This is a genomic window from Yersinia massiliensis, assembly GCF_003048255.1.
Lineage (GTDB): Bacteria > Pseudomonadota > Gammaproteobacteria > Enterobacterales > Enterobacteriaceae > Yersinia > Yersinia massiliensis_A.
This window is the reverse complement of the sequence record NZ_CP028487.1, coordinates 3,802,658-3,860,328: the sequence shown is the minus strand read 5'-3', so window position 1 is coordinate 3,860,328 and position 57,671 is coordinate 3,802,658. Positions and strand designations below refer to the sequence as shown.

Sequence of the window (57,671 nt, the reverse complement as noted above, 5' to 3'; positions counted from 1 at the left end):
TTGGGCATCGTGACCAAAGAGGGGCAAACCATTGTTTCCTCACAGACTGCGCCGACCATTTTAGTCTTGGCCAATGTCGATACCATGACGGTGAACACGCGTATTTCTGAAACCGATATCCTCAAAGTCAGCGTGGGCCAGCCGTTATGGTTCTACGTGGTGGCTGATCCTGAGCGCCGCTACGAAAGCCAAATGGATGCCATCCAAGAAGCGTCAGCCGAGAGCTTGCGTGAAGAGATTAGCGGGCAGCAGGCCAACCAACAATCCTCCGCTATCTATTACAACGGCATGTTCAACATCGCTAACCGCGAGCGGCTGTTACGGACCTCGATGACCGCGCAAGTGTTTATCATTACCGCACAGGCCAAAAATGTGTTGCGAGTCCCGTTGTCTGCGCTGGGGAAACAGCAGCCGGATCAACGCTATCAGGTGCAGGTGATCAACGGCAATCAGACCGCCACGCGCTGGGTATTGTTGGGCCTGCGCAATGGGCAATATGCCGAAGTCAAAGCGGGGCTGGATCAAGGTGATCAGGTGGTGCTGATGGGCGCACCATCGGGAGTGAAGCATGAGCCATAATGCGCTTCAGGCCGATTCGCCTCCATTGATCGAGCTGAAGGGAATATATCGCCACTTTGCCTCCGGTACGCAGTCGGTCGCGGTACTCAAGAACATTTCACTGTCGATTCGCAGCGGTGAGATGGTGGCGATTATCGGAGCATCAGGTTCCGGTAAATCGACACTCATGAACATCATTGGCTGTTTGGATAAACCGACGCAAGGTGAGATGTCGATTCATCACATCCCCACGCGCGAAGCCAATAGCGAACAACTGGCGCAATTAAGAAGCCAGTACATCGGTTTTATTTTTCAGCGCTACCATTTAATGCCGTACTTATCGGCCACCGAGAATGTGGTGATCCCGGCACTCTATACCGCCATGAGCGCCACCGAACGCCAAGAACGCGCCACTTACCTGTTGCGCCGTTTGGGGCTGAGCCAGCATTTGTTGCACCGACCGGCGCAGTTATCCGGTGGGCAGCAACAGCGGGTGAGTATCGCTCGTGCCCTGATGAATGGCGCAGGCATTATTTTGGCCGACGAACCGACCGGTGCTTTGGATAGCGCCAGTGGGCAAGAGCTGATGGGGATCTTGCATGGCCTGCATCAGTCCGGTCACACCATTATCATCGTCACCCACGACCGCAAAATCGCCAATCAGGCGCAGCGTATTATTGAAATCAGCGACGGCGAGATTGTCGCTGATCGTCATAACGACCTCGCTGAGGTGGCTGCGGTACATGCCGCATTACCGGCCACCGTGGCGACTGGCCGCCCACACTGGTGGTTGAGCGTCAAAGAGGCCATCAAAATGGCTTGGCGCTCACTGCTCGGGCACCGTATTCGCGCGTTTCTCTCCATGCTCGGCATTATTATCGGCATCTCATCGGTGGTGTCATCCATGGCGGTAGGCGAGGGCGCACGTCAACAAATCCTCAGTGAAATCAGTCAGCTTGGCACCAGCACGCTGGATATTCGCCCTGGGTTGGGTTGGGATAAACCGCGCCCTGATTTTGAACGCTCACTCACGCAGGCCGATGTGGCGCTGCTGAGCCAGCAACCCTATACCGACAGCCTGTCGCCGGTGGTCAGCAGAATGGTGACCGCAGTACGCGGTGATAAGAAAGTGATGGTCAATCTGGCGGGGGTCAGCAGCGGTTATTTCCGCGCGCAAGGGCTGAACTTTATCCAAGGGGAGGGATTAACCCCAAGCCATGTCAGCAACAATGAGCCGGTGATTATTCTGCAACCTGAACTCAGTAGCACGTTGTTTGTGGGTGAAGAGAACCCGATTGGCGAGATTGTGCAGCTCGATGGCATCCCATTACGCGTTATTGGCATCGCCAAACGATCAGGCATGCAATTTGGCGGCTTGCTGAATGCATGGATGCCTTATACCTCATTGACGGCACGTATTTCCGGTGAAACTCCGCTGGAATCGATCTCCGTGCGCGTCAGTGACGGTTACGAACTAAATGCAGTCCAGCGTGAGGTTGAGGCGCTATTGGATCAATCCCATGGTCAGCGTGACTTCTTTATTCTGAGCAATGACGAGATGAGCAAAGCGATTCAGAAAACCTCTGATTCGATGACGTTGCTGATCACAGCGATCGCCGCCATATCACTGCTGGTTGGCGGAGTAGGGGTGATGAATATCATGCTGGTTTCGGTGACTGAACGTACCCATGAAATCGGGATCCGGCTGTCGGTCGGCGCGCGCCAGAGCGACATCATGCTGCAATTTCTGATTGAAGCGGTGGTGATTTGTACCCTCGGCGGGTTGATCGGTATTGCAGGTTCGGCGCTGGCGGGGGTGGTTTTCTCGTGGGTAACCCAGACGTTCACCATGATTTTCACTTGGCAGCCGTTAGTGTTGGCTTGCAGTTTCTCTGCGCTTATCGGATTGGGATTTGGCTTTTTCCCTGCTCGCAATGCCGCACGTTTGCACCCAACAGAGGCATTGGCTCGAGAATGAATAAACGGATCCATGCAGGGCCTACCACTCTGCTCTTTATTGCACTGCTGCTAACCGGTTGCGGTTCCCTGCTGAAAAGTGATTATCAGCGGCCGATGTTGTCGGTGCCTGATGAATGGCGGGTTAAGGACAGCGGCGCAGGCTATCTGCATCACAGCGCGCATTGGTGGGAAAATTTCGATGACCCGCAATTGTCTGACAGCATTAATCGCATGCTGGTGAGCAACAATGACTTGGCGACCGCTGGGCTGACGCTACAAAAAGCCCGCTTAACGGCGGGGCTGACCAATACCAATTTAACCCCTGATATCACCCTGACCGGTGCAGGCAGTAATACGCGTTCACTGAATGAAAATACGCAGCCGCGCGAGAGTTACAGCACCTCACTTGCACTGAGCTATGAATTGGATCTGTGGGGCAAATTGGCCCGCGCCCGTGAGCAATCAGCTTGGCAAGTGAATGCCACCGAACAAGATCGCCAAGAAACGGCGCTCTCACTGATTGGTACGACGGCTGATCTCTACTGGCAGATCGCCAAATTCAATCAGCAATTGAGCTATCAACAAGCGGCATTGGTTATCTCGCAAGATACGCTCAAGATTTTGCAATCACGGTATGCCGCTGGGGATGCCAGTGAAATTGAACTGTTGCAAGGGCAGCAGTCATTGCTGGAACGTCAAAACCAATACCAAAATCTCGAGCAGCAACGGGAGGCAGCACGTAATGCCATGGCATTGCTGTTTAACCGTGCGCCGGATTATCGCCGTGCAGAACGCCAGTCTCTGGATTTGCAGCAACAGGTGCCGATAGCCCAAAGTTTGCCGCTAGAAGTGATTGCGCAGCGGCCAGATGTGCAGGCCGCTGAGTGGCGGTTACGTGCAGCATTGGCGGGTTCAGATGTTGCGAAACTCAATTTCTACCCAACGCTGTCGCTGGGCGCCTCGTTGGATGCCGGAAGCGCGGTGTTCTCACAATGGTTTAGTAACCCCAGCCGCACCTTGAGCATCAACAGTGCATTGCCTTTCTTACAGTGGAATACCGTGCAGCTCACCATCGACCAATCAAAGGTAGATGTGCAATTAGCCGCCGTCGATTTTCGCCGCAAAGTCTATAGCGCGCTCAAAGATGTGGATGACGCAATGACACAGCGGCTGAGCTACCAGCAGCAAAAACAGAATCAATGGCAGAACCTGCAACTGAGCCAGCGCCGGCTGAGTTTGGCTAGCAGCCAATATCAAGCGGGCTCCGTCTCATTTCAAACGTTGCTGGATGCGCAGGATGCCCTGCTAACCAGCGAAACCAGCTTACTCGAACTTCAATATAACTACCTGAATGCCACCATGAAATTATGGTTAGCCCTCGGCGGCGGGGTGGCTAACGCTGACGTGGATAACAGTAAGGACAGTCAAGGAATCAAATCATGACCAATACAGATAAACAGCGCCGGGTTGTCGTCACCGGTTACGGTAGTGTGACCCCGATGGGCATGACCGCGGATGAGAGTTGGGCCGCCATTATGGATTACCAATTGGGTTACCGTTATTACGATAAGTCTGAGCAAGGCGTTAAGTCGCGCTTTTTTGGCTTGCTTGATGCTGAACCCAATCTGAAATCGGTCCCTGCGGCGATACGTCGCCGTTTACCACGCTATGCACGACTGGCCTTAGCGGCGGCTCGTGAAGCGATGGGGATGGCGTTCGGTGAACAATCGCCAGAAGATTATTATGATTTGCTCGATTGCGGCACCATCATTGGCAGCGGCTGGGCGGGTCAGGATGAAACCCACGATAACTACGAAGGTTATTTAGAAACAGGGCTAGGCACACCTTTTGGTTGTTTCCTGTCGATGCCAAACGCGGGGACTGCCGCATGCAGCTTGTACTGGGGATTACGAGGTTATCAAAACTCACCGATTGCGGCTTGCGCCACCGGTACTATCGCCATTGGCGATGCCTTCGAAATTATCCGCAGTGGCCGTGCCGCGATGATGCTGGCTGGTGCCGGTGAATCATTGCGCAGCGATGCAGCGATATGGAATATCGATATTTTAGGGGCATTGGCGCGTGAGCAAGATGATGTCACCAAAGCCAGTTGCCCGTTTAGCTTGGATCGTAACGGTTTTGTGTTGTCTGAGGGGGCGGCGGTGTTGTGCCTCGAAGAGCGCGAAGGTGCTATCGCGCGTGGTGCTAACATCCTCGGCGAGATCAAAGGCTACGGTAACTATTCCGATGCCTTTGATTTTACTGCGCCAGCAGAAGACAAAGTGGCGCGAGTGAAAACCATTCGTCACGCTTTGCAGCAGGCGGGGTTGAGTGCCGATGATATCGACTACGTCAACTTGCACGGCACCTCGACTCAACTTAACGATCTCAATGAAACGCAATCGATCAAGCTGGCATTTGGTGATGCAGCCTATTCCACACCCCTGTCGAGCACAAAATCTTACTCGGGTCATTTGATTGCTGCGGCCGGCAGTTTTGAATCGATTATCTGCCTGCAAGCATTGAAGCATCAGATCATGCCTGCGACCTGTAACCTGAAAAACGCCGATCCAGAATGCGATCTGGATTACATCAGCGAAGGGCATCGCCCCAAAGCGCTGCGCAATACGCTCAACCTTAGCTTCGGTTTTGGTGGGGCCAATGCGGCATTGGTTATCGGGCTGGATTGAGCATGATATTCAACTACACCGTTAACGATGCGGAACGTTGGGCGAAGTTTTCCGGCGACTATAACCCGATTCATTTTGATTTGCGCCATGCGCAACATCTGGGTCAGGAACAACTGACCGTTCACGGGATGCGTGCAATGCTGGATATCAAATATCAGCTCAGCGCAGCACTTTTATCCGCGATGCCCCAAGCCGATTTTCTGCGCTTTAACGTGCGTCTGCGCCAACCGGTGTTGTGCCAGACCGCCTATCAGTTACAGCTCAGTCAAGCGGTGGGAGTGGTCAACGGTGAATTGCGGGATATGGCCAACGGCGAAAGCTGCTTTAACAGCAAACTACGCAGCGGGCCAACGTTAGAACCGGTTGAAAGTACGAAATGGATGACGTTGTCGGCAGCAGAGGTTTATCAGTCTAGCCAGCAATTCCCCGGCAATGCCGCTGAACCCACTGAGTGCTGGGGGTTTTTCGACGCGCTACTGTTCAAGTTGCTGGTGGCTGCGCCAGAAACCTTGGCATCGGCCAAGCAGGTATTACCGGGTATTCAAGCGGACTCTTTGATTGATATTTTCAAGCACGTACCCGTTATTCAAACCCATCACGACGTGCATTTTAGTGCGGATTTACTGCGCACTGACGCGCATTTATTTATCCGTCGTGGGCTGCAATACACCATCGAACCGACATTAATCGTCGGCAATGCCGAAGACGGCTGGGTATTGCGTGCCGCTATTCAGGCCCGGTCAGATGCTGGGCCATTAATTACCACCGCCGTAACATTAAAAACGTGGCCATTAGCCACGCACTAACTAAGGATTTGACCATGGAAAAGTATCAACACGTTTATGACACTGTTTGCGAAATGCTGTGTGACGCCAAAGATCTGGACATGTCAGCGTTATCGCCTGAGATGCCATTACATCAGTTAAAACTCGATAGCTTGGATTACGTCGAACTGATGGTGCTGGCAAAACGCGAGTTTGGTGCCACGATGAATGCCGAAATGTTTATGGAAAACCCAGACATGACCTTAGGCGAGTTATGCCAGAAACTGGCTGAACAGAAGAAGTAATATGATGAGCAGGAAGTGGGTATTAATTACCGGCGGCAGTCGCGGCATTGGCCGCGCATTGGTCGAAGAACTCGCTAAAGAGTGGGATGTGGTCTTTACCTGGCGCAGTGGCGAGCAACAGAGCAACGAGGTTATCAAAAGTTGCGAAGGGCTGGCCGGTTCAGTCACTGGCTACCGTTGTGATGGCAGCAATGAAGCGGATGTTGACCAACTGGCACCGTTGCTGCTGGAGAAGTACGGCCCACCAGGGGCGGTTATCCATAACGCGGGCATAACTGGTGATAGCTTACACATTCAGCAGAATGGCGATAACTGGCGCAATGTGCTGGAGACCAATCTGAATGCGGTTTTCTACTGGAATAAGCATGTGCTGCCGTCAATGATGATGCAGGGTGAGGGCGCAGTGCTACTGATGTCGTCGGTCACTGCCATCAAAGGCAACATCGGGCAGAGCGCCTATGGTGCCAGTAAAGCCGCCATGATTGGCCTTGGCCGTTCGCTATCGCTAGAGATGGGGCGTTTTGGCATTCGGGTGAACTGCCTATTGCCGGGGATCATCGACAGCGATATGACGCGTGCAATGCCAACTGATGCCTTAAAAGCCCTGCGTAAGCAGATCCCGTTACGTCGCTTAGGGGATGTACAAGAAGTGGCGCGCGTGAGTGCCTTTATGATTGGCGATGACAGCCGTTATATGACCGGCCAGACACTGGTGCTAGACGGTGGGTTAACGGCTTAAGTGAGATGCCAATCAATCACGGTTTTTTCATTCAATAAAAAAGGGCCGCCATGGGGTTTCTTCCGTCATTGAATGCTTGGATTGAGCGGAAAGGGTTAACCCCAACAGAAGCGGCTAATGCACTCGGGCTGACTCAGCCCCGAGTGTCTGAACTTATGCACGGCAAAATACAGCTTTTCAGTATCGACAAGTTGATTTCTATTATGGCAAGGGCCGGCCTACATATTGGTCGTATTGAGATCAACGAGTCTGCCGCCGCTTGATTTATCTCGTATTACTTTTATCTCGCGCTACTCGGAGATCTGCCACTTATGAGCGAGGGTAGATTTTGTCTCCCCGCTTAGCCACTGGTTCACTTGCTCTAACAGTGGCTGGTTATCTTTCGCCATCATATAAACTTTGTAGCTGCCCGTGCCGGGTAATATTTCCGGTGTCGCGACGCAAAATACGCCCGGCTCTTTGCTCTGGTAATAATCCCCTTCAATCAAATCGGTGAACATAATATCTGCGCTTTGATCTCGGACACCCTGCAAGTTCGCGACGTTATCCTTGGTGCGGATAATTTGCGCTTTTTTGATATTGGCATCGACAAATGATTGGTTGGTGCCACCTGGGTTGACAATGACTTTGACGGCTTCACGGTCAATGGCATCCAGCGTGGGGAATTTTTTGGCTTGCTGGCAGTTGGCTAAGGCAATTTTGCCGTTCTTAACCACGGGGCTGGATAACGCAAACTGCGCCGCACGTCCCGCTGTCTCGGTCACTCCACCCATGGCGATATCAAACTTATCAGCCACTAAATCTTCCGATAGCGTCGGCCAACTGGTTGCCACGAAGGTGACCTTAAGTTTCAAGCTATCCGCCAGCGATTTTGCCATATCAACGTCATAGCCCACCAATTGGCCCTGTTTATCGTGGAAGGCTAAAGGTGCGTAATCCCCCGGCACGCCGATACGTAATTCACCGCTTTGCTTAATGTCTTGCCAGCTTTTAGCGAAGGCGTGCTGGCTGCTGATTAATGCTAATACCATGATACCCAGTGATAATTTCTTCATAGCCATTCCTATTATTGTTATTAACCTATGCGTAGGGCGCGTAGGGCAATTCGGGAGGAGCTCCCCCCTCCCATTCACTTAATTTGCAACTTTATCAATCCCATGCCACCACGGCGGGCGCTTACACCCAACCTTTGCTACGGAACATTTTTAACACGGTGACAAAGGCGGTCATCTCTTCTGGCGTACCCAACGTTAGGCGGTTCCAACCGACAGCCGGCGGGAACTCTCGGCCAACAAACACGTGATATTGCTTCATCCGGTTTTGGTAGGTTTTCACATCGCCAGTCACTTGGTGGAAAACAAAGTTTGCCTGAGACGGCACATAAGCCAATTTCAGTTGATCCAGTGTTTCGGTCACGATACGGCGCGCATGATCGGTAGACTGGCGGCTGTAATGCACAAAAGGTTTATCTTGCAATGAGGCCAATGCGGCCACCGCGCCAGCGGTATTGGTGTTATCCAGTGAGACAAAGTTTTCAACTTGGGCGATCAGTGCCGGATGAGCGATACCATAGCCCACTCTCAGCCCTGCCAGTGCGAATATTTTCGAGAAAGTACGGGTCACCAACAGATTTTTATGGCCTGCCTGAACCAACTCAATCGCGCTACGGAACGCAGGATCACTGACAAACTCCGCGTAGGCTTCATCAATAATAAACAGCGTATCCGGTGAGGCACTTTTAACCCATGCATCAATAAGATTGGCGGGGGTGATGGTCGCCGTTGGGTTATTGGGATTGCACAGATAGACGATCGATCGCCCGTTAAAACTCGCTACTTTCTGCTTCATGGCTGGCAGATCGAACGTCATTTCTGGGGTGAGAACCACTTTCTCAATGGGAATACCAAAGGGCTTGGCATACAGCTCGGCATAGTTAAATGTCGGGTCCGGCACCACCAGTTGAATCGGCGTACGGTCTTGTTCAGCTTGGCGAATCACCGCTTGGATAACAGCCTGAATGGTCTCAGATGAGCCATTCCCCAGAGAAACATTTTCGGGTTTAAGTTGATACTCGGCGGCGATATCGTTAATCAACTGTTCACGAGCGGCATCAGGGTAGCGAAAGGCGGTAGGCAGGGCATCAATAATGGCTTGATGCGCTTTCGGCGACATCCCTAACGAATTTTCATTAAAATTGAGGAGCAAAGGTTGTTGCTCACTCGGTGTCATTTTCGGGGAGACAATCTCAATACTTTTGGCTTGAGCCCGAGAAACCAAGCCACCAAAAGTTAAGCCGCCCAGTAATAACCCTGACGATTTTAAAAGTGTACGACGATCCATGCTCATTTCCTCGGTCTCTTCCGCCCATTCAAGGGATAAAACGGCGAGGGAAACGGGTTCGCTGCCGTCCGATGGCTTGAAATCTGTGGGGGAGAGAACCTCTGTTACATTTTGTTATAAGTGAGATTGAGCATAGCCCGAGGTCATATTTGTAATCAATATGTTTTAGCCTAAATCCATTCTTTACCAGTGACTTACAAGATAATTCTTATCTGTCTGATATCCGTGCGGTGCGGTTTTATCCTTTGACGAATCACTGCACTCATACCGCCTTGTTTGATGGCAGAGCCTGGCTTTAAACCGCCGTTGAGGCACTCGCGGCGCGGCCGTGTTTTGTGACGTCCGACACTCTCCACCAAATTCATCGTGATACTGCTCACAATAAACTGGGCGTTTGCCTAAAAAAGTGCGTCTTTATTACTGCTTTTGCAGCGATTCTCCTAATGACTATTAGATGGTTATCTTCAATACTGAGCAAGTGAAATAACATTCCATTTTAAAAGATCCGTCGTTCTAGTATTTGAAGTGAGTAAATCATTATTAAAAATAAGGGATTAGCCTTTCTAGTGCCGAATGAAAAAAATCCTGGCATCAGAATAGGCTAACGATCGACCCCGTTTCGATTGCAAACGAGATGAACCATAAAGGCAGGTAATCAGGTGAAAATAATCTCAGTAGAGGTAACCGTTTTTTCTTATCCCACTCGGCGTGTGTCTGATACCGCAGGGCATTCCCATCCCGGTGAGGAATCGCAGGCCAAAATGGCCATGCTGACCTTGACCACCGACGAAGGTGATTGCGGTTATGCTTTCGCTCCCCCTGAAGTGATCCGTCCACACATTATTAATAGCTTCTTTAAAAAAGTCCTGATTGGACAGAATCCTTTTGATCGCGAGCGGCTGTGGAATGATTTAGTGCATTGGCAACGGGGCAGCGCGAATCAACTCACTGACCGAGCACTGGCCATTGCGGAACAAGCTATCTGGGATCTGCTCGGGCGCAAGTTGGGCCAGCCAGTGTATAAATTGCTCGGTGGCTACCGCGATAAAGTATTGGCTTACGGCAGCACCATGTGTGGGGACGAATTGGCCGGTGGTTTATCTACGCCAGATGAATACGCCCGCTTTGCCGAGCAGTTGGTCGCCAGAGGCTATAAGGGGATTAAGCTGCATACATGGATGCCGCCGGTTTCCTTCGCGCCTAGCCCACAGATGGATGTCCGTGCTTGCGCTGCTGTCCGTGAAGCGGTAGGGCCAGATGTCGCGTTGATGCTTGATGGCTACCACTGGTATAGCCGCAGCGACGCACTCTACATTGGCCGCGAGCTGCAAAAACTGAACTTCAGTTGGTTCGAAGAGCCGATGGAAGAGCAGAGCATGGCCTCTTATTGCTGGCTGCGTGAAAACCTACAGATTGACATCATCGGGCCTGAAAGCTTGGCGGGTAAATACTTCAGCCGTGCCGACTGGGTGAAAGCCGGTGCCTGCGATATTTTACGCGCGGGTGTGCAAGGGGTAGGCGGTATTACACCTTGCCTGAAAGTGGCTCATTTGGCGGAATCTTTCGGCATGGATTGCGAGATTCATGGCAATGGCGCGCCTAACTTGGCCGTGGTCGGTGCTATTCGCAACTGCCGCTGGTATGAGCGCGGACTGCTGCATCCGTTCCTCGATTACGATGAACCTGCTGCCTACCTCAACAGCATTATCGACCCGATGGACAGTGAAGGTTATGTCTCACTGCCGACTCGCCCAGGTTTAGGTGAGGATATTAATTTCGATTATATCCAAGCACATACCTTACGCCCGGAATAACGTTTAGCTTGCTTGCTAACTGACAACACCAATGTCTTTGGGTCGTGATAACCCGTTGTATCGACTATAAAAACAAGCATTCAGATCTAGCCTTTTCTTACCGGAGATGGTCCATGAACGCGATAATAATAGTTAGAACACTCCTCCTTACCCTTATGGTCACCCTGACGTCGGCTGGCGTCAGTGTGGCGAAAACACCCGATGACCAACTGATTGTTGGCATGAACATGAATAACCTGCTGTCCCTCGATCCCGCCGCCATGACCGGCAATGATGCGGTGGCTATCATCGTTAACCTGTATGACTCCTTGGTCGAACTGGACCCGCATACCCCCAGTAAGGTGCTGCCCGGCGCGGCCACGGCATGGAAAATTAGTGATGACGGCAAATTAATTACCTTCACCCTGCGTGATGGCATGAAATTCCACTCCGGTAATCCGGTGACGGCCGCCGACTTTGCTTGGTCGATGAATCGCCTGATGCACCTCAATCTGGCGCAAGCCACGACGTGGAAATCCTACGGTTTCACCGCTGATAACGTGGCGCAACTGATTCGTGCCAAAGACCCCTTAACGGTGGAAATTGAACTGCCAAAACCGACCGACCCAAAACTGGTGATCTACTCACTGGGCACCTTGGGCAGTGGTTCGATTTTGGACCAAGCCACCGTGATGCAACATGAGAAAAATGGCGACTGGGGTAACGGTTGGTTGACCACCAACGAAGCGGGTTCTGGCCCCTTCAAGCTTGACGTCTGGCAGGCAAAAGATGTCTTGCGGATGAGCCGAGTCGAGAATTACTGGCAAGGCGATGCCAAAATTAAGCGGGCGATATTCCGCCATATGACCGAGTCGCAAGCACTGCGCTTAATGATCGAAAAAGGGGACATTGATATTGCCAGTGGCATGTCAGTGCCAGATATCAATGCGCTGAAAAACAACCCTGATATCAAGGTCGATGAAGTTCAGCGTGGCACCATTTACTATGTTGCGATGAGCCTGAAAGAGCCGCATTTTGCTAACCCAAAAGTGCGCGAAGCAGTACGTTATCTGATTGATTATGCCGGTATCAATAACACCATCATGCCGGGCTATGGCATTTTCCACCAACGCCCGATTCAGAAAGGCATGGATGTCACGCTGCCTGATCCCGGCTATCAGTTGGATGTGGCGAAAGCCAAGGCGCTATTAGCCGAAGCCGGCTATCCAGACGGATTCACCACCACGCTGCGTGTCCTGTCTGATCCTCCGTTCATCAATGTGGCGACATCGGTGCAATCCACACTGGCACAGGCGGGGATACAAGCCAAGATTCTGACCGGCACTGGGAATCAGGTTTATGGCGCGATGCGCGACCGCCAATTCGACATGTTGGTTGGCCGTGGTGGTGGCGGTGTTGACCCGCACCCACACTCTAGCCTGCGTTCGGTCGCCTACAACCCTGATAACAGTGATGCCGCCAAACTGACCAACTTCCAAGGCTGGCGCACCTCTTTCTACGATAAAGAACTTAACGATCTGATTGATAATGCATTAATCGAAAAAGATCCGGTTAAGCAAAAGCAAATGTACGTGGCCGTTCAGGAACGTTACGACGCGCTTTACCCTGCCATTTTACCTATCTCACAAATGGTTGACTCCGTTGTGGTGCGCAAGGACGTCATGGATTACGTGCCGCATCCGTCCACCACCACCCGCCTGCTACAGGTGTATAAGCAGCGATAAATTCACTGCACGCAACCTAACGGGCAGGGCATGAGCATGCCTTGCCCATGACGGGAGGATAGCATGAAGGTTTCAGACTGGTTTGCCCCCCATGGCATTGTACGGCGTTTATCCAAGCGCCTGCTGCAAGTGGCGGTGACGTTATTCGGCTTATTGATTCTGACGTTCATTATTGGGCGAGTGATGCCCATCGACCCTGTTTTGGCGATAGTGGGCCAAGATGCGGACCAAAGCACCTATCAGCAGGTTTACTTGCAATTGGGGTTGGATAAGCCGTTATGGACACAATTTTTTATCTATTTTAACTCGCTCATTCACGGTGATCTCGGTAATGCCTTGCTCACTGGACGGCCGGTAGTGGATGACATCATTCGCGTCTTCCCTGCCACCATTGAGCTTGCCACCATGGCCATTTTGGTCGGGGCCGGTTTGGGTATCCCACTGGGGGTAATGGCGGCAGCCCGCCGTGGCAAATTTGCTGACTATGTGGTGCGTTTCATTAGCTTGGCAGGCTACTCAACCCCGATCTTCTGGGTCGGCATGATGGGGCTGCTGGTGTTCTACGCTTGGTTAAACTGGGTTGGCGGCGCAGGTCGGGTGGATATGGCCTATGACGGCTTGGTTGATCGCCGCACGGGCTTACTGCTGATTGACTCCGCACTGGCCGGTGAGTGGGAAGTGTTCCGCAGTGCGGTTAATCACTTGCTGTTACCGGCGACGATCCTCGGCTTCCATTCGCTGGCGTACATCAGTCGTATGACCCGCAGCTTTATGCTGGCGCAACTGTCGCAGGAATACATTATCACCGCCAAAGTGAAGGGATTATCCGAGTTTCAGGTGCTATGGGGCCATGCGTTTCGCAATATTCTGGTGCAATTACTGACGGTGGTCGCACTGGCCTACGGCTCATTACTCGAAGGGGCGGTATTGATTGAAACCGTCTTCTCGTGGCCGGGGTTTGGCTCCTATCTCACCGGCAGCTTATTACTCGGTGATATGAATGCGGTGATGGGGTGCGTGTTGCTGGTGGGGCTGATCTTCGTTTCACTGAATTTACTGTCTGACATGCTGTATCAGATCTTTGACCCGAGGACGAATCAATGATGCTTTCCTCTGAACCTGATAACACCGTGGCACGCCCTGATCGCAACAGTCAGGGCTGGAAACGCGGCCTACGGCGGGTGCTGAACTTTATGCGCACCTTAATGAAAAACCCGCTGACGGCGATCGGCGTCGCGATTATTGGTTTGCTATTGGTGGTGGCTTTCTTTGCCCCTTGGTTAGCCACGCACAACCCATTGACGCAAGATCTGGGCAACGCTTTGCAGGCACCGAGCAGCCAACACTGGTTTGGTACCGATGAGTTTGGCCGTGATCAATATAGCCGGTTAATTTATGGCGCACGCACCACCTTATACATCGTGGCACTGGTATCGGTGACCGTGGGGCCCATCGGACTATTACTGGGCGTGGTCGCGGGCTATTTCGGCGGCAAAGTCGATAGCGTGCTGATGCGTATCACCGATATTTTTATCTCCTTCCCCAGCTTGGTTCTGGCACTGGCGTTCGTGGCAGCTTTAGGCCCCGGTTTGGAGCACGTGGTTATTGCGATCACCTTGACGGCGTGGCCGCCCATTGCCCGTTTGGCAAGGGCTGAAACCCTTTCATTACGCAACGCCGATTTTGTCTCAGCGGTGAAATTACAAGGTGCCTCGCCACTGCGTATTTTGTCCCGTCACATCGTGCCGCTGTGCCTGCCCTCGGTGATCATCCGCATCACCATGAATATGGCCGGTATCATTTTGACGGCGGCGGGTTTGGGGTTCCTCGGCTTAGGTTCGCAGCCACCGGACCCAGAATGGGGGGCGATGATCTCCAGTGGCCGACGTTACATGATGGAGTGCTGGTGGCTGGTGACTATCCCCGGTTTGGCGATTTTGCTCAACAGTCTGGCGTTTAACTTCCTAGGAGATGGCCTACGTGACATCCTCGATCCCAGAACAGAATAAAGCAGTGCCCTTGCTGGAAGTGGACGACCTGCGGGTCAGCTTCGTCAATGGTAAACAGGTGACGGATGCGGTGCGCGGTGTCTCCTTTGCACTGGGCAAAGAGAAGCTCGCCATCGTCGGAGAATCCGGCTCAGGTAAATCCACCGTCGGCAGAGCGTTACTCAAGCTACATCCAAACAGCGCGCAAATACAGGCCAACACGCTACGTTTTGCTGAAGTGGATTTATTGCGCGCCAGCGAAGCCAAAATGCGTGAGGTACGTGGCAAACGGATGTCGATGATTATGCAAGATCCGAAATACTCATTGAATCCGGTGGTGTGTGTCGGTGATCAGGTAGCGGAAGCCTATTTGGCCCACCATAAAGTCTCACGCCAAGAGGCGCGGGAGCGAGTGTTATCCATGTTTGAGGTGGTGCGTATCCGCCAGCCGCAACGGGTCTATCATCTCTATCCCCATGAAGTCTCCGGTGGGCAAGGGCAGCGCATCATGATCGCCATGATGTTGATCACGGGCCCAGAAATGGTGATTGCCGATGAGCCAACGTCCGCGCTTGATGTCTCGGTACGCTTACAAGTGTTGGCGATGCTGGATGATTTGGTGCAGGAGCGCGGTCTGGGGCTGATTTTTATCAGCCATGATATCAACCTCGTGCGCAGCTTCTGCGATCGCGTGCTGGTGATGTATGCCGGACGAGTGGTGGAGTCCATTGCGGCTTGTGACCTCGATAATGCGCAGCACCCCTATACCCGTGGCTTGCTCAACGCATTGCCTGATCTGAATAATCGCCGAGATCGCTTGCCTGTGATGGTGCGTGATCCCGCTTGGATGAATGGTTAAGGAGCCTGCTATGTCTGCAAATGCGATGATTGAAATTAACAATCTCAACCTGATCTTTGGCGAGGGTAGCCAGCAAAATCAGGTGCTATTTGATGTCAATCTGGCGGTCAACGATGGTGAAATTTTCGGTTTGGTGGGGGAGTCGGGTTCCGGCAAAACCACCGTATTGAAATGCCTTGCGGGGTTGTTTAACCACTGGACGGGGCAGCTCACGCTCAATCAAATTCCATTGGCGCACCGCATTGAGCGTGATCGTTGCCGACACGTTCAAATGGTCTTCCAAGACCCCTATGGCTCGCTGCATCCTCGCCATACCGTCGAGTATATTCTTTCGGAACCCTTGAGCATTCACGGTATCGGGGATCGCGATCAACGGATTGACAGTATTTTGGAAAAGGTGGGCCTCAACAATCAGTTTCGTCAGCGTTACCCGCATCAGCTCTCCGGTGGTCAGCGCCAGCGCGTGGCGATAGCTCGGGCGCTCATTTTAGAGCCACGTGTTTTACTGCTGGATGAACCTACTTCGGCGCTGGATGTGTCGGTACAGGCTGAAATTCTGAATCTGTTGGCAGAGCTACAACAGCGGGAGAAACTCACCTATCTGATGGTGACCCATGACTTAGGCGTGATTGCGCATCTTTGCCATCGTGTGGCGGTGATGCAACATGGCCGAATTCTGGAAACGCTGAATACCGCAGACCTCACCACTGACTGCGAGAAAACCGCCTATACCCACATGTTGGTGGATGCTAGCCGCCAATATAGCCGCGACTTAGCCCAAAAAGCGGCGCAAATGGCGTGATGCTCAGGCGCTTCTAATAGGAAGCGCTTGAGATAGCTGACAAGGTGCTCATTGCGGAGAGGACAAGCAGATCGTAAAGACGCCGTGAATCCATCCATGGAGGCTCGAGCCGCGCCATCCTTGGCGCGGACGCTTTACTCTTCTGCCTGTCCTCACCGTTCCCGATCGAGTCATCGGTGTTTGTTGGCCGTCTGGGCAATTGGACAGGAAGCGCTTCTTGCTCAATTCTCTTGCGCCATCTTCTTGAGCCACTGGATAAACGCATTAATTTTCGGCCATTGCCGGTCAGACAGGGTGGAGATGTAATAACGCTGCTCACATCTGATTTCCATTCCGGGGAACGGCATAATCAACTCTTGATTCTCCAGCCGTTTGGTCACCAACCTCTTACGCCCCATAGCAACGCCAACATGATTAATGGCTGCAATGATCGCCAAATCGGAGCGATCAAACCCCATACTGCGCTGCAAAGGATCGATATCAAAACCCACTTGCTGGCTCCATGTATTCCACTCACTGCTATCGGAATCATAACTCCAAGCTTGGCGGTCATGCAGCAAGGTGCATTGTCGTAGATTGATCAGGTTGCCATGAAGCTGATGTTTTTCTGCATATTCTGGGCTACAGACCGGCACCATCGATTCATCCATTAGATGCTGATAGGACAATTTCTCTGGCGTTTTATCGTCAAAATAGATCGCTAAATCAATGCCGCCGCCTTGGAAGTTGACGTTCTCATTGCCGGTGAGAATATTCAAACTGATGGCAGGGTAGTGCTGGGCGAAATCGGCCAATTTAGGTACCAGCCAGCACTGGGCAATGGAGGGGCGAGAATAGACGGTCAGGGTGCCCGACAGCTCCTGATTCTTGATCTCCAATATTTCCTGATTCAGGTATTCCAGTGAGGATTTCAATACCCAAAATACCCGCTCCCCTTCGCTGGTTAGCGTCACTTTACGATGAAATCGCTGGAACAGCTTGAAGCCTAATTCTTCTTCGAGGCTATTGATGCGGTGGCTAACGGCACTGGGACTGATTGATAGCTCGTCGGCAGCCAGTGCAAATGAGCTATGCCGCGCCGCAATTTCAAAGGTATAGAGCTTAGAAAGTTGATAGCCATTCAACAATTTATTGCGGGTGATATAGCTTTTTTCTGGGTACATAGCGCTCACTCGGGCAATCAATACGAGCCAATAGCATACTGCAGTCAGCCATAAAATCTGTCATTAGGGTGAGTCAGTGTGATGCAAATCAGACTTAATGACAAAACTATGACGAATATTACACGTTTGATTCAATCTGGATCATCTAACGGGCGTTTTATATCATTTGTCAGCATCGGCCAATTCTTATTCAATATGGACAGAACTTATTATTAGAAGAGGTTGGCTATGGACTCACAAATATGGGTAGTGGGGACGTTATTAACGAGCATCATTATTATTATTTTCACCATCGTAAAACTGAAAATACATCCTTTCCTCGCACTGTTATTAGCCAGTTTTTACGTCGGGCTATTGATGGGAATGAATCCGTTGGAGATGGTGAATGCCATTGAAGGCGGCATAGGCGGCACATTAGGTTTCTTAGCCGCAGTCATTGGACTGGGGACGATTTTAGGGAAAATGATGGAGGTCTCCGGCGCGGCAGAACGCATCGGTATCACCTTACAGCGTTGCCGCTGGCTATCACCTGATGTCACCATGGTGCTGGTCGGATTAATCTGCGGTATTACTCTTTTTGTCGAAGTGGGCGTGGTCTTATTGATTCCATTAGCCTTCTCCATCGCCAGAAAAACCAATACCTCGTTGCTGAAATTGGCTATCCCGCTGTGTACCGCTTTGATGGCGGTTCATTGCGTGGTGCCGCCTCATCCGGCTGCCATGTATGTCACTAATACACTTGGGGCGGATGTCGGCACCGTTATTGTGTATGGGTTGGTGGTGGGATTAGCCGCTTCATTAATCGGTGGGCCGTTGTTCCTGCGTATTGTCGGTAAACGCTTGCCCTTTAAAGTGGTGCCGCCCGCTTTTTCTGAACTGAAAGTGCGCCATGAGGATGAATTACCGTCCCTGAAAGCCACCTTATTCACGATATTGCTGCCGATTGTTTTGATGTTAATGAAGACCGCCGCAGAGCTGAATATGACTAAAGGCACGACGCTTTATTCATTCTTCGAGTTTATCGGCAATCCGATTACGGCCATGTTTATCGCGGTGTTTGTGGCTTATTACACCTTGGGTATTCGGCAGAATATGGGCATGGGAACACTGCTGGCGAAAACAGAAGAAGGCTTTTCTTCTATCGCCAATATTCTGTTAATCATCGGTGCCGGTGGGGCCTTTAACGGCATCTTAAAAGCCAGCGGCTTGGCGGATTCACTGGCCGTGATTTTGTCTAACTTGGATATGCACCCGATTTTACTCGCATGGCTGGTGGCACTGATACTCCATGCTGCGGTGGGTTCGGCGACGGTGGCGATGATGGGCGCAACCGCCATTGTTTCACCGATATTACCGATGTACCCCAACGTCAGCCCTGAAATTATTACACTGGCGATTGGCTCTGGCGCCATTGGTTTCACCATTGTCACTGACTCACTCTTTTGGCTGGTTAAGCAATACTGTGGTGCGACGTTGAGTGAAACATTCAAATATTATACGACCGCGACCTTTATCGCGTCGGTGATTGCCTTAGGGACGACTTTCCTACTTTCTTACATCATATGATTGAAAAGAGACATTCTATGAAAAGCACTGAAATTGATAAATTAATTACCGATTATCCTTTGGTCAAAAAGCTTATCAATTTAGAAGAGGTATCCTGGTTTAACCCGCAAGCTACCACGGTTGAAGTCGGCTTACCTTACGTCGGATTATTGCGACAGGATGTTGACGATGCCGAGGCTCGGTTACAACGCTTTGCTCCTTATTTATGCCAAGCCTTTGTCGAGACGCAAAAGACCCAAGGCATTATCGAGTCTGATATTGTCGCAATACCTGCCATGCAGCAAGCGCTGCAACAGCGCTACGGGGTGGCTATTACCGGCCGCTTGCTGTTAAAGCTAGACAGCCATTTGCCTATTTCCGGCTCGATTAAAGCCCGTGGCGGTATTTATGAAGTCTTAACGCATGCTGAAAAACTGGCGTTACAGGCCGGTTTATTGGTGGAAACCGATGACTACAGCAAACTGTTTTCCGATGATTTCCGCCAGTTCTTTAGCCAGTACAGCATTGCCGTCGGATCTACCGGTAATTTGGGCATGTCGATTGGCATCATGAGTGCCAAATTGGGGTTCAGTGTCAGCGTGCATATGTCAGCGGATGCCCGAGAATGGAAAAAACGTAAACTGCGTGAACACGGCGTGAATGTGGTGGAGTATGCGCAGGACTATGGCGTCGCCGTGGCACAAGGGCGCAAGCAGGCAGAATCTGACCCGAAATGCTTCTTTATCGACGATGAAAACTCGCACACCTTATTCTTGGGCTATTCAGTGGCCGGCAATCGCTTGAAAAAGCAGTTTGCCGAACAACAAATCTTGGTTGATGAAAATCATCCCTTATTTGTCTACCTTCCTTGTGGGGTTGGGGGCGGCCCCGGCGGTGTTGCTTTCGGGTTGAAGCTGGCCTTTGGCGACCATGTTCACTGTATTTTTGCCGAGCCGACGCACTCGCCGTGCATGTTATTGGGGGTCTATACCGGCCTGCATGATGAAATTTCTGTACAAGATATCGGGATTGATAATATGACCGCCGCCGATGGTTTGGCTGTTGGCCGCGCATCGGGTTTTGTTGGCCGTGCAATGGCACGTTTGCTGGAAGGTTTCTACACCTTAAGTGATGCCGAAATGTATGACTTACTCGGGTTACTTAACCGACACGAGGGTATCCAATTGGAGCCATCGGCATTAGCCGGTATGCCGGGCCCGGCAAGGGTCAGCGCCAATGCGGATTATTTGGGCCGTCATCACCTGAGCGCCGAGAAAATGCAAAACGCGACCCATCTGGTTTGGGCGACCGGCGGAGGAATGGTGCCTGCTGAAGAGATGGCGAAATATCTCGCTGCCGCCAAGATCTGATTTTTGCGGATATCAATCGCGTGGCTGCCGGTCAACCCTGACTGGCAGCATTATTTAAAATAAAAGTACACCGTTATTTAAAATCAACCTGTGCTCGCTTTTTCCTTCCCGGTTTTATCCCCAAGCTTAATGGCCTCATCAATTATTAGGCTGCACAGTAAGCGCGCAATTTTGCACTTTTACTGTGCGTGAAGCCGATAAGCAGGCATCACATTAATTGACTTTCCTGTCATCCCCTCGCCTTTCTCATTGTTGCCATCACACCATTCATCATAAATAGCGCAGCGATAACAGTGTGTTATCCGCGTTCATTTTATTTTGCTGTTCACTTTTTTGTGAATGGCACAGTTCATGCTTATGTCATTACATTCAAGTTACTTGAATGCACTTCACACCACTTTAAATAGGGCGGCAATCATGACACGACATAAACAGGCGATACCTCTGTGCTGGGCAATGCTTTGTGTTGCCAGCGTTTTCTCTGCCAGTGCGCATAGCGCGGATTTATTGGATCGCATTAAAGCGGATAAGGCGATAACGATCGCCACTGAAGCGCGTTATGCACCCTTTGAATCGGTAGAGAATGGCAAGATAGTGGGTTATGACGTTGATTTAATGAATCATATCTTGAGCAAGAATCTGCCGGGTGTGGAGGTCAAACAGCTCGACCTGCCTTTCCAAGGCATCTTGCCCGGTTTGGATGCCAAAAAATTCGATTTTGTGGTGACTGCGGTCACCGTGAATAAGCAGCGCATGGACCACTTTGCTTTTACGGTGCCGATCGCCGAATCAACGGTCGCGCTGCTTAAACGTGAGAACGATAGCACGATCAACACCCTCGAAGACCTGAGTGGCAAAGTGGTGGGATCGCAAGCGGGTTCCGGCCAACTCCAAGTGCTACAAGCGTTCGATGAAAAACTGAAAGCCAGCGGCAAGCCCGGTATCAAAGAGATCAAACAGTACGTCTCTTTCGATGAGGCTTATGCCGATTTAGCCAACAAACGCTTGGATGGCGTCGCTCAATCACTCGCCAACCTTGGCCCCTTAATCAAAACCCGTCCGGGCGTCTTTACCACGCTGAAACCGATGTTAGGGCCAACCACCTATTTTGGCTGGGTCGGGCGTCAAGGTGATGACAGCGCTACGTTAGTCAAACTGTTCAGCGACGGTATCAGTGAGGCCAACCGTGACGGCACCATGAAAGCGTTACAGCAGAAATGGTTTGGGTTCGTGATGGATGTCCCCGCTGATCAGATGCCAGCACCTAGCTTGTAAGAGGTAAGACGATGGGGGATTTCTTTCAATTGCTGACGGGCTGGCTGCCGATGTTGATAGACGGCGCGGTAACGACTGCCTCGCTGTGCGCCGTTGCCATTGTGGCTGGCTTTTTTATCGGTGTCGTGATTGACCGGATGGAAAGTGGCCGCTCACGCTTTAGCAGAGGATTCGCCCGTGTCTATATCAGCTTATTTCGTGGTACCCCCGTGCTGGCACAGGTGCTGTTGTGCTACTACCTGCCCGGCGAATTGGGGTTATCACTGCCGGGTTATGTTGCCGCGGTATTGGCGCTGACGCTCAATACCGCCGCCTATCAATCACAAATTTTACGCAGTGGCTTTGCGGCAATCCCCGCAGGGCAGCTAGAAGCGGCGGCCATGTGCGGATTAAGTGCGCGCCAGACGCTATGGCATATCCAGATCCCACAAGTGCTGCGCTTAACGTTGCCGTCATTGATTTCAGAATTAATTGACGTGATTAAAGCCTCTGCCGTGGTGTCGGTGATAGCCATAACCGATTTGATGCGAGTGGGACAGCAATTAGCCTCGGCGACTTATCGGCCATTAGAGGTGTATATCGCCATTGCACTGTCGTATTTGGTGCTGACCAGCTTGTTGGCACTGCTCGGTAGCTATGTTGAACGGCGCTGGCATAAGGAGAGCCGATGAACGATTTTTTCCTTTATTTGCCGGATTATGCCCGAGCTTTAGGCGTCACGCTGGGTATCAGCATGAGTGCCGCCGTCGTTGGGGCTATCGCAGGGTTTATTTTGCAGGCGCTATGTCGACATTACCTTTGGTTGTATTGGCCGTGGCGAACTTACGTGTGGATTATCCGAGGCACGCCTTATCTGGCGCAACTGGCAGTGTTCTACTTTGGTCTGCCGGCGATTGGCGTGACGTTAACCGCCATTGAAGCCACGGTGTTATCACTGACTATCTACAGCTCTGCCTATTTTGGCGAGATCTTCCGTACCGCTTGGAAAAGCATCGGGCAAGGGCAGTTAGAAGCGGCACAAGTACATGATATCTCGGCGTGGAAATGCTTTTGGCACATCCAAACGCCGCAAGCTTTGCGTTTTAGCCTGCCGCTACTGGGCAACCAATTTATTTTGACCATTAAAGAGAGTGCGGTGGCATCCATTATCACCGTGCCTGAACTGACCATGACCACCGGGCAGATAGTGGCGAATACCTATACCTACATCGTGCCTTATACCTTGTTGATCCTCAGTTATTGGCTGTTGGCGCAGGGTATCAGTGTGAGTGTGCGTTTACTCAGCCGTCAGGCCATAGAGGGATAACATGATGAATACCGGACCCATTATTGAATTGCGCAACGTCGGCAAATCTTTTGCCCATCATCGGGTACTGGCAGGGATTAATTTGACGGTGAATGCCGGAGAAATTGTCACCTTAATTGGCCCATCCGGCTCAGGAAAAACCACCGCGTTACGTTGCATGAATTTCCTCGAAGCCTATGACGAAGGGGAAGTCTTGATCAAAGGGCAACTACTGGGCTACAGCGGAGTGGGGCGTGAGGAAAAACATCGTGATAGCGCTGCCTTAATTGCTGAAGTACGCCGCCCACTGGCGATGGTGTTCCAGCAATTTAACCTGTGGCCGCACATGACCGTGCTGGAAAATGTTTGTGCGCCCTTGGTATTAGGGAAAAAGTGGTCACGAGATCAGGCGCGCCAAAAAGCGCAAGCGGTATTGGCGCAAGTCGGGATGTCAGACAAAGCGCAAGCGCGTCCATCCCGCCTCTCTGGCGGGCAGCAACAACGGGTCGGGATCGCCAGAGCATTAGCGCTTGAGCCGGAACTCCTGTTGCTCGACGAGCCGACTTCCGCACTTGATCCTGAACGCGTAGAAGAGGTGCTCGACGTCATAAAAGCCTTGGCTAACGAGGGAATGACCATGGTGATGGTGACCCATGAGATGTCATTTGCCGCCAAGATTTCATCCCGAGTGGTGTTTATGGCCGATGGCGGCATCGTGGAAAGTGGTGCCCCCGCCACGATGTTCCGTCAGCCGCAGACTGCACGCCTGCAAGCATTTTTAGCGCCGTGGTTTAAACGCCCGCTGCAATTGGATGAGTCGGAGGTCGGGCATGCTTAAGGGCGTAGGCGTACAGGTCGCCGACTATATCAGCCAGCAACGCTTAATGGCGCGACTGGCACAACTGGCTGAATTTGGTGCATTACCTCACGGGGGTGTCAATCGTCAGGCCTTGTCAGGCGAAGAGTTAGCTGCCAGAGCGTGGTTGATTGACTGGGCTTTCGCATTAGGTTGCGAAGTGATCACCGATGATTGCGCCAACCTGTTTATCCGCCGTGCTGGCCGTGAAGATTTACCGCCAGTCGTCACCGGCAGCCATATCGATACGCAACCCTGTGGCGGCAATCTTGATGGTTGTTACGGCGTGATTGCCGGTATGGAATGTTTAAGTGCCTTAGCTCAGGCCGAGATCACCACGCTGCGCCCGATTGAAGTGGCTATCTGGATGAACGAAGAGGGTAGTCGTTTTTCACCTGGGGCAATGGGATCGAGTGCCTTTGTTCAGCCGCAGCGCTTGGCTGATTATCAGCATCATCAGGATGCGCAGGGGATCTCGCTCCAGCAAGCGTTAGCGCGCTGTCACCAGCGTTTCCCGCATCTGCCTCGGCGCGGAACAGTGCCGATGGCCGCTTTTGTCGAGTTACATATTGAGCAAGGGCCAGTGCTCGAGAAAGCGAATCAACCCTTGGCCGTGGTGCAGGGCATTCAGGGCGTTCGCTGGTATCAAGTGAGCTGCTTGGGGCAATCCGCCCATGCTGGCACCACGCCAATGGGCGATCGTAAAGATGCAATGTCACTGGCTCGCCAGATGGCACAACAGTTAGAAGAACAGGCAGCAACGCTGCCCGCTGACCAATTAAGGTTGACCTTTGGCCGTTGGGAAGTGGAGCCGAATGCCATCAATACGATTGCCAGTCGTGCCACTTTTACACTGGATTTTCGCCACGAAGATCCTGCGGTTTTAGCGCAGTTTGATGACTGGATGCAGCAGATTGCCGCTGACAATGTGTTGGTCGAGTGCGTCTTTAGCCACCCGCCGGTGGCGTTCAATACTCAATTACTGGCGCAACAATATGCCTGTACGCAGGCGCTACAAATCGATACCGCCACCCTGACCTCGGGGGCATTTCATGATGCGATGCATCTGGCCAGCCATTGCCCCACCAGTATGTTTTTTGTTCCTAGCCATAACGGCATCAGCCATAACCCGGCTGAATACACCGACCCTCAGTATCTGTACCTCGGCGCGAAGGCATTAGCCTGTTGCCTGACAGAACTGGCAAATCAACCCATAGGAGTTCCTCATGAGCACTCACACTTATCCTGCTTGCTGTGACAAAGACAATGGTAGCGCGCTGGGCACGAATGCCACGTTATCTTCCCCTATTTCTGCCGACGGTACGCCGGTATTAGGTGAGGTGTATACCGTGCCTGCCCGCTGTGGTCGGGCGGTGAAGCTGAGTAAAGGGCAGGTTATCCGCATTACTAATACTCCTGGCAGTCAGGTGTGCGACACATGGCTGTTTAATAGCGCTGACCTCAGTGAGTTCTCATCAATGGAACACACGCGCGCATTTATTGATAAAATCATTCCTCAACCGGGAGATGCATTAGTCACCAATCAGCGTCGTGCGATAGGGACGCTGATAACGGATACCTCACCGGGCGTACACGATACGCTGATTGCCGCCTGTGACCTTTATCGCTATAGCAATATGGGGATCACTGAATACCACGACAGTTGCGCCGATAATATGCGGCTGGCGCTCAATGCGATCGGGTTACGGGCGCGTGAAGTTCCGCAACCGTTGAATTTGTGGATGAATACGCCGGTTAATCCGGATTACACCATCTCGTGGTTACCGACGGTGAGCAAAGCGGGGGATTACGTTGAAATCCGCGCCGAGCTGGATTGTATTGTCGTCATGTCGGCTTGCCCACAAGACATCGTGCCCATTAATGGCTGTAACCCGCAGGATGTGCATTTTAGTGTGACGGCATAAGCGGCTATTTTGGCTGTTAGTACCGATGTGATAAATATTGCCCGGCACGGAAACGCTGGGCGTTTGAGCCTCTTTCAGTAGCAGATACCAACTTATGAAAAAAAACGGTGATAACGGCGGTTTTGTTTTGTCTGATTTAGGGATGCGTTTACGTCATGCTCGTTTGGCGCAGGACATCACGCTCAAACAGTTGGCGCAGAAAGTCGGGTGCTCTGAGAGTTTGCTGTCCAAACTGGAGAACGAAGTCGCGTCACCCTCCCTTGCTATGTTGCACCGGTTGGCGAGCGCGCTGGAAACCAATATTTCAGATTTGATGGCCGAGAGTTGGGTGGCAGATTCACCGGTTCTGAAGCCAGAACAACGCGTTCGTAAGCGTTTTGTTCACCGCAGTAAGAAGGGCGGTATTGAGCTGGAGAATCTCACCCATCATCACAAAGGTGGACTGCTGCAAGGAAACATTCACATCATCGAACCTGGTGTCGCCAGTGATGGGCAAATCGAACATCATGGTGAGGAGATGGGCTATGTGCTTGAGGGGGAAATTGCGCTGTATTTAGGTGAGGAGACTTATCTGCTCAATGTGGGGGATTCTTTTTATTTCCCCAGCCATGTACCCCATGGTTACCGTAATATCGGCGAGTCCACCGCGAGGGTGTTATGGGTCAATACGCCAGTGACTTTTTAGCCCATAAAAAAACCGCCAGTCAATATCTACCGGCGGTTTTGTTTGGTGAAGTTAACTGTTTGATGAAGCTAACTGCGGGCTAAAGCGAATTAACCTTTATTGCCGCGAGCGGCAATAATCGCATCAGCAACATTGCGCGGTGCTTCGGCGTAATGTTTGAATTCCATGGTATAAGTTGCTCGGCCTTGGGACATCGAACGCAGTGTGGTGGAGTAACCGAACATTTCGGATAACGGCACTTCTGCGCGGATAATCTTCCCGCCACCAATCATCTCTTCCATTCCTTGCACCATGCCACGGCGAGACGAAAGATCCCCCATCACGTTACCGGCGTACTCTTCTGGTGTTTCCACCTCAACGCTCATGACAGGCTCCAAAATCACCGGTGATGCACGCTTAACCGCTTCTTTGAAACCAAAGATGGCGGCCATTTTAAACGCCAGTTCAGAGGAGTCGACCTCGTGATAGGAACCGAACGTCAGCGTCACTTTCACATCCACTACCGGATAACCGGCCAGTACACCGGTGTTGGTGGCTTCAAGCACCCCTTTTTCAACTGCGCCGATAAACTCACGGGGGACCACGCCGCCTTTTGTCGCATCGACAAAGGCAAAGCCGCTGCCTGCTTCCTGAGGTTCAAGAGTAAAGACCACATGGCCGTATTGCCCTTTACCACCGGATTGGCGAACAAATTTACCTTCCACATCTGTCACGGTTTTGCGCACGGTTTCACGGTAGGTCACTTGCGGCTTACCGATATTGGCTTCGACGCCAAACTCACGCTTCATGCGGTCGACAATGATCTCCAGATGCAACTCACCCATACCGGAAATAATGGTCTGGCCGGATTCTTCGTCCGTGCGAATTCTAAATGACGGATCTTCCGAAGCCAGCCGTTGCAGGGCGAGGCTCATTTTCTCCTGATCCGCTTTCGTTTTAGGCTCAATGGCTTGCGAAATCACCGGCTCAGGGAATTCCATGCGCACCAGCGTAATCACCGCATCTGGATCACACAGCGTTTCCCCGGTCGTGACATCTTTCAAACCGACGCAAGCGGCGATATCACCGGCGCGTATTTCGTCCACTTCGATGCGGTTATTGGCATGCATCTGGACAATACGACCAATGCGCTCTTTCTTGCCGCGAATCGGGTTATACACGCTGTCGCCTTTACGCAAAACACCCGAATAGACGCGCACGAAAGTCAGTTGGCCGACGTAGGGGTCGGTCATCAGTTTGAACGCCAGCGCCGAGAATTTTTCATTATCATCGGCCTGACGACTGACTTCGTTGCCGTCTTCGTCGGTGCCACTGACCGGCGGAATATCGACCGGTGATGGCATCAGCTCAACGACCGCATCCAGCATGCGTTGCACCCCTTTGTTTTTAAAGGCGCTACCGCACATCATCGGCTGGATTTCACCGGCAATGGTGCGAATACGCAGACCTTGAGTGATCTCCTCCACCGTCAGGTCGCCCGTTTCCAGATATTCGGTCATCAACGCTTCAGAGGCTTCAGCCGCCTCGGACACCATCTTCTCGCGCCACTCATTGGCGGTTGCCAGCAGGTTTTCTGGAATCGGCTCATAGCTGAACGTCATGCCCTGAGAGGCTTCATCCCAGATAATGGCGCGCATCAGTCGCAAATCCACCACGCCGGTGAAATTATCTTCACTGCCAATCGGGATCACGATCGGCACCGGATTCGCCTTCAAGCGGTCGATCATCATCTGCCGCACGCGGAAGAAATCAGCACCTGGGCGGTCCATCTTGTTGACGAATGCCAAGCGCGGCACACGGTATTTATTGGCCTGACGCCACACGGTTTCAGACTGTGGCTGTACGCCACCCACTGCGTCGTACACCATGACTGCACCGTCGAGCACCCGCATAGAACGTTCCACCTCAATGGTGAAATCCACATGCCCAGGGGTATCGATAATATTAATACGGTGCTCCGGCAAGGTACGATCCATACCTTTCCAGAAACAGGTCACGGCAGCCGATGTAATGGTAATGCCACGTTCCTGCTCCTGAGCCATCCAGTCAGTTGTCGCGCCGCCATCATGCACTTCACCCAGCTTATGACTGACGCCGGTGTAGAACAAAATACGCTCAGTAGTGGTAGTTTTACCGGCGTCGATGTGGGCTGAGATACCGATGTTGCGATAGCGCTCGATAGGAGTTTTACGTGCCATATGAAGTCCTTAGTAGATAATGGCAATTTCGGGGCGGGCGATTTGACGCGCCACCGGGAAGTTGTTTGGTTAAATGTCCTGTGACCTCGAATGGTCACCTGATCGCGATCAGTATAGGCCTATTGTACGAATATACACGTACAATTTAATTATTTGTTCTTAAACTATGCAATAATGGCGATGAATCGGGTTTGAGGGGGCTGTTCAGCAGGTACTGGCTTAACAGCATTGCACTAGAATGAGAGTAGACTCGGCATTTAGTCGTAGGGTCGAGATGAAGTATAGGCTATATTGCCGCCCGCGAAGGATCAGTTGAGATGGCTCGATCAGGTAGTTTGTCGGGCAATTGGCACGGGAACGGCTGTTTATTGATAGGAACGCTATGATTGCAAATCACCCTGAACGTGAGCAGATCAGGTTGGAAAATGTGCTGACGGCGCTAGGAAACCCGCTGCGATTAGCGGTGGTTCGTCGATTGGCGGCAGGGGGTGAACATGCCTGCGGCACTTTGGTGCACGGGTTATCTAAGTCAACCCTGACCCACCATTGGCGCGTATTACGTGAAAGTGGTGTTATCTGGCAGCGGCCCTGCGGGCGCGAAAGTCTATTATCGCTGCGGCGCGAGGATATTGATGCCCGCTTCCCCGGCTTGCTGGATGTGTTACTCAGTGCTGTCGAGAATGATGCCACCACTGATGAGTCAACGGCGAAGCATTTGCCGGAAGATAAAGAAGATAAAGAGATCGCGTGAAGGGCGCAGGGGAAGCGCGATAACCGTTGGCTTCCCCTGCGTTTTTGATGCGGAAAAATTAAATCTCGGGGGCGTAAGCCAACACGAAATCTTCGGCCTCTTTCGACCACAACCCCTCCGTTTTACGCAAAATAGTCTGTAACTCCTGCAATAATGGCAAAGTTTGCGGCTGGCTCATTAACTCACTCAATGACGTCAGCGGGATATTTTTGCCGGTATACACCAGTTTTTTACCGCCGATAATTTTAGGCAAATTCAGTGTGGTTGTAGCGGCATCATTGAGCCCCAAAATATGGGACACCACTTTGCCTGCATTCACTTTCTTCGCTTCAATCAAACTCACCGCTTCGCGCATATCGTCGGTATTACCGCCGGAGGTGCCGACATAATGGGTAAACGAATAGTGAATGTCGTAGAAGTTAACCGACGCCATAAAATGCTTATCCTGCGGACCGGCAAAGAAATTAAAACAGCCATCCGGTGCCAGCAGGCTCGATGCCAAGGTGACCAATTCCGCTGACGGCACGAAAACAAAAATATCGTCGTAACCTTTGCCGTCGGTCAGGGCCATTAAGCGCTCAAATTGGTCCTCGGTGTGCTGAGTATTGAGGTAATGCACTTGCGTTTGCGGCTCGCTCGGGTAGAGGCGAGCGGCATAATCGAGTTTTTGCTGGTGGCGATCAGTGATGACCAACAAGGCCGGATTCACTGGCCCATGCAGGGCATAATCGATGGCCAATAACCCCATCGGGCCTGTACCGCCTAGAATCAACACATGGCCATTGGGCTTGATGCCCATTTTATGCTGGTAAGTACCGGGAACCAGATGGTAATTGGCGTTAAATGCGCCGATAACGCAAGAAAGTGGCTCCACCAGTGACCCTTCGAAATAGCTCTCGCCTTCATAGGGCAGCAGGCAATCTTGCGCCATCACCTCATTCGGGATCACCACGTGGGTAGCTTCACCGCCGATATAAGGGAAAGAGTAGCCGGGGCAATCTGGGCGATCAGGTAACTGCAAATTGGCCTGAATCACATAACGGCTGCCAGGCTTAAATTTGTGCTGCCAGTGTTTGCCGACTTGCAAAATATCGCCGCAAAACTCATGACCGATAATAATCGGGTTTTCTGCCACATCATCGGGCACCTTTTTATGGTCCGCGCCCAAATTGGCCTCCTTCCATGACGAGAGGCAAATACTGTCGGTCACCACGGTCGCCAAAATCTCATCATCGCCGATTTCCGGTAAAGTAAAACTCTCTAGACGTAAGTCATTTTTTCCATATAAACGTAACGCTTTCGTTTTCATGCGGAACCACCTCAATAATCATGAATAATTAAAACAACAGTGCGAATAAAAAAACTCCCCGGCATTAATTAGGAAAGAATGCCAAGCCATGAGCCTACAATTCCGAGGCCAAACAGGGAGAAAATAAGCCAGATAGGGTTAACTTTGCGTTTGAGTAAACGCATCATTAATAGAGTGAGCGCCAATGCCAGCAAGCCGGGGCAGAGTTGATCCAGAATGTTCTGCACGGTCATGGTCACGGTGGTGCCGTCCTGTGCTGGCGTCTTCGAAATCACCAGCGGCACATTGATACTGGTCCATTTGGTGACCAACACCCCCATGATAAACAGGCCCAGAATAGACGCCCCTTCGGTCAGTTTTTGCAGCAGGTTACCGCCGAGGTCTTTCACGATATTGACCCCTTTGGCGAAACCGTATTGCAAGCCAAACCATTTCAGCGCCAGACGGACAGCGTTGAATGACAGGAAGAACAGAATCGGCCCCAATACATTGCCATTCAGCGCTAATGAAGCCCCTAATGCCGCAGTGATGGGGCGTAATGTCCCCCAAATCAGTGGGTCACCCACACCTGCCAAAGGCCCCATCAGCCCCACTTTCAGGCTATTAATCGCGCCTTCATCAATGTCGGCACCATTGGCACGCGCTTCTTCCATCGCGGCGGTCACACCAATCACTGGGCCGCAGACGGCAGGTGTGGTGTTGAAGAACACTAAGTGACGTTTTAACGCAGCAATCTGATCTGCTTTCAGCGGATACAAGCGCTTAATCGCGGGCACCATGTCATAGCAGAAGCCCAGACCATGAATACGCTCATAGTTAAACGAGGCTTGTTGCAAGTTACTGCGTAAAAACATTTTAAACAGGTCAGAGCGGGTAATTTGTTTGCTTGGTGTGCTCATGTCGGCGTCTCCTAGTCTTCTAATTCATCGAGTTTGGCGTGATTGCCTTGGGCTGCTGGGGCCGCCGGTTTCTGATAAAGAGGATTTAACTGGATATACAGCAGGGCGATAATCAGGCCGATACCCCCGAACGCGAGCAGGCTGAAACCGAGGTAGCTGCCGACAATAAAACCGAGGAAGAAGAAGGGCATCAGGTATTTCACGCCCATCATGTTGAGCACCATGGCGTAACCGACCACCACGATAAACCCGCCCGCGATTTGTAGCCCGTGAGTGACCACGGTTGGAATGGCATTGAGCATGTGGGTGACGGTGTCAGCACTGACAAAAATAGAGACGATCAGCACCGGTATGGCGACGCGCAACGCCTGAACCAGCAGCGCGGAGACATGCATTAAATCAATCATCGCAAAATTGGCGCTTTCTGCCGCGCGGTCTGCGGCATGTTGGAAAGCCACGGTGATGGTACGCGCAAAGACAGTGAGAACCTGACCGGCTACCGCCACTGGCAGGGCGATAGCAATCCCTGTGGCAATGTTTTGGTGAGCAACGATGACTAAGATGGTGGAAATGATACTGGCCAGCGCAGAATCGGGGGATTGTGCCGCGCCCACGTTCATCCAGCCCAAGGCGATGAGCTCCAGCGTCCCGCCAAGGATCACGCCAGTCGTCATATCACCGAGGATCAGGCCGGTAATGGTACAAGCGATTAATGGCCGATGCGTTTGGAATTCATCCAGCACACTGCCGATACCGGCGATGCAGGCGAAAATAAATATTAAGATAATCTGTAGTAAACTGATTTCCATGGTGGACCCCTTTCGGCAATATGCCCCTATTTCCCCTTGGCTGAAATGGCCGAGGAGATATATTAAATAGTGTCATTGCCCAGGTTAAGTAATCGGATTTAAATGTTTATTAAGACCTGAGTGATTAATATTTGCTGATACTTGTTTTTGATATTTAGTTTCGCTCTTTAGACTCCAGTTCTTTTAATTTTTTAATCACATCCACTTGTGGATCGGAAGTGACTACCCGCAAATCTAAATGAACACCGCGTTCACCTAAGGCATAAAAAGCATTAATATCATTTTGGTCAACAGAAACGGCTTTTGTTAATTGCCGTTTTCCCTGTTTAAACGCCATGCCGCCAATATTAATGACATTAATTTTCACCCCTTCATCCACTAACCGTAAAACATCGGTTGGATTGGTGAATAAATAGAAAACAGTGTCATTGCTATAATTGGGGTTGTGATAAACAGCGACGGCTTTTTCAATATTGACCACATTCACTTTGATACCCGGAGGCGCCGCTTGTTTTAATAGCGTCTTACGGATGTCATCGTTATAGACTTCATCGCTACAGATAATAATGCGCTCGGCCTTGGCTTCTTTCGCCCAGACGGTGGTGACCTGGCCATGAATCAGCCGGTCGTCAATTCTTGCCAGATTGATTTTCATATAAAGTCTGCCTCTTCTTCTGCAATATTCTGTTGATGGCGGAATGACTGCACGCATTGCGCGCCGATTTCCAGTAAATAATCTGTCAGTTCTTCTGCATCCATGCTGTGTTGGTTATCGGCAATTTCCAGTGCCAGCGGCAGTGATAAGCCACTGACGACCTGAATGCGGCTGTCACCAAAGGCCAGCCGAGCGGCGGCGTTATAGGGGCTGCCACCTTGCAAATCGACCGCAATCAGCCACGCATTTTCTTCATTCTTCGCCATGACATTCTGCATTTTCGTGACCAAATCCTCAGCATTCTCACCACGGTTAAACAGCAGCGGAGTAATATTCTGTGTCTCGCCATACACCATATTGACGGAATTTAGCATTGAAACGGCTAAATCACCGTGAGCACAAAAAATGACATTTACCATTTTATTTCCCCCGCATTAACGTGACCGTTAAAATTAAGCCAATCATTCATTCAATACTCTATTTATCCAAATTTTGATTATGGTTAGCCACACGCCAGTCGGCGTGATTAATACTATTTTCGTCATGCTTATGCCGTGAGCTTGAGTATCTCCTCGGCGGTTTCTTTCGTCGTCACCAAGCTATTAATGTATTTCCCTTTGATGGCGCCAATAATTCCGCTGATTTTGTCATGTGAGTGGGCAATACCAATGGAATAACGGGCTTTTTTAATTTTATCTAACTCGATGGTAATGGTTTTATCGGAAATATAAGTTTCAACAGGATTACCCTGTAAATCATAAAAGCGTGAACAGATATCCCCGGCAACCTGTCTTTCATTAAAGTGGTCAATGACATCACTGCCATAAAATGCACGCCAAGTGGAATTGCCGGAAATATTCGGGGAGCCAATACCGAATATGGCAATATCTAGTCGCTGCCAATAATCGGCGATCGCCTGATAATGCTGAGATTGCACAATACCGTCACGGATAACACTTTTCTCCAGAATCGCGGGGAAATCAATCAGCAGTGATTCGCCTTTTAATTTCATGGCGGCGCTGTAAACCAAGGTATTCACATGGTAGCGACTCTCTAATTTACCTGATGGGCCACCGACCATCGGGATACAGGTTAATTGGCGTGATACCGCTGACGTGTCCATTTGCTCAACTAAGGTGGCAATCGCACTGCCCCAAGAGAAGCCCAGAATATCGCCATTTTCAATAATACGGTTCAGCAGTGCGCAGCAATGTTTCGCCATTAATTGGAGTTGATGTTCTGGCGACTGATCTTCTTCTGAAGAAACCACAATCGCCTCGCGTAATTTAAAGCGCGACTTCAATTGCTGTTCCAGCAACAAATTCTCGTTATAGTTGTAATTAATTGAAATCGTGACGATGCCTTGTTCGCGGACTTTTTTTAGCATTCGGCTGATGCTGGTACGGTAAATCCCCAGTGCCCGCGCTATCTCAGCTTGCGTGAAATCTTGCTCGTAATACATTTGTGCAATTTTCACCATCAGGCGTAGATCATCGCTCTTTTCCATTTCAGCCTCTTGCACATTTGTGCAAATGTCATTAGGTTATCTATGACTTGATATAATCACTTTCCATTTTTTAAGTCAAAAGCATGAAATAACGCATCCCGCCTCTATCTCGCCTAATTAATCTAAAACAAACGCCCTAATACCGAATCGATATTGCACAGATGTGCCAAAATACTTAATGGATTGATTTATATTAAATAAATGAAAATGGGTAATTTGTGTTGGCGAGGATTATTCCGAACAAATTTTGGATTGTGATCACATTTTTATTTTGCGTGATGTGGTGGGTTCTGCACATATGTGCAGATGGGGTGGTTTTTTCGCCTCAACCCCAGCCAACATCACTGGGATTGAGCGCGTTTTGGGCCTTCACTCAGTAGCAATTTAAGTCAGTAGCAACTTAACTCAGTAGCAACTTATAGTGATGCGGCTGGCGCATGGCAACGAGGTCTTTGCGGCGCACCACATTGGTAGGATAGACGCTACCCGCCAGAGAACGGGTATCAATGGTTTGAGTGACCGCTTGCGATGCCTGCCATAGCACTTGTTCTTGCCGTGGGAAAGTGAAGGTTTCAGGCCCAAAGATACCGCTAAATCCACCTTGTTCATGAGTTTCATCAACCGCATTCGCAAAGGCAAAATACAGATTGTTTTCCCCCGCTCGGGTTCTGAATAAGTGCCAGTGCAGCGGATCGGCCCCTGTCGGGATAGGGTAATTTTGCTGGACGGTACTGCCGACATGGGCGGCGGTAAAACCGGCGGGCAGGGCGGCAGAACAGGCAATGATATCGCAGCCCATCAACGCCAAAATGCGGCCTGATTCCGGTAATAAGGCATCATGGCCTAAAAGCAATCCGACTCTGCCCAGTGCGGTATCGAAGACACTCCATTGTTCGCCAGCGCTGGCCCACTGTTGATGCGCCTGAGAAAGTTGCATTTGCCGGTAAGTGCCGACTATCCCTTCGGGGCCAAACAGCACTTGCGTGTTGTAGTCTCTATCCTGCTGCTGTTCGGCCATCCCCACCACCAGATAGACCCGCAATCTCATGGCGAGGCGAGTCAGCGCTTGCACGGCGGGGCTGTCGAGTGTTTGAGCCTGAGCCGCGCCCGCGAGATAACCCGTTAAGGCTAATTCAGGGAACACAATCAGTTCACTGCCTTGCTGCAACACCGCATCTTCGGCCATGGCGGTTATCGTCGCCAGATTGGCTTCAACTTGCTCAACGGAGGGGAACTGCGCCACCGTCAGGCGGCTTTGCTTACCCGCAGGCAACGGTTTTTGTCCGTAAAGACCAAAGAAATCTTGTGGATTCCACAGGAAACTGTCGCAGAGTAGCGCGTGATAATCGGCAGGGCGGCGCTGATCAAAAACCGGTTCCCCCAAGACTTGGCGCTGGCGGCTGCGGAGAATGTCGACTTCGGCGTAGGCAATGCCGTCCCCGCCATCGACCACGGCGGCAATCGAGCCATCGGGTTCAATGATGCAACTGCCTCCGCTAAATTGGACGCCACGCTCCAGTCCCCAGCGGTTACTTTCAATCAAATAACAGCCATTCTCCATGGCGCGGCTGATCCAATAGGGGGCGGGAGTGCGTTCTGCCAGCCAATTGCTGATATGGCAGATGATATCGGCCCCTTCCAATGCCAATAAACGGGCAGTTTCTGGGAAATGGATATCCATACACACCAGCATACCGATGCGCCCCAGTGGGGTTTCAAACACTTGATGCCCGACGTCACCCGCGGCCGCCCATTTAGGTTCAGAAATATAGGGGTGACTTTTGCGATGGCAACCGATCACGCCTTGCGGCCCAATCAACACGGCGCTGTTGTAATAGAGCGAAGTGGCAGGGTCTACTTCCGGCATACCCAAGACGATATAGCATTGATAACGTTGTGCTAATTCAGTAAAACGGGCTGTGCTTTCACCGGGAACGGTTTCGACCATCGGCGCAACTTCCTGTCGATCAAACCAACAGTAGCCGGTGGTTGCCATTTCCGGCGTGGTAATCAGACGTGCACCTTGTTGCGCCGCCTGCTCGACCAGTGCCAGTAATTGACGGACATTTGCCTCTTTGGCAAACATTAAGGGTTCAAACTGAATGGCGGCTGCAGTAAAAGGGGCTATCGACATGATTATCCTCATTAATGGGCAATATGAGACTCGAAAAAGTCATATTAGGCTCGGCGATTGACCGAGCGATCCGTGTTCAGTTCTTTCGGTTATGGGGTGCGGCGGGTGTTGTCCAAGAGAAAATGTCATTGGCCTGAATTAATGCGCATGAGATCTCCTCAACGGTGATGCGCTTGTCCATGGCTTGATGACGCAAGATCTCGTAGGCTTGCTCTTCGCCAATACTGTGCATCCGCATCAAGATGGCTTTGGCTTCACTGACTTGGCGGACCCCCTGCACCTTTTTTTCTAGCCGTTCTATTTGATCGCGCATTTGCCGTTGCTGTTGGGCATGGTGTAAGGCAAATACCATGGCCGAGAGCAGCCCTGAGGCGCGAAGGGGGGTGGTTATCGTGGCCCCCGCCCCCATGCTGAGCGCTTGGTCAATAAACGTTGGGTTCTCATACGCGATAACCGCAATCAGGGCGTGTTTGTGGGGGTTAAGCCATGACACATCCGGTTCGGGGTTATCAGACTGTAATGCATAGAAAATCAGGTCTGTATCCGCGGGGAGTTGCTCAGGGATGGGCCAGAAGGCTTGCACCTTAAACCCCATACGGCGTAAATGATTGGTGAGCGTTTCGCCGTCCTCGTCGTCGGGGTGCAAGACTACGCAACGAATCCCTCGGCTGAGTAATAACGCGGTGGCGCTGATTCTGCTGTCGCTAGGTCGCATGGGGATACCCCACTGTCGTGAGTTTCGTGACCCAATCCCCCTGAATCTGGTTCGTCATATACGGGTCGGGTTCGACAATCCGGCGTGACTCCTGCACCACGGTAAATTGCCCCTGTTCATTCGCCATCCCAATTCGTGGGTAGAGTCCGGTGTGCTGGTTCAGAGGATCAATTCGAATACGGCCTTGTGGCGCATCGAATTGGCTTCCTCGCAGGGCGGCAGACAGTGGATAGATATGGTCACTGCCACATTCGGCCATGGCTTTGGCAAACAAGTGCACTTGGCTGTAAGTGGCTTCCCAATTCATGTCCGTGGTGAGTTCCGGCCCGAATTGCTGATGGAACTGTTTCAGTGCCGCTTGATTCGCCTTGGTGCTGACACTTTGGAAATAGGGGGCGGAGCTGAAATGCCCTTGCGCTACTTCAGCCCCCATAATGGCAATCTCAGTTTCTGATGTATTCAGGCTGCCAATGGGCATACGGGCGGGATCTAAACCTGCCGCCTGATAAGCCTGATACAAAAAGGGAACGGTTTGCCCTACCACGGTACTGAAAATGAAGTCCGGCTGCTTTTTGGCGATCTCCTCGATGATGGGCAAAAACGCTTCATAGGGCGCATTCAGGTCAAGGTAGCGCTCGCCAATCACCGCGCCATCGTGGCGTTGCAGGATAAGTTCCTGCATGTTGCGATTACATTCATACGGGTAGATATAACGCGAGCCAATCAAATACACTCGCGCGCCAAATTGCCCCGTCAGGTAATCTGCCAACTGGACACAATTTTGGTTGGGCGCGGCCCCGCCATAGAAAATATTTTCTGAAAACTCAAAACCTTCATACAGTTGCGAATAGAACAGTAGCCGCCGATATTTCTCCACTACCGGCGACATGGCTTTACGGCTACTGGAGGTGTAACCGCCAAAGATCACATTCACGTCGTGCTCGACGATTAACTGCTCTGCCAATGCACGGAACTGCACATCATCAGATTGTGGATCAAAATGAATGGCATGCAGTGGCCTGCCGTTGATACCGCCATTTTGGTTTATTTCGGCAATAGCTTGCGTCGCGCCACGCCATTGTGATCGCTCTTGTGCCGCTGTCACCCCACTGAAGGAGTACAGTAAGCCAATATTGACTGGGGTATCGGATCCCATATGCACCTACTTATGCGTCTGAATTGGGTGAAAAAGCGTGATAATCAGTACTCAGTTCCTCCCCCGACCGAGATCGGGGGAGAATAACGACGTGTGCCGTTGTTATTGGGCTAACAGTGTTTTGTTTAACATGGCACCGACGGTGTATTTAGGGTCGACCATATTGCCTAAGCGCACCTTGCCGCATTGGCTCAGGAGCATATAAGCGTCCCATTGCTCGAAGCCAAAATCGGCCACCAACCAATAAATAAGGTCACGGTAGGCAATGCGGGTCGCATCCTCTAACGGCCGTGCGCTGCCGATACTCATGATGTTTTCGGCGTTTTCCATCCGTGGCCAAGCGAGCTGCCAGTTTTTGATTAAATCCACTTTGATGGTGGTGATTGAGGCAAATTCCACGGCGGTGCCGCAAATCTCCCCATCACCCTGACAAGCATGCGCATCGCCGATAAACAAACGGCCACCGGGCGCTCGCACCGGCAAATAAGTGATACTGCCCGGCCCGATATCCGGCACGTCCATATTCCCGCCGTGATTATCCGGTGTCAGTGAATTGATCGAGTCAATCTCTGGCGACACGCTCAATGTGCCAATATGAGGTTTGTAGGGCAGGGTGTGGCGCTTACTCCAGTAGACCTTTTCGCTGTCGAGCTTAATCATGCGCACTTTTTCAGGCAGCGGATCATTGAGCATGGCGGTCAAGTCAGTACCGGTCAGTCCACCAAAATGAGGGATCATGGCGCAGATGCCGTGGGGGTTAGCGCCGCGCGGCAGCATGGACTCGATATAAACCGCAATCACATCGCCTTTCTCGGCACCGTTAACCATGATGGGGCCGTTTTGCGGGTTGAGAAACGGCATTTTGAGCAGTTGGCTTGGAATGTCTTGCTCTGAGTTAATCGCCCCTTCAAAGGCATCCCGCGTATCGACAATCACCCGATCGCCCGGTTCAATGGTCAGCACCGGCGTCGAGTAAGGGCCGATGGTGTAGTGAAACTCTTTTTGCATCTCTTCCGTCAGATGGTGGGTCACCGGTTTACGCCCAGCACCCACACCGCGTTTGACCATGATTGATTCTTCGAGCCATTTCATTAGCAATTCTCCATGTATTAAGGGCATCCGGTCACAGAGCCAGATGACGGCGCATTAAAAGATCATCGGAAAGTTGTTGTTGTGTCAGGGTTTCTACCACTTGGCCTTTATCCATCACGGCGCAACGTTGTGCGGCGCGCTGGATCATGGCGATGTCCTGCTCGACCAGAATCACGGCAACATGCAGCTCGCGAGCAATGCGCACCAAGGTATCGGCAATGATATTGACGATAGAGGGTTGAACGCCTTCAGAGGGTTCATCCAGCAGCAAGACTTTGGGCGAACCGACTAACGCGCGGGCAATCGCCAATTGTTGTTGTTCGCCGCCACTCATGGTGCCGGCTTTTTGTTTGAGCCGTTGGCGCAAAATCGGAAAGTAATCCAGTACGCGCTCCAGCAAGTCTTGGGCGAATTCGCGGTGTTCACGGACAAATTGCATCCCGACTTGCAGATTCTCAGCCACGGTTAAACCGGCAAACACTTCACGCCCTTGCGGAACGTAACCAATGCCTAAGCGGGCGCGGCGCTGCGGTGACGCTTGTGTGATGTCGATTTCCCCTAATAAAATGCTGCCGTGTTTGCTCGGTACGGCCCCAATCAAGGTACGCATCAGCGTGGTTTTCCCCACGCCATTACGGCCAATCAATCCCAGCACTTCCGCTGCATGCAGTTGCAGTGTGACGCCATTGAGCACTTGGCCGCCGCCATAGCCTCCTGTCAGCCCTTCTATTTGCAATACCACGCTATTCATACTGATTTCCCCAAATAGATATCTGCCACATCCTCACGGGCGAGCACCTCGGCGGCATTGCCATCGGCGAACACTTTCCCGCCATGTAGCACCGTGACTTGCGAGGCAATTTGGCGCACAAATGTCATGTCGTGCTCCACCACCATGAGTGTCAGACCGTCGTCTTGCATCTGCTTAATCAGTTCACCGGTGAGGTAGGTTTCATCGATAGATAAGCCCGCGACCGGTTCGTCCAGCATCAATAAAGTCGGCTGTAGTGACACCGCCATGGCAATTTCCAGCCACTGCTTTTTGCCGTGAGATAAATTGCCAGCCAACTGACGGTATTCAGTGGTGAGCTTAAAGCGCTCTAACAGGGCATCGACGTTCATGGCCTGCGAGCGCACTTCAGGGCGCAAGTGACTGAGTGACAATTGCAAATGCTGCTCAACGGTCAGCTCAGGGAAGATGCCGGGGATCTGAAACTTAATGCTCATCCCCATCCGAATGCGCTGAAAGGGAGCCAAGGTATTTAACCGCCGATCAAAGAAACGGATATCGCCATCGCTCGGGGCATGCTCGCCAGTGAGTAACTTGAAAAAGGTACTTTTACCGGCCCCATTGGGGCCAATGACGCAGCGCACTTCACCGCGACGAATTTGCATATCGACTTGATTGATCACCTGAATGCCGCCAAAGCGTTTGCTCAGTCCACGGGTTTCAAGGATCAGTTCTTGCGATGCTTGACTCATAGTGATGCCCCTTTTTTCTGGCGCGCGGCAGATAAGCGGGTGAATTTCTCCGCTAACCAAGGTAATAAGCCATTAGGCGCGGCAAGCACCACAAACAGCAGAATGGCACCAAGCAGGATCATGGCGTATTCACTGCCATAAATGGCTAACCATTGGGATAACCACACCAGCAAGGCGGTGACGACCACGGTGCCAAAGATATTCTTACGCCCAGCGGTGGCGACCCAGATAACCGGCATGGCGGCGGCGGTCAGCCCCATCGAAGATGGCGTGATATAAGAGCCCCACAGGGTATAAAGTGCGCCAGATAAACCGGAAAGTACGCCACCCAACACAAACACCAACAGTTGGTAGCGGCGAATATCAATTCCTAGCATTTCTGCCCGCCGTGGGTTCTCGCGGATGGAAGCCAAGGTCAGGCCAAAATCAGAGCGCAATAACCGCCGAACGCCCCAATACACACCAGCCAGCAGCACAATAATCAGGTAGTAGAAGCTATTGCCTTCGAGAGTCAGTAATTGGCCATCAAACCACGGCAAAGAGAGCGGCGGCATGCCGGACATCCCATTAAAACCATTCAATCGCGCACTGCCGATAGCCCATTGCGGCCCGGCGGTTTGCGACATAAAGGTTTCTAATACCAGCGTGAACGATAAAGTCACAATGCCGATAAAAATGCCGGTTACCCCACCGTAGAACATCAGATAGCCCAGTGCAGCCGCCACGGCAGCCGCCACAAGCAATGCCATCACTAAGCCGGACCACGTGGAGAGCACGCCATCACCAAAATTGAGCGTCATCACGCCGTAGGTATAACCAGCAAGGCCAAAGAACGCGGTCTGCCCGAAAGATAAAATGCCGCCATGGCCCCACATGGCCGCTAACCCAATGGCGCAGAATGTCCACAGTAGGAAGTAGGAGAGATCGCCGACCATGGCGCTGTCTATCACCAGTGGCAGAGCAAGGGCAGCCGCCAGCACTAACAGGGCTATTAGTCGAGTCTGGGATAGCGGGCGTTTCTTCGCGCCATCCGCCGATATATTAAGAGAGGTCGTTGTCACATGCGGCTCCTAGCGGTTACGGGTAAACAGGCTGCCAACACCGTTTGGCAGTAAGCGGATAACCAGTACAGCGGTGACCAGTAAGCCAATTTGACCCGCCAGTTGCCCATACCAAGAATTCAGCCCAGTTTGTATTGCACCTAACGCCACTGCTGCAGGAATGGTGCCAACCAGAACATTTGCGCCACCAACAACCACCGAAACAAAGGCTTGCACAATAAAACTGCTACCCATGGTGGGGACGGCGGTCAATGTTGGGGCATAAATGGCCCCCGCTAATCCAGCCAAGCCTGCGCCGAGTGCGAATGTCAGGGTATAAATGCGGTCGGTTTCCAACCCCAGACAAGACGCCATGCGCGCATTCTGGATAGTGGCTCTGGCGCAGACGCCGTAATTGGTGTGGAAGAACAGCCAATAGAGCACCATTAGGATGGCGATCGCGAAGAAGGGCAGTAAGGCGCGATAAGTGGCAAACGAGTATTCACCGAGGGTGAAAGAACCGAAGGGGGTAGACAGACCTTCCAATGAAGGGCCAGCAATTAGCAGCATACTTTGCTGCACAATCAAACTGATCGCCCAAGTTGCGACCACCGAATCATATAAGCGGCCATAGAGGTGGCGCACGACAAGACGCTCAACCACACCGCCGAAAAATGCCGCCGCTAAAGTACCCGCCAACATGGCAAAAGGCAGTGGTAAGCCTGCTTTATTCATTAAAATGGTGACGTAAGCGCCACACATAATGAATTCGCCATGTGCCAGATTAATCACGCCCATCATGCCAAAGATAACCGCCAGCCCCAGCGCTGCCAGCACCAGATAGGCGAAGTTATCGCCAAACTGGTAAATCACCGAATAGAGAAAGGATAGCGTTAACATCGTTTGGCAATCCTCGGTGTCCTGATGGACACCCTAGAAAAGGGATAACACAGGGAAGCGCGCCAGCGGCGGTCACTTCCCTCCAAGGTCGCCAAAGTTAAGCTTTTTTAGGCGGAGATGACGGTGTGTACTGGCTGTTATCCGGTTTTACCGGCAAGTTACAACCGGCTTCACCTAACCAATAGGGTTTAATGTCCGTCCACACTTTCGGGATCTCGATGGAGTGGTCATCCTTCACATGGGCCAGATAGATGGTGTGGCTCAAATGGTGGCTCTTCGGATCGATACAGACTTTACCGGAAGGGCCATCGGTACAGATATCACCGCTTTCCAGTGACTTACGCACGGCTTCCATATCAGTGCTGCCGGCTTTCTCGACGGCCGCTTTGTACAGATAAACCGCATCGTAAGCATTCGCGGCTTCCTGATTGATATAAGGCTCATCCGGGAATTTGGCGTGGAAACGCTGTTTGAAGTCGTTACTGGCTGGGGTATCCACCTCTTCAATGTAGTTAGCGGTGATATACATATCTTTCAGTGCGGGCGCTTTAAAGCGCTTGTGCTCATAGGCTTGACCCACGTTGACGGAGCTACCCATCGGTAAATTGAGTTTTGCGGCGGCTTGTTGCTCGTAATAAGACGATTGGTTTGCGCCCACCAGCAGTGTCATCACGAAGTCTGGTTTGGCTTTTTGAATGTTCTGAATGGTTTGACCGAATTGCGAGACACTCAGCGGGATAAACTCTTCACCCACCATGGTGCCACCATTCTCTTCCACAATTTTACGCACCCATTCAGCCGAGATTTGACCAAAGTTATAGTCGGCGGCAATGGTGTAAACTTTTTTGCCGTACTTCTCCATCATCCAAGGAATCAAGGTTGAGAACTGTTGTTCTGGCACTGCGCCAGTGACGAACACATTGGAGTCGCACACGCCACCCTCATATTGGTTGTTGTACCAATAGAGCTGTTTTTCGCGATCCATAATCGGGCGAATAGCTTCGCGTGAGGCACTGGAGAACGCGCCGAAGATCACATCCACTTTGTCGTTTTTAATTAAGCGGCGTGCCATTTGTTGGAAACGGGTGTTATCGGATTGCGTATCGTATTTGACTAACTCGATTTGGCGTCCGAGTATGCCGCCTTTGGCATTTATCTCTTCAACAGCCAGTTCTGTGGCATGAATTTTGGGGATAACGGGCAGGGCAAAGTTACCTGATGCATCTTCCAGCAAACCAATTTTGACCGGATTTTCTGCCGCTATCGACATCCCCGAGTAGGTGACGGCAAAGGCAGCTGCCAGCGCGATAGGGAGCGTGGCGTAATGACATTTAATTTTGGACCATTTCATTCTGGACATAAGTACCCCTGGCATTGGTTAAAAGGTGGGTCTGAAAAAAAGCCAAAAAAAAAGCCCAGCAAAGTCTGGAAGACATTGCGAGGGCTCTATTGCCATAACCACAAGCCGACAACGTTGGCGTTCTTGCGGAGAAGTCAGGGTCACTATAAAAAGCAATTCGCGTTGTTGTCAACGAAGAATTTTCAATAAAAATCAAATAGTAAAATTGAAAATCGTTGCACTAAATCGGGGCTTTCGGTTGCACAAAAATAGCTCATTAACTCGGCGGCTGGCGATCGGCGCTCACGGCGGGCGAAAAAGGGGAGAGGATAAAATCATCGGCAAAGGCAAGACGGAAGTGGGCGTAAGAGGTTAATGAATTGCACCAGCGAGGTGCTTAAAAAATATTCAAAATTTTAGCGGAAATAACCCTCCGGTGAGGACACCGGAGGGTGACTGAGATTAACCGCAGCGATTACATTTTGCCGCTTGAATCTGCTGGAAGAAATCATTGCCTTTATCATCAACCAAAATAAAGGCGGGGAAGTCTTCCACTTCAATCTTCCAGATGGCTTCCATACCCAACTCTGGATACTCGATGCACTCCAGACTCTTAATGCTGTTTTGTGCCAATACTGCCGCAGGGCCACCGATGCTGCCCAGATAGAAGCCACCGTGTTTGTGGCAGGCGTCAGTCACCTGCTGGCTACGGTTACCTTTCGCCAGCATGATCATGCTGCCACCGTGGGATTGCAGCAGATCGACATAAGAGTCCATGCGGCCCGCCGTGGTGGGGCCCAGTGATCCAGACGCATAACCTTCCGGTGTTTTGGCGGGGCCAGCGTAGTAGATCGGATGATCTTTAATGTATTGCGGCAAGCCTTCGCCATTATCCAGCCGCTCTTTTAATTTGGCATGGGCAATGTCACGACCAACAATAATGGTGCCGGTCAGCGACAGACGAGTTGATACCGGATATTGCGACAACTCTTTTAATATCTCAGGCATTGGGCGGTTAAGGTCAATATGAACCACTTTACCTTCTGTGCTCTGGCGCAGGTGCTCTGGGATATATTTGCCCGGATTTTGCTCCAGTTTCTCGAGCCAGATGCCTTTGCGGTTAATCTTGCCCTTGATATTACGGTCAGCAGAGCAGGACACGCCCATCCCCACTGGGCAGGATGCACCGTGGCGGGGGAGGCGAACGACACGCACATCATGAGCAAAGTATTTGCCGCCAAATTGCGCGCCCAAACCTAAGTCTTGTGCGGCTTCTAACAGCTCTTGTTCCAGCGCGATATCACGGAAGGCTTGCCCGTGCTCATTCCCTTGCGTTGGCAGGCCATCATAATATTTGGTGGAGGCCAGTTTGACGGTTTTTAGGGTGCTTTCGGCGGAGGTGCCACCGATAACAAACGCAATATGATAAGGCGGGCAAGCGGCTGTGCCCAAGGTACGCATTTTCTCAACCAAATAGTCTTTCAGTTTACCCGGCGTGAGCAGTGCCTTGGTTTCCTGATACAGATAGGTTTTGTTCGCAGAGCCGCCACCTTTAGTGACGAACAGGAATTTATAATCTTCCCCTTCGGTGCTGTAGAGGTCGATTTGCGCCGGCAAGTTCGTGCCGGTATTCACTTCTTTGTACATATCCAGCGCCGCATTTTGCGAGTAGCGCAGATTATCTTCGATAAAGGTGTTGTACACGCCACGGGATAGCGCTTCGGCATCATTACCACCGGTCCAAACGCGCTGACCTTTTTTCCCCACGATAATGGCGGTGCCGGTATCCTGACAGGTCGGTAAAATCCCTTTTGCAGAGATTTCTGAATTGCGCAGGAATTGCAGTGCCACGTATTTATCGTTCTCGCTGGCTTCTGGGTCATCCAAAATGGCAGCAACTTGTTTTTGGTGCGCGGGGCGAAGTAAAAATGAGGCGTCGTGGAAAGCGTGTTGGGCGAGGAGGGTCAAGGCTTCAGGCTCGACTTTCAGTATGTCGTGGCCTTCAAACTGCGTCACCGAGACGTGATGATCACTGACAAGGTAATACTCAGTATCGTCTTCCTTTAGCGGAAAGGGATCCTGATAGTGGAACGGTTTATTTGACATATTTTTCTCACATTCAACATCAGTTAGCGAAAGCGTTCGATAACAGAAACAATCATTAGCAAAACCAAGCCGGTCTATTTTTAGCAATGCCCCCAAAAGCGGGGTCAATGACTTTGGTCATGATCTTACTATAAATTGTCCGGGCTAAGCGACGGCTCCACCCTCTTTATAAAGGGTGGATCTCATTTTCCGCACTTATCGATGGCTCTAGCAGCATTGCGGTGGGAGACTGTCCGACCGCCCAATATATTTCACTGCGATCTGCCCGCTTATCACGGCTAAATGCTGAATGTCGTGTGACTACATGACCGCGCTGAGTGCGTCGGCGATGCGCTTAAACTGGTCAAAACGTGCTCGTAGAATCTGATGTTTTTCGGCATTAGGCAGTAGGCGCGTGATGGGCGGTTCAGAGGCAAGGATCGCCTCTTCGAAACCGGCGTAATAGCCGCTACCGACCGCGGCGCACAGTGCGGCAGCACGGCAGCCCGATTGCTGAATATCGACGATATCCAAGGGTAGATTGCTGGCATCGCAAAACATCTGCATCCAGATAGTTGAATGAGTGGGACCACCGGTAAAGCGGATACTATCAGTACCGCCACCCAGCGCCAGAATTTTGTCCTGATGCAACAGATGGGAAAACACGATCCCCTGATACACCGCATAAACAATATCCTCAATGCGATGATGACCACTTAACCCCAGCAGGCCGCCGCTGAGATTGGCGCTGTAATTTGAGCCATACAGCCACGGGAAAAACAGAATGCTGTCTGACTTTTCATAGCCGAGCGCGGCCCATTGATTGAGTGTTTGATAACTGTCTGGCAAGTCCGGCAAGAATTGCTTCACAAACCAAGCCAAATTGCTGGCAGAGGTGGGGCTACCTTCGTGGACAAAATAGCGGTTGGGGATGCAATATTTCCCCCATACATAGGGGTAGTCAGAGGCTTGGACCTCATCGAATACGCGCGTGGCGATTGACCAAGTGCCCGCCACAGCACTGAGCTGGTGGCTGTCATGTAAACCTGAAGTTAAGGCCGCACCGACGACATCAAACATCCCGCCGAATACCGGTAGACCGGTCTTTAAGCCGCAAGCCGCCGCCGATTGTTCGCTGACATAACCGGCCAGATCAGCCGACCCAATGATGGGGGCGATTTTATCCGCCACTTCCTCAATGGCAAAAATCTTCATCAACTGCGCGTCAAAATCCCCGCTGTACTGGTTATAAAGATTACTACCAGAGATATTGGTTTCCTCAATCGTGAACTCGCCGGTTAAGCGGTAGCGAATATAGTCATGGACCATGAGGACATAACCGCTCCGGTGATAATTTTCGGGTTCGTGCTCTTTTAGCCAACGCAACAGGGCCGCTGGGTGAGAAGGCCACAATTGTTGCAAGCTGCGTGCATAGGCTTGCTGGGCTTTCCCCTCTTTTTGCCAGCGGCTCACCAGTGTTTGAGCGCGGGAGTCAGAGGAGACAATCCCGTGCCGGACCGGCTGGCCCTGCTTATCCACCAAATACAGTCCCTTGCCATGAGCCGAAAAGCTGATGCCTTGCAGTTGGTCTGCTGACACCTTAGCCACGTCATGGGCATGCTGGAGCGTTTGGCGAATAACCTGACAAGTTGCCGCCCATAACGCCTCCATATCGCGCTCACAAAATCCCGCCTGTGGGCATAGCATTGGCAATGCCTGTTCGGTGACGGCAATCTCGCGGCCATCGGCGGTGTAAATACCGGCTTTGGTCACGGTGCCGCCCAGATCAATGCCGAGGAAATAGTGGCTCATGATGGCTCCTTAATGTGCCGCCGGTAAGACGTCTTGACCCCATCCCGCCAGCCGCATTTTGTCTTCGATCCAATGGCGGGCGTGAATAATTTCTAACAAGGGTTCCGCTGATTTTTCCGTCCACATTTCAATCAGGAAGGTGCCTCGATAGTTCAGGCGGCGCAGCGTTTTAAACAGACTCACAAAGTCGACGCAACCCTCACCAAAAGGCACATCGCGAAATTGCCCCGGGCAATCAGCAGTGACCGCGAAGGTATCTTTCAGGTGAATCGCCGCAATACGATCAATGCCGCTTGCAAGCTCAGCATCGACTTCATTGCCCCACGCCGTGAGGTTGCCAATGTCGGGATACAGGGTAAACCACGGTGAACCAATCTTGCGGTCCAACGCCTTCCATTTGCTGATGGAATTCATAAACTGGGTGTCCATGATTTCCACCGCGCACATCACTTGTGCCGCCGCCGCTTGCTGCACTGCCCATGCCATGCCTTCTTCGAAGCGGGCGATGGTTTCGCTGTCTTGCGGCTCATAGTAGACATCGTATCCGGCCAATTGAATGGTGCGGATCCCAAGGTCTTGTGCCAATCGAATCGCTTGCAACATGATCGTGCGTGCGTGCTCACGGATAGCGGGATCACGGCTGCCAAACGGGTAACGCCGGTGTGCTGACAGGCAAAGGGTCGGAATTCTTACGCCGGTTTGCTGGATGGCATCAATCACACTCATGCGCACTTCACGCGACCACGCCAAGCGGGCTAACCGCTCGTCACTTTCATCCACTGACATTTCGACAAAGTCGAAACCACAGGATTTTGCTATTGCCAGCTTTTCAACCCAACTGGTGCCTGCTGGCAGCGCTTTTTCATAAATTCCCAAGGGGTGAATTCGCATTATTTGGCTCTCCCTGTTTCCCTGACGACTTGACGTTTTAGCGGTGCTCTCGCACCTGATTCACTCACGGTGACGCCAATTACTTTGGGTAACATTTATTTAGATGTTTTAATCGATTCTGTTTCATGGCGCGTTTGGCTTTCCATTTCTCTTTAAAGAACTTAAAGGCCAGCGCGAAGATGAGCGTGATCCCCCAAACCGCGAGATTAAAGTGCAAGCTGACACCCAATAGGCTCAGGCCTGTGGCGATCACTTGCAAAACCAGCAAGGCACAGAACACATGGCTGACTTTACCCACGCCACCGAAGGGGTTGGTGCCACCGAGCACGATAGCCAACACCGTCAACAGCAAGTAAGAGTCGCCATAACCCATTCGTGCTGAGTTAAAGCGCGACATCATGATCAGTCCCGCCAACACACACAGCAGGCTGGAGATGGAGTAAATAGCCATCATCACGCGATCGGTGCGAATGCCGCTAAACCAGGTGGCGTTGATGTTGCTGCCACACATATAAATGGTTTTCCCCAGCCGAGTTCTTCCTAACAGCAGGGCGAGCAGCAGTGACGCGACGATAAAAATGATCATCGGAATGGGGATGCCCATCACCACCTCGGAACCGATGCTGCGCACAATGGGCGGCATGCCACTGAGCGCCGCCCCTTTGGTCAGATAAACACCGATGCCGCTAATAATGGTCATACTGCCCAGCGTCACCAAAATAGGGTGAGCACCGATGCGAGAGATCATCAACCCCGTCAACGTGCCGATGATGACGGCAATCACCGCCGCGCCAAGTAGGGCCAGCACCAGCCACAGCAGTTGCGTGGCGGTGCTGGCATCTGCCGGCACATATTGGATAAGCAGCCAAGCCATAAACAGACCGGTGAGGTTAGCGGTGCCGATAATCGACAGATTTAACCCGCCACTGAGCATGGGGACGAACATGGCAAAGGTCAGCAGCCCGAGCTCTGGCAATTGGAAGGCGATGCTCAGAAAGGTGTTCTCGGTTAAAAAGCGGCCGGGCATCGCTAAACTGAACGCCAGTGTGGCAAGAATGCAAATGCCTAATAAGCCAGAGATGGTGCCGTCGAGATGGAAGAACGCGTTCTTTTTCATAAAATGCCCCTGTCAGACAAAGCCAACATCAGTTTCTTTGCGTTTTTTGTAATGAGTGACGCAAATGGCGGCGACGATCACCATGCCAATCACAATGTTGACGAAGTAACTGGAAACGCCGATCAAGTTGAGGCCATTTTTCAGGATGCCGATCAGGAAAACGCCCATCAAGGTGCCCACCACCGAGCCACGCCCACCGGACAAACTCGCGCCCCCTAACACGGCGGCGGCCAGCACATCTAACTCGCCCCCCACTAAAGCACTCGGCACCACTTCACTCATGCGATAGGTCTGCAACATGCCACCAATGGCCGCGGCTGCACCTAAATAGCCGTAAGCGAACAGATAGATCAGCGATACACGAATACCGATGCGGCGGGCAGATTCAGGGCTACCCCCAACGGCATACAATTGGCGGCCAATATGGGTTTTGTTTAGCAATAGCCATGTCAGTAGCGCGATAGCGAGCATCACCACCAGTGGCAAGCCAATCTGGTAACTCTCGCCATTAACGGTAAAGGGCAGAATGGAGCGTTGGGTTATCCACCAGTCCGGCAAGTCATAAATGCTGTGGCCGTTGGTTATCCACATCAACATGCCGAATAGCAGTGACTGCATACTGATGGTGATAATGATGGAAACAATATTCAGATAGTAAATCAGTACCGCATTAACGAAACCGAGTAGCACCCCAATGGAGATGGCGATGACCAGACACAATATCGGGCTGGCAATCACCTCATTAAGTAGCAGCGAAGCCACCACGTATTGCACCACGGAAGCCACGGCGGCAAAGGAGATATCAATACCCCCCGTCACCAAAACCACAAACAGCCCGAGTGCAAATATCCCGGTGACAGCATAGCTTTCCGTCAGGTCTAGCAGGTTTTGGATGGAGAGAAACTCACTGCTCAGCAGCGAGAACAGGGCCAACATCATGACGATAACCCACGCCAGCCACCCTTCAACGGATTGCGGTTTGAGTCTGCTCAGATTAGCCATTGATGACCTCCGCAAGCTGTTGTTCAGTCATTTGATTTGGGATCAGTTCGTTGACGATGCGCCCCTGTTTCATGTGCAGGATGCGATCGCAGTTGTAATAGGCTTCAGGCACTTCATCGGAGATAAGCAAGACAGAGATGCCGACACCAGACAGGCGGTGGATCAGCTTATAAATGCTGTCTTTCGCGCCGATATCGACCCCGACGGTTGGCGAGTCAAGGATCAGGACTTTCGGTTTGGTGAGGATCCATTTTGCCAGCACCACTTTTTGCTGGTTGCCGCCAGATAAGGTCGACAGCGGGTTATCGGGATCGGTGACTTTGATGTCTAAATCCTTCACCCACTCTTGCACCAATGCTGCTTGTTTGGCTTCATCAATCAGATAAAGCGGCGTGCGGATCCGTTGCAAAATCGACAGCATCATGTTGTCGCCCACCGATTGCGGCAATACGGCACCCAGCGTCAGGCGGTCCTCAGAGACATAGCCAATGCCCAAATCAATCGCATGGGTATTGTTTTTGATATGCACGGTATTGCCATCGATGGCCATCTCGCCACGATCAGGATGCGTGATGCCAAACAGACTCAAGGCCAACTCAGTACGCCCTGAACCCAGTAGGCCGCATAACCCCAGCACTTCACCGCGATGCAAACTAAAGGAGATATTCTCAAATTGACCCTTACGGCTCAGATTATCGAGCTGCAATACCACTTTACCCAGCTCGGCATTGGGTAACTTCTGTTCGTGGGTGATGGTGAGGCCGGTCATTAATTCGGTAATTTTACCCACTGAAAGGGTGTCGGCAGGCCAAGTCCCCACTTTCTCACCATCACGGATCACGGTGATACGATCTGAGATTTCTTTCACCTCATCGAGCCGATGGCTAACAAACACCACGGTGATATTTTTATCGCGCAGATAAGTGACGGTACGCAGCAGTTGGTTCACTTCGGTGCGGGTCAGCGAAGCGGTCGGCTCATCCATGATCACCAGTCGTGCATCCGCTACCAAGGCACGGCAAATAGCGACCTGTTGACGTTGAGCAATCGGGAGGTTTTGTACCAGTGCGTCGGGATCGAGGGTAAAAGCCAATTCTTGTAATATCTGATCGGCTTTCTGTTTGATTTTGCGCTGACTAAACCAGCCGAAATAGCCTTTCAGGTTGTATTCGAAGGCGATGTTTTCTGCCACGGTCAGGTTAGGGAATAGCGACAAATCTTGATAGATCACTTGTACCCCTAAATCGCGGGCGCGATCGGGCGTCAAACGGGGGTGTGATTTACCGTCGATAATAATTTCACTGCCATCATCAGGAGCATAGACACCACTGATGGTTTTAATGAGCGTACTCTTGCCGCAGCCATTGGCACCGGCCAGACAGTGCACTTCGCCTTTATTTAACGTCAGAGTGATATTTTTGAGTGCCTGATGTCCGCCAAAGCTTTTCGAAAGCGTATTCAGCGTGATGAGCGGCACGTCTCTATCAGCATCAGAAATATAAGTCATCGTGCAGTTCCCCGGAAAACGGCCTCACATTGCGGGCCGAAATAAGTGCCGGGCAGGTCATGACCCGGCTTATTCCTTGCTTTTTATCGCTGGGCTTGGCTTACAAGCCGAGCTTGACTAAACGTTTGGTATTTTCGACGTCCAGTTTTTCAGGGTTATCACTGAGAATGGTATTGCCTTTGGTTTTGATCTCACCCATATCGCCCAATTTCACGCCGTCTTTAATCGGCTCGCCGTTCATCATGGCGGTCGCGACTTGCACAAAGACCTTACCGGCCACCATTGGGTTGGAAATATAGCCGCCGTCAATGGCCCCTTTTTCCAGCAGTTTGATGCCTTGGCCCGGTGTGAAGGTACCGAATACGCAGGTGGTATCGTTTTTCTTACGTTTATCAATGGCGCGACCGGCACCAATCGGACCTTGCGAACCGAACGACATAATGCCTTTCAGATCTTTATGTTTAGAGAGCAAGTCGTTGGCGGTACGCATGGAGTCATCCACGGATTCCGCGACGCCGAAACGATCTTCAACCAGCACCATTTTCGGGTAATTGGCTTTCTGGTAGGCAATGGCGGCATCCGCCCACTCATTGACTAATGGTACGGTGAGGCTACCGACGAACATGGCGTATTTGCCTTCTTCGCCCATACATTGCGCCATATCTTTCATGTGGTTGGCACCCATGCTTTGGGTATCGAGCAATTCAAAGTCCCAGTCAGCATTGGTTTGGCCTGGTGATTCATGGGTAATGACTTTAATGCCCGCTTCCTGCGCCCGTTTCAGCACCGGCTCCAGCACTTTGGCATCATTCGGGACGACCCCAATCACATCGACTTTCTTGGCAATCAAGTCTTCGATGGCACGAACTTGCTCAGCAGGGTCTGCGGTGGTTGGGCCGACTTGCCACGCATTGACGCCCAGCGCTTGGCCTTCTTCTTTAATGCCTTGTTCCATCACGTTGAACCAAGGAATACCGCCCACTTTCACCACCACCCCCATCGTGAAAGGTTTATTGGCTTTTTGTGGGACTTTGCTGTCATCAGCCCAAGCGGCATGAGAAGCAATTAATGTTGTGATTAAACAGGGTAAGATTAACTTTTTCATTATTAGGTCCTCAGAAAAAACGATTGGCAAGCAGCACCCGTTATCTTTCAAATAACAGGGATATTGGCTATTCGCCGCTTTCCTGTTCTCGGAAATAGATAGGGGTAGATACATTTATTGTTATTGTGTGGCTCTTTCTCTGGTGTTGGCGCTATTATTCAGATGAATAATTCTGTTATTTGTCCGATTCAATAATGCTTAATTTAGGATTATCACTGCGATAATTTTGTGACACTAATCTATTTGTAATCAGAATATCCACTTCATCCAACATGCATATTTTGCAAAATGCATATTGGTCAAATTTACTGGAGTCCGCTAAAAGTATTTTTTGCCCTGAGACTTGTAGCATCACTTGTTTTAATTTCGCATTAATATCATTGCCATCGCGAACACCACTTTCCTGATTAATCCCCTGACAGGAGAAGAAAAAGGTATTTATCTGGAAATTACGGATGGCATTTTCCGCGACCGGGCCATGAAAATCATCGTGACGCGCTGAGTATTCTCCCCCAATACCGATAATCCGAACCTTATCGCGACAGGCCAGCGCTTGAATGATCTTGACCGAATTGGTGACAACGGTTATCTCAATATCGGGGATTTGCCGTGCCAAAAACCAACAAGAGCTGCTGTTATCCATCAATATACAGTCGCCCGGATGAATAAATTGTAAGGCAGCTTTAGCGATTTTCATTTTCGTATCAGGGTGTTCCTCTGTCCGCTTACGGAAAGACTCAGCACGGTCAATGGCATTCAAACTGTAGTGGGTTTCTTTGATGTCGATGACGGACAAATCTGGGCCATCCAGCGCGACGGCACCGCCAAAACTGCGAATCAGCTTTTGCTTTTTCTCCAGCACGGTCAGGTCACGGCGAATGGTCTCTTGCGAGACTTGGCATAAGACCGATAGCTCAGTCACCAGCGCCGATCCTTGCTGCTGTACATGGCTACAAATGATTTTATAGCGTTCGACTTGTAACATGCTGACCTCAATCTTCGTCTTCGCGTTTATCGTAAAACACACCCATACCATTCATGCTGCTATATTGGTATTTATCTGCTGTTTATACAGTGATTGAATTCAAGTATTACTTTAAGGCCCGTTTCACCCTAAATTAATGTGACCACAATCACTTTGATGAGTGAGTACTGATGGTTAATTTCATTTAATGTGTGCGATTAATCTCATATAAAAGGGTTATTGGCCTGTAAATAGGTCAACTCTGGTAATAAAAAGTCATAGTCGGGCATTAACTTGATGACCGATTATGCCCGAGTTAGACCGAATGAGTTTGTTTGATGCGTTGTCTCTCTTCGTCGGCTTTAATTTAGCCCTAAATAGGGTTAGGTTAGTTTGCAAGCAGGTAGGCTCTTTTATTGATTAATCGCTATTTAAATATATGCCTTAGTGAAACATTGTCTTTTTATTAGCCCTACTGTTTATCAGCAGGATTTATAAGCTGAAAGTTATCAACCACAAGTTATCAACCCAAAGTTATTAATAAGCGTTATTAACAGCATGGATAAAGTGAAATCATAAATTAATTTTATCCGTCACTGTTTTTATAACCCATAGTGACTTTTATTCATTGCCCATACTGAATATCACTTCATGAGGTGGCATCATGTTAGAACAGTTAAAACAGCAGGTGTTTGAGGCTAATTTAGCCTTACCTAAATATAAATTAGTGACGTTCACGTGGGGGAATGTCAGCGGTATCGATCGCGAACGAGGTTTGGTGGTCATTAAACCCTCCGGCGTTGAATATGATGGCATGACAGTAGACGACATGGTGGTGGTGGATTTGGTGACGGGCAACGTGGTGGAAGGGAATAAAAAGCCCTCTTCTGATACCGACACTCATTTGGTGCTATATCGCGCATTTGCTGAGATAGGCGGCATTGTGCACACCCATTCGCGCCATGCCACGATTTGGGCACAAGCCGGTCAGCCGCTCTCCGCCCTCGGTACCACCCATGCTGACTATTTCTATGGCCCGATCCCTTGCACCCGTTTGATGACCGATATTGAGATTGCCGGTGATTATGAACGAGAAACCGGCCATGTCATCGTCGAGACGTTTACCCAACAAGCGCTCAGTGCGGCGCAAGTCCCCGCGGTGCTCGTGAATGGTCATGGCCCCTTTGCTTGGGGCAGCAATGCCAATAATGCGGTACACAATGCTGTGGTGTTAGAAGAAATCGCCTATATGAATCTTTTCACTCACCAGCTCCAACCGGCAGTGGGCGAAATGCAGCAAACTTTATTGGATAAACATTATCTGCGTAAGCACGGCGCAAAAGCCTATTACGGCCAGTAACGGCAGTTGGGAGACGTAAAGAGGCTATTTACGTCTCCGCTCAGTGAGTTATCTGTTCATCTATTCATTGATGGCATTTATTCATTGCTCGCATTCGAGATAACTTGCTCTACATCTTCCAATGAGCCTATTTTGACTTCCCCTGTTCTGCACATTTTACTTTTATCAATCAACAGAATGGATTGCGTCGCGCGCTTAAGTAGCATGGTTTTGAATTCAGCATTAAACGGGTTCGAGTCCCATAAAATGCCATCGGTATCGATGCCCTCGCAGGAAAAAATAAACAGATCGATCTCGATGGTTTTCAGCAGCGAGAAAAGCGCCGGATTGACATAGCAGGCATATTTGCGTTGTAGGTGGCCGCCAGCGCTGATCAGTTCGATATTTTGATGTTTCGCCAGCTCCTGACAAATCCGCACGCTATTGGTAAACACCGTGATATCGATATCAGGCAGTTTTTTCGCTAAATACCAGCAGGTTGAGCTGGCATCCAGTGCAATCACCATCCCGCTTTCAATCAGTGACAGCGCATGATCCGCGATACTGGCTTTACTGGAGAGATGGCTTTTCAGCCGCGTAGTGAAAGGATCGCCGCTATCTTTGGTCGCGCGTTTGATACTTTTAGCCCGCCCGTGCTGGCGGATGATCAACCCTTGCGCCTGTAACTCATTCAGATCACGGCGAATAGTTTCCTGACTGACACCCAGTAAGTGGGCCAGATCAGCCGTCGTCAGTGTTTCTTGCTGCTTAATCTGTTGCAGAATTTCCTGGTGACGAGACGCTTTCATGATCCTCTCCGTCAGCAAAGCCCCGTGTTTCATGCCAGATGAATACCGACATAAAATACAGGGCTAAAAGGGTGAGGTTACGTGATCACTTCTTTAAAAAACAGGCGTCACCCCCTTCTTTAACAGAATATTGCCGTACTTGGCTGTTTCACCTGTGATGACGATCGCAAATGCCTGCTGTGCACGTTGGTAAAACGCGTAACGTTCAATGCGCTCCACTGGCATGGCTTTTTGCGTGCCAAACAGCGCACCTAAATAACGTTCCTCAACGCTAGCATCGAGAGTGTCACCTTCAACGGCGGCCATCATCACCAGTGGTGGCGCGTAACTGTCCAGCTCGAATAAGGGAATGACCGCGGCTAGCAAGGCACTGACGGATAACCCATCAGCACGGATCACCTGTGGCCC

54 protein-coding genes (2 of these 54 running past the window's edge) are annotated in these 57,671 nt (G+C 51.2%); 25 read left to right on the top strand and 29 right to left on the bottom strand.

Features of this window, described 5'->3' with window-relative positions; all coding sequences use genetic code 11:
- The 8 genes in view from DA391_RS18000 to DA391_RS17965 are tightly spaced (at most 50 nt apart) and all read left to right on the top strand, a layout consistent with a single transcriptional unit that may run on beyond the window.
- On the top strand, nt 1–579 hold the end of the coding sequence (locus DA391_RS18000; RefSeq protein ID WP_108088041.1) for an efflux RND transporter periplasmic adaptor subunit. It extends 597 nt beyond the left edge of the window; only the last 579 of its 1,176 coding nucleotides appear in the window; the start codon falls outside the window, past its left edge; it ends in the stop codon at nt 577–579.
- The gene (locus DA391_RS17995) at nt 569–2,536 is read left to right on the top strand and encodes an ABC transporter permease (protein ID WP_050872560.1); all 1,968 of its coding nucleotides are present in this window, start codon (nt 569–571) and stop codon (nt 2,534–2,536) included. Before DA391_RS18000 ends, DA391_RS17995 begins: the two co-directional genes overlap by 11 nt.
- Nucleotides 2,533–3,960: an efflux transporter outer membrane subunit gene (locus DA391_RS17990; protein WP_108088040.1), complete on the top strand. Its 1,428-nt coding sequence runs from the start codon at nt 2,533–2,535 to the stop codon at nt 3,958–3,960. The genes DA391_RS17995 and DA391_RS17990 overlap by 4 nt, the downstream gene beginning before the upstream one ends.
- Nucleotides 3,957–5,207, top strand: a complete 1,251-nt coding sequence (locus DA391_RS17985; RefSeq protein ID WP_050080353.1) for a beta-ketoacyl-[acyl-carrier-protein] synthase family protein — start codon at nt 3,957–3,959, stop codon at nt 5,205–5,207. The genes DA391_RS17990 and DA391_RS17985 overlap by 4 nt, the downstream gene beginning before the upstream one ends.
- Nucleotides 5,208–5,209: 2 nt before the next feature.
- Nucleotides 5,210–6,013: a MaoC/PaaZ C-terminal domain-containing protein gene (locus DA391_RS17980; RefSeq protein ID WP_072084616.1), complete on the top strand. Its 804-nt coding sequence runs from the start codon at nt 5,210–5,212 to the stop codon at nt 6,011–6,013.
- A gap of 14 nt (nt 6,014–6,027) precedes the next feature.
- Nucleotides 6,028–6,276 carry an acyl carrier protein gene (locus DA391_RS17975; RefSeq protein ID WP_050080356.1) on the top strand — a complete coding sequence of 83 codons (249 nt, stop codon included), beginning with the start codon at nt 6,028–6,030 and terminating at the stop codon, nt 6,274–6,276.
- Nucleotides 6,277–6,280: 4 nt separating this feature from the next.
- Nucleotides 6,281–7,015 carry an SDR family NAD(P)-dependent oxidoreductase gene (locus DA391_RS17970; RefSeq protein ID WP_050080441.1) on the top strand — a complete coding sequence of 245 codons (735 nt, stop codon included), beginning with the start codon at nt 6,281–6,283 and terminating at the stop codon, nt 7,013–7,015.
- Nucleotides 7,016–7,065: 50 nt separating this feature from the next.
- Nucleotides 7,066–7,278, top strand: a complete 213-nt coding sequence (locus tag DA391_RS17965; protein WP_057642419.1) for a helix-turn-helix domain-containing protein — start codon at nt 7,066–7,068, stop codon at nt 7,276–7,278.
- Nucleotides 7,279–7,305: 27 nt separating this feature from the next.
- Here DA391_RS17965 and DA391_RS17960 read toward each other — a convergent pair whose 3' ends face one another.
- Together DA391_RS17960 and DA391_RS17955 are read right to left on the bottom strand one after the other, a co-directional pair.
- Complete coding sequence (locus DA391_RS17960; RefSeq protein ID WP_050285902.1) at nt 7,306–8,070, bottom strand: transporter substrate-binding domain-containing protein; 765 nt, start codon at nt 8,068–8,070, stop codon at nt 7,306–7,308.
- Nucleotides 8,071–8,191: 121 nt separating this feature from the next.
- Nucleotides 8,192–9,355, bottom strand: coding sequence for a pyridoxal phosphate-dependent aminotransferase (locus tag DA391_RS17955; RefSeq protein ID WP_057650361.1), 1,164 nt, complete (start codon nt 9,353–9,355; stop codon nt 8,192–8,194).
- Between the two features lie 659 nt (nt 9,356–10,014).
- On the opposite strand from DA391_RS17955, the gene DA391_RS17950 reads away from it, so the two are divergent.
- From DA391_RS17950 to DA391_RS17925, 6 genes are all read left to right on the top strand, one after another.
- Nucleotides 10,015–11,169 (top strand): mandelate racemase family protein, encoded by a 1,155-nt coding sequence (locus DA391_RS17950; protein WP_050080360.1) that lies wholly within the window; start codon nt 10,015–10,017, stop codon nt 11,167–11,169.
- Between the two features lie 113 nt (nt 11,170–11,282).
- Nucleotides 11,283–12,893, top strand: coding sequence for an ABC transporter substrate-binding protein (locus DA391_RS17945; protein WP_050080361.1), 1,611 nt, complete (start codon nt 11,283–11,285; stop codon nt 12,891–12,893).
- 63 nt (nt 12,894–12,956) lie between these two features.
- Nucleotides 12,957–13,997: an ABC transporter permease gene (locus tag DA391_RS17940; protein WP_050080362.1), complete on the top strand. Its 1,041-nt coding sequence runs from the start codon at nt 12,957–12,959 to the stop codon at nt 13,995–13,997.
- An 89-nt stretch (nt 13,998–14,086) separates the two neighbouring features.
- The gene (locus DA391_RS17935) at nt 14,087–14,902 is read left to right on the top strand and encodes an ABC transporter permease (RefSeq protein WP_391592288.1); all 816 of its coding nucleotides are present in this window, start codon (nt 14,087–14,089) and stop codon (nt 14,900–14,902) included.
- The gene (locus DA391_RS17930; protein ID WP_108088039.1) at nt 14,865–15,740 is read left to right on the top strand and encodes an ABC transporter ATP-binding protein; all 876 of its coding nucleotides are present in this window, start codon (nt 14,865–14,867) and stop codon (nt 15,738–15,740) included. Before DA391_RS17935 ends, DA391_RS17930 begins: the two co-directional genes overlap by 38 nt.
- A 25-nt stretch (nt 15,741–15,765) precedes the next feature.
- A complete protein-coding gene (locus DA391_RS17925) occupies nt 15,766–16,542 on the top strand; it encodes an ABC transporter ATP-binding protein (protein WP_050080443.1) in 777 nt (258 codons plus the stop codon).
- Between the two features lie 221 nt (nt 16,543–16,763).
- On the opposite strand, the gene dsdC is transcribed toward DA391_RS17925, so the two are convergent.
- Nucleotides 16,764–17,705, bottom strand: coding sequence for a DNA-binding transcriptional regulator DsdC (gene dsdC, locus DA391_RS17915; protein WP_049604720.1), 942 nt, complete (start codon nt 17,703–17,705; stop codon nt 16,764–16,766).
- A 228-nt stretch (nt 17,706–17,933) separates the two neighbouring features.
- Between dsdC and dsdX the strand changes: the two genes are divergently transcribed.
- From dsdX to DA391_RS17870, 9 genes are all read left to right on the top strand, one after another.
- Nucleotides 17,934–19,271 (top strand): D-serine transporter DsdX, encoded by a 1,338-nt coding sequence (dsdX, locus tag DA391_RS17910; RefSeq protein WP_108088038.1) that lies wholly within the window; start codon nt 17,934–17,936, stop codon nt 19,269–19,271.
- A gap of 17 nt (nt 19,272–19,288) precedes the next feature.
- Entirely contained in the window at nt 19,289–20,620 is a 1,332-nt protein-coding gene (locus tag DA391_RS17905) for a D-serine ammonia-lyase (protein ID WP_108088037.1), read from the top strand.
- Nucleotides 20,621–21,037: 417 nt separating this feature from the next.
- Complete coding sequence (locus DA391_RS17900; protein WP_098904218.1) at nt 21,038–21,895, top strand: transporter substrate-binding domain-containing protein; 858 nt, start codon at nt 21,038–21,040, stop codon at nt 21,893–21,895.
- Between the two features lie 11 nt (nt 21,896–21,906).
- Nucleotides 21,907–22,566 (top strand): amino acid ABC transporter permease, encoded by a 660-nt coding sequence (locus DA391_RS17895; RefSeq protein ID WP_057650372.1) that lies wholly within the window; start codon nt 21,907–21,909, stop codon nt 22,564–22,566.
- Complete coding sequence (locus DA391_RS17890) at nt 22,563–23,201, top strand: amino acid ABC transporter permease (protein WP_108088036.1); 639 nt, start codon at nt 22,563–22,565, stop codon at nt 23,199–23,201. The genes DA391_RS17895 and DA391_RS17890 overlap by 4 nt, the downstream gene beginning before the upstream one ends.
- 1 nt (nt 23,202) lies before the next feature.
- Nucleotides 23,203–24,018: an amino acid ABC transporter ATP-binding protein gene (locus DA391_RS17885; RefSeq protein WP_108088035.1), complete on the top strand. Its 816-nt coding sequence runs from the start codon at nt 23,203–23,205 to the stop codon at nt 24,016–24,018.
- Nucleotides 24,011–25,294 (top strand): M20 family metallo-hydrolase, encoded by a 1,284-nt coding sequence (locus tag DA391_RS17880; RefSeq protein ID WP_108088034.1) that lies wholly within the window; start codon nt 24,011–24,013, stop codon nt 25,292–25,294. Before DA391_RS17885 ends, DA391_RS17880 begins: the two co-directional genes overlap by 8 nt.
- Nucleotides 25,263–25,961, top strand: coding sequence for a DUF1989 domain-containing protein (locus tag DA391_RS17875; RefSeq protein WP_049604713.1), 699 nt, complete (start codon nt 25,263–25,265; stop codon nt 25,959–25,961). Before DA391_RS17880 ends, DA391_RS17875 begins: the two co-directional genes overlap by 32 nt.
- 94 nt (nt 25,962–26,055) lie before the next feature.
- Nucleotides 26,056–26,646 carry a cupin domain-containing protein gene (locus tag DA391_RS17870; RefSeq protein WP_019210935.1) on the top strand — a complete coding sequence of 197 codons (591 nt, stop codon included), beginning with the start codon at nt 26,056–26,058 and terminating at the stop codon, nt 26,644–26,646.
- An 89-nt stretch (nt 26,647–26,735) separates the two neighbouring features.
- On the opposite strand, the gene fusA is transcribed toward DA391_RS17870, so the two are convergent.
- On the bottom strand, nt 26,736–28,844 hold the full coding sequence (fusA, locus tag DA391_RS17865) for an elongation factor G (RefSeq protein WP_050878960.1): 2,109 nt from the start codon (nt 28,842–28,844) through the stop codon (nt 26,736–26,738).
- Nucleotides 28,845–29,226: 382 nt separating this feature from the next.
- Here fusA and DA391_RS17860 point away from each other — a divergent pair, with 382 nt between their 5' ends.
- A complete protein-coding gene (locus DA391_RS17860) occupies nt 29,227–29,595 on the top strand; it encodes an ArsR/SmtB family transcription factor (protein WP_019210932.1) in 369 nt (122 codons plus the stop codon).
- A gap of 58 nt (nt 29,596–29,653) precedes the next feature.
- Here the strand turns inward: DA391_RS17860 and DA391_RS17855 are convergent, their stop codons facing one another.
- The 23 genes from DA391_RS17855 to DA391_RS17745 all read right to left on the bottom strand — a co-directional run bounded on the left by DA391_RS17855 (nt 29,654) and on the right by DA391_RS17745 (nt 55,136).
- Nucleotides 29,654–30,904 (bottom strand): zinc-binding dehydrogenase, encoded by a 1,251-nt coding sequence (locus DA391_RS17855; RefSeq protein ID WP_050872581.1) that lies wholly within the window; start codon nt 30,902–30,904, stop codon nt 29,654–29,656.
- 68 nt (nt 30,905–30,972) lie between these two features.
- Entirely contained in the window at nt 30,973–31,803 is an 831-nt protein-coding gene (locus DA391_RS17850; protein WP_050285908.1) for a PTS system mannose/fructose/sorbose family transporter subunit IID, read from the bottom strand.
- Nucleotides 31,804–31,814: 11 nt separating this feature from the next.
- On the bottom strand, nt 31,815–32,612 hold the full coding sequence (locus tag DA391_RS17845) for a PTS mannose/fructose/sorbose transporter subunit IIC (protein WP_019210929.1): 798 nt from the start codon (nt 32,610–32,612) through the stop codon (nt 31,815–31,817).
- A 154-nt stretch (nt 32,613–32,766) separates the two neighbouring features.
- Nucleotides 32,767–33,267 (bottom strand): mannose/fructose/sorbose PTS transporter subunit IIB, encoded by a 501-nt coding sequence (locus tag DA391_RS17840; protein ID WP_042806612.1) that lies wholly within the window; start codon nt 33,265–33,267, stop codon nt 32,767–32,769.
- Nucleotides 33,264–33,686 carry a PTS sugar transporter subunit IIA gene (locus DA391_RS17835; protein WP_098904221.1) on the bottom strand — a complete coding sequence of 141 codons (423 nt, stop codon included), beginning with the start codon at nt 33,684–33,686 and terminating at the stop codon, nt 33,264–33,266. The genes DA391_RS17840 and DA391_RS17835 overlap by 4 nt, the downstream gene beginning before the upstream one ends.
- Nucleotides 33,687–33,814: 128 nt before the next feature.
- Nucleotides 33,815–34,774 carry a sugar-binding transcriptional regulator gene (locus DA391_RS17830; RefSeq protein ID WP_049604708.1) on the bottom strand — a complete coding sequence of 320 codons (960 nt, stop codon included), beginning with the start codon at nt 34,772–34,774 and terminating at the stop codon, nt 33,815–33,817.
- A gap of 400 nt (nt 34,775–35,174) precedes the next feature.
- Nucleotides 35,175–36,908 (bottom strand): nitrilase-related carbon-nitrogen hydrolase, encoded by a 1,734-nt coding sequence (locus tag DA391_RS17825; protein ID WP_050285909.1) that lies wholly within the window; start codon nt 36,906–36,908, stop codon nt 35,175–35,177.
- Between the two features lie 76 nt (nt 36,909–36,984).
- A complete protein-coding gene (locus tag DA391_RS17820; protein WP_050080376.1) occupies nt 36,985–37,623 on the bottom strand; it encodes an ANTAR domain-containing response regulator in 639 nt (212 codons plus the stop codon).
- Entirely contained in the window at nt 37,613–38,779 is a 1,167-nt protein-coding gene (locus DA391_RS17815; RefSeq protein ID WP_050080377.1) for a transporter substrate-binding domain-containing protein, read from the bottom strand. Before DA391_RS17815 ends, DA391_RS17820 begins: the two co-directional genes overlap by 11 nt.
- A 102-nt stretch (nt 38,780–38,881) precedes the next feature.
- A complete protein-coding gene (locus DA391_RS17810) occupies nt 38,882–39,871 on the bottom strand; it encodes an acetamidase/formamidase family protein (protein WP_049604704.1) in 990 nt (329 codons plus the stop codon).
- Between the two features lie 31 nt (nt 39,872–39,902).
- The gene (locus DA391_RS17805) at nt 39,903–40,622 is read right to left on the bottom strand and encodes an ABC transporter ATP-binding protein (protein WP_050080379.1); all 720 of its coding nucleotides are present in this window, start codon (nt 40,620–40,622) and stop codon (nt 39,903–39,905) included.
- The gene (locus DA391_RS17800; protein WP_050080380.1) at nt 40,619–41,353 is read right to left on the bottom strand and encodes an ABC transporter ATP-binding protein; all 735 of its coding nucleotides are present in this window, start codon (nt 41,351–41,353) and stop codon (nt 40,619–40,621) included. The genes DA391_RS17805 and DA391_RS17800 overlap by 4 nt, the downstream gene beginning before the upstream one ends.
- The gene (locus DA391_RS17795) at nt 41,350–42,414 is read right to left on the bottom strand and encodes an ABC transporter permease subunit (protein WP_057642411.1); all 1,065 of its coding nucleotides are present in this window, start codon (nt 42,412–42,414) and stop codon (nt 41,350–41,352) included. The genes DA391_RS17800 and DA391_RS17795 overlap by 4 nt, the downstream gene beginning before the upstream one ends.
- Nucleotides 42,415–42,423: 9 nt before the next feature.
- Entirely contained in the window at nt 42,424–43,293 is an 870-nt protein-coding gene (locus tag DA391_RS17790; RefSeq protein ID WP_019210920.1) for an ABC transporter permease subunit, read from the bottom strand.
- 97 nt (nt 43,294–43,390) lie between these two features.
- The gene (locus DA391_RS17785; protein WP_176396474.1) at nt 43,391–44,557 is read right to left on the bottom strand and encodes an urea ABC transporter substrate-binding protein; all 1,167 of its coding nucleotides are present in this window, start codon (nt 44,555–44,557) and stop codon (nt 43,391–43,393) included.
- A 537-nt stretch (nt 44,558–45,094) separates the two neighbouring features.
- Nucleotides 45,095–46,738 carry a class I fumarate hydratase FumA gene (fumA, locus tag DA391_RS17780; protein WP_019210918.1) on the bottom strand — a complete coding sequence of 548 codons (1,644 nt, stop codon included), beginning with the start codon at nt 46,736–46,738 and terminating at the stop codon, nt 45,095–45,097.
- A 300-nt stretch (nt 46,739–47,038) separates the two neighbouring features.
- On the bottom strand, nt 47,039–48,529 hold the full coding sequence (locus tag DA391_RS17775; RefSeq protein ID WP_057642408.1) for an FGGY-family carbohydrate kinase: 1,491 nt from the start codon (nt 48,527–48,529) through the stop codon (nt 47,039–47,041).
- A gap of 9 nt (nt 48,530–48,538) precedes the next feature.
- Nucleotides 48,539–49,420: an L-ribulose-5-phosphate 3-epimerase gene (locus DA391_RS17770; RefSeq protein ID WP_050080385.1), complete on the bottom strand. Its 882-nt coding sequence runs from the start codon at nt 49,418–49,420 to the stop codon at nt 48,539–48,541.
- 79 nt (nt 49,421–49,499) lie between these two features.
- Complete coding sequence (locus tag DA391_RS17765; protein WP_050080386.1) at nt 49,500–50,537, bottom strand: ABC transporter permease; 1,038 nt, start codon at nt 50,535–50,537, stop codon at nt 49,500–49,502.
- A 12-nt stretch (nt 50,538–50,549) separates the two neighbouring features.
- Entirely contained in the window at nt 50,550–51,539 is a 990-nt protein-coding gene (locus DA391_RS17760; protein WP_050080387.1) for an ABC transporter permease, read from the bottom strand.
- Complete coding sequence (locus tag DA391_RS17755; protein ID WP_050285914.1) at nt 51,532–53,046, bottom strand: sugar ABC transporter ATP-binding protein; 1,515 nt, start codon at nt 53,044–53,046, stop codon at nt 51,532–51,534. Before DA391_RS17755 ends, DA391_RS17760 begins: the two co-directional genes overlap by 8 nt.
- Before the next feature lie 100 nt (nt 53,047–53,146).
- Complete coding sequence (locus DA391_RS17750) at nt 53,147–54,151, bottom strand: substrate-binding domain-containing protein (protein ID WP_019210912.1); 1,005 nt, start codon at nt 54,149–54,151, stop codon at nt 53,147–53,149.
- A gap of 175 nt (nt 54,152–54,326) precedes the next feature.
- Nucleotides 54,327–55,136, bottom strand: a complete 810-nt coding sequence (locus tag DA391_RS17745; protein ID WP_108088033.1) for a DeoR/GlpR family DNA-binding transcription regulator — start codon at nt 55,134–55,136, stop codon at nt 54,327–54,329.
- Nucleotides 55,137–55,779: 643 nt separating this feature from the next.
- Between DA391_RS17745 and DA391_RS17740 the strand changes: the two genes are divergently transcribed.
- The gene (locus tag DA391_RS17740) at nt 55,780–56,475 is read left to right on the top strand and encodes an L-ribulose-5-phosphate 4-epimerase (RefSeq protein ID WP_050080390.1); all 696 of its coding nucleotides are present in this window, start codon (nt 55,780–55,782) and stop codon (nt 56,473–56,475) included.
- A 77-nt stretch (nt 56,476–56,552) separates the two neighbouring features.
- Here DA391_RS17740 and fucR read toward each other — a convergent pair whose 3' ends face one another.
- The gene (fucR, locus tag DA391_RS17735) at nt 56,553–57,263 is read right to left on the bottom strand and encodes an L-fucose operon activator (protein WP_108088032.1); all 711 of its coding nucleotides are present in this window, start codon (nt 57,261–57,263) and stop codon (nt 56,553–56,555) included.
- Nucleotides 57,264–57,356: 93 nt separating this feature from the next.
- Nucleotides 57,357–57,671 carry the 3' portion of an L-fucose mutarotase gene (fucU, locus tag DA391_RS17730; protein WP_050285915.1) on the bottom strand. It continues 126 nt past the right edge of the window, so 315 of the gene's 441 nt are visible here — the last part of the coding sequence; its start codon lies off the right edge, out of view; the stop codon is at nt 57,357–57,359.

Bases quoted from the DNA above. Each gene is read 5' to 3' on its own strand.
- DA391_RS17815 (WP_050080377.1), bottom strand. From the start codon at position 38,779: ATGGGATCCGATACCCCAGTCAATATTGGCTTACTGTACTCCTTCAGT.
- DA391_RS17840 (WP_042806612.1), bottom strand. From the start codon at position 33,267: ATGAAAATCAATCTGGCAAGAATTGACGACCGGCTGATTCATGGCCAG.
- DA391_RS17755 (WP_050285914.1), bottom strand. From the start codon at position 53,046: ATGACTTATATTTCTGATGCTGATAGAGACGTGCCGCTCATCACGCTG.
- DA391_RS17875 (WP_049604713.1), top strand. From the start codon at position 25,263: ATGAGCACTCACACTTATCCTGCTTGCTGTGACAAAGACAATGGTAGC.
- DA391_RS17740 (WP_050080390.1), top strand. From the start codon at position 55,780: ATGTTAGAACAGTTAAAACAGCAGGTGTTTGAGGCTAATTTAGCCTTA.
- DA391_RS17890 (WP_108088036.1), top strand. From the start codon at position 22,563: ATGAACGATTTTTTCCTTTATTTGCCGGATTATGCCCGAGCTTTAGGC.
- DA391_RS17775 (WP_057642408.1), bottom strand. From the start codon at position 48,529: ATGAGCCACTATTTCCTCGGCATTGATCTGGGCGGCACCGTGACCAAA.
- DA391_RS17870 (WP_019210935.1), top strand. From the start codon at position 26,056: ATGAAAAAAAACGGTGATAACGGCGGTTTTGTTTTGTCTGATTTAGGG.
- DA391_RS17805 (WP_050080379.1), bottom strand. From the start codon at position 40,622: ATGAATAGCGTGGTATTGCAAATAGAAGGGCTGACAGGAGGCTATGGC.
- dsdX (WP_108088038.1), top strand. From the start codon at position 17,934: ATGGACTCACAAATATGGGTAGTGGGGACGTTATTAACGAGCATCATT.
- DA391_RS17980 (WP_072084616.1), top strand. From the start codon at position 5,210: ATGATATTCAACTACACCGTTAACGATGCGGAACGTTGGGCGAAGTTT.
- DA391_RS17830 (WP_049604708.1), bottom strand. From the start codon at position 34,774: ATGGAAAAGAGCGATGATCTACGCCTGATGGTGAAAATTGCACAAATG.
- DA391_RS17760 (WP_050080387.1), bottom strand. From the start codon at position 51,539: ATGGCTAATCTGAGCAGACTCAAACCGCAATCCGTTGAAGGGTGGCTG.
- DA391_RS17975 (WP_050080356.1), top strand. From the start codon at position 6,028: ATGGAAAAGTATCAACACGTTTATGACACTGTTTGCGAAATGCTGTGT.
- DA391_RS17835 (WP_098904221.1), bottom strand. From the start codon at position 33,686: ATGGTAAATGTCATTTTTTGTGCTCACGGTGATTTAGCCGTTTCAATG.
- DA391_RS17985 (WP_050080353.1), top strand. From the start codon at position 3,957: ATGACCAATACAGATAAACAGCGCCGGGTTGTCGTCACCGGTTACGGT.
- DA391_RS17860 (WP_019210932.1), top strand. From the start codon at position 29,227: ATGATTGCAAATCACCCTGAACGTGAGCAGATCAGGTTGGAAAATGTG.
- DA391_RS17900 (WP_098904218.1), top strand. From the start codon at position 21,038: ATGACACGACATAAACAGGCGATACCTCTGTGCTGGGCAATGCTTTGT.
- DA391_RS17855 (WP_050872581.1), bottom strand. From the start codon at position 30,904: ATGAAAACGAAAGCGTTACGTTTATATGGAAAAAATGACTTACGTCTA.
- DA391_RS17800 (WP_050080380.1), bottom strand. From the start codon at position 41,353: ATGAGTCAAGCATCGCAAGAACTGATCCTTGAAACCCGTGGACTGAGC.
- DA391_RS17965 (WP_057642419.1), top strand. From the start codon at position 7,066: ATGGGGTTTCTTCCGTCATTGAATGCTTGGATTGAGCGGAAAGGGTTA.
- DA391_RS17790 (WP_019210920.1), bottom strand. From the start codon at position 43,293: ATGTTAACGCTATCCTTTCTCTATTCGGTGATTTACCAGTTTGGCGAT.
- fumA (WP_019210918.1), bottom strand. From the start codon at position 46,738: ATGTCAAATAAACCGTTCCACTATCAGGATCCCTTTCCGCTAAAGGAA.
- DA391_RS17945 (WP_050080361.1), top strand. From the start codon at position 11,283: ATGAACGCGATAATAATAGTTAGAACACTCCTCCTTACCCTTATGGTC.
- DA391_RS17880 (WP_108088034.1), top strand. From the start codon at position 24,011: ATGCTTAAGGGCGTAGGCGTACAGGTCGCCGACTATATCAGCCAGCAA.
- DA391_RS17935 (WP_391592288.1), top strand. From the start codon at position 14,087: ATGCGCACCTTAATGAAAAACCCGCTGACGGCGATCGGCGTCGCGATT.
- DA391_RS17970 (WP_050080441.1), top strand. From the start codon at position 6,281: ATGAGCAGGAAGTGGGTATTAATTACCGGCGGCAGTCGCGGCATTGGC.
- DA391_RS17925 (WP_050080443.1), top strand. From the start codon at position 15,766: ATGATTGAAATTAACAATCTCAACCTGATCTTTGGCGAGGGTAGCCAG.
- DA391_RS17905 (WP_108088037.1), top strand. From the start codon at position 19,289: ATGAAAAGCACTGAAATTGATAAATTAATTACCGATTATCCTTTGGTC.
- DA391_RS17885 (WP_108088035.1), top strand. From the start codon at position 23,203: ATGATGAATACCGGACCCATTATTGAATTGCGCAACGTCGGCAAATCT.
- DA391_RS17940 (WP_050080362.1), top strand. From the start codon at position 12,957: ATGAAGGTTTCAGACTGGTTTGCCCCCCATGGCATTGTACGGCGTTTA.
- dsdC (WP_049604720.1), bottom strand. From the start codon at position 17,705: ATGTACCCAGAAAAAAGCTATATCACCCGCAATAAATTGTTGAATGGC.
- DA391_RS17745 (WP_108088033.1), bottom strand. From the start codon at position 55,136: ATGTTACAAGTCGAACGCTATAAAATCATTTGTAGCCATGTACAGCAG.
- DA391_RS17930 (WP_108088039.1), top strand. From the start codon at position 14,865: ATGGCCTACGTGACATCCTCGATCCCAGAACAGAATAAAGCAGTGCCC.
- DA391_RS17810 (WP_049604704.1), bottom strand. From the start codon at position 39,871: ATGAAATGGCTCGAAGAATCAATCATGGTCAAACGCGGTGTGGGTGCT.
- DA391_RS17955 (WP_057650361.1), bottom strand. From the start codon at position 9,355: ATGGATCGTCGTACACTTTTAAAATCGTCAGGGTTATTACTGGGCGGC.
- DA391_RS17995 (WP_050872560.1), top strand. From the start codon at position 569: ATGAGCCATAATGCGCTTCAGGCCGATTCGCCTCCATTGATCGAGCTG.
- fusA (WP_050878960.1), bottom strand. From the start codon at position 28,844: ATGGCACGTAAAACTCCTATCGAGCGCTATCGCAACATCGGTATCTCA.
- DA391_RS17770 (WP_050080385.1), bottom strand. From the start codon at position 49,420: ATGCGAATTCACCCCTTGGGAATTTATGAAAAAGCGCTGCCAGCAGGC.
- DA391_RS17850 (WP_050285908.1), bottom strand. From the start codon at position 31,803: ATGAGCACACCAAGCAAACAAATTACCCGCTCTGACCTGTTTAAAATG.
- DA391_RS17765 (WP_050080386.1), bottom strand. From the start codon at position 50,537: ATGAAAAAGAACGCGTTCTTCCATCTCGACGGCACCATCTCTGGCTTA.
- DA391_RS17895 (WP_057650372.1), top strand. From the start codon at position 21,907: ATGGGGGATTTCTTTCAATTGCTGACGGGCTGGCTGCCGATGTTGATA.
- DA391_RS17960 (WP_050285902.1), bottom strand. From the start codon at position 8,070: ATGAAGAAATTATCACTGGGTATCATGGTATTAGCATTAATCAGCAGC.
- DA391_RS17825 (WP_050285909.1), bottom strand. From the start codon at position 36,908: ATGTCGATAGCCCCTTTTACTGCAGCCGCCATTCAGTTTGAACCCTTA.
- DA391_RS17750 (WP_019210912.1), bottom strand. From the start codon at position 54,151: ATGAAAAAGTTAATCTTACCCTGTTTAATCACAACATTAATTGCTTCT.
- DA391_RS17845 (WP_019210929.1), bottom strand. From the start codon at position 32,612: ATGGAAATCAGTTTACTACAGATTATCTTAATATTTATTTTCGCCTGC.
- DA391_RS17820 (WP_050080376.1), bottom strand. From the start codon at position 37,623: ATGCGACCTAGCGACAGCAGAATCAGCGCCACCGCGTTATTACTCAGC.
- fucR (WP_108088032.1), bottom strand. From the start codon at position 57,263: ATGAAAGCGTCTCGTCACCAGGAAATTCTGCAACAGATTAAGCAGCAA.
- DA391_RS17990 (WP_108088040.1), top strand. From the start codon at position 2,533: ATGAATAAACGGATCCATGCAGGGCCTACCACTCTGCTCTTTATTGCA.